We start from the raw sequence: 55,011 nt of genomic DNA on the forward strand, positions 1-55,011 counted from the left end.
GCATCCACCAGGCGATGGAGTACCTGCCGCTCTCCAACAAGGTCGTCGAGGGCGACTTCGTGACCCCGCCGATCACGGCCGAGGGCAAGCACGTGGTCGTCATCGGCGGCGGCGACACGGGCGCGGACTGCGTGGGCACCGCCCACCGCCAGGGCGCGGCCTCGGTCACGCAGCTGGAGATCATGCCGCGACCGGGCGACGAGCGGGCGGCCGGCCAGCCGTGGCCGACGTTCCCGATGCTGTACAAGGTCACCTCGGCGCACGAGGAGGGCGGCGAGCGGGTCTACTCCGTCTCCACCACCCACTTCGAGGGCGACGAGGACGGCAACGTCCAGTTCCTGCACCTGGTCGAGGTCGAGTTCGTCGAGGGCAAGCTGACGCAGAAGCCCGGCACGGAGCGGAAGATCCCGGCGCAGCTGGTGACGCTCGCGATGGGCTTCACGGGGACGGACGTCGAGAACGGCCTGGTCGGGCAGTTTGGTCTAGACCTCGATGAGCGGGGTAACATCGCCCGTGACGCGGACTTCGCCACCAACGTCGGTGGTGTGTTCGTGGCCGGTGACGCCGGCCGCGGCCAGTCGCTGATCGTCTGGGCGATCGCCGAGGGCCGCTCGGCCGCCCGCGGAGTCGACCGCTTCCTGACGGGTGCGAGTGACCTCCCGGCCCCGATCCGCCCGACGGACCGAGCCCTGACGGTCTGACCGTCCCGTCCCCAAGACGTCCCGTACAACGACGTACGGAACTGAGCGCGGCGCCCCCCGAATGTCCCCGACCGGACGACTGGGAGGGCGCCGCGGCGCGTTCTGCCACCGGTCGTTCCCGGGTGTCAGGTGCCCTCTCGCCTCGCCCGCCCCCGCTTCGACCGTCCCCGCCTTGTGAAGCGGACTGGCGGTCCGTATGCTCGAGTCATACGGACCGCCAGTCCGCTTTGCTTCTCTCCGGCGGTCCGGAGAGCTGTGCCGTCGAGCAGAACGGAAGCCCCGATCATGACGACCCCCATGACGCCCGAGGAGCTGTACCGCCACGGTCTGCGGCTGCTCCTGGACAAGAACATCGCCGGCTGGGTGGACCTGTGGCACGAGGGCGGTGTCATGGAGTTCCCCTTCGCGCCCCCTGGCCGGCCCACCCGCCTGGAGGGGCGGGAGGCCGTCGCGGAGTACATGCGCCACTACCCCGACCACATCGACCTCCACGACTTCCCCGACGTGACCGTCCACCGGACCGCCGCCGCCGAGACGATCGTGGTCGAGATGCGCGGGGTCGGACGTCTGGTGGAGACCGGCGCCCCCTTCGACATGACCTACATCGCCGTGGTGACCGTCAGGGACGGGCTCATCACCTCCTACCGCGACTACTGGAACCCCCTCGCCGTGGCCGAGCCCGGAGCCGACTTCGCCGGAGCGGCCCGATGAGCGGCGGCCCCGGCTCCTGCCGCGTCCCTCGCGCGGCCCTGGTCGTGGGGGCCACCGGGACCACCGGCAGCCGTGTCGTCGCCCGGCTGGTCGCGGACGGCCGTCGCGTCAGGGCCGCGAGCCGGGGCGCGACCCCGGTGGCGGGTGCCGAGGCGGTACGTTTCGACTGGGGTGCGCCCGGTACCTGGGGCGAGGCCCTGGCCGGTGTCGACCGGGTCTATCTGGTCCCGCCCATCGGCTCGTCCGAGCCCGCCGCGGTGATGCTGCCCTTCCTCCGCCGGGCCCGTACGGCAGGTGTCTCCCGCGCGGTGCTGCTCAGTTCGTCCGCGATCCCCGCGGGCGGCCCGGCGGTGGGGCAGGTCCACGAGGCGCTGCCCGGCCTGTTCGAGGAGTGGGCGGTGCTGCGGCCCTCCTGGTTCATGCAGAACTTCGTCGGCTCCATGCCCCATGCGCGCAGCATCCGCGAGGGCGGCGCCATTCTGACGGCCACGGGGGACGGCCGGGTCGGGTTCGTCGACGCGGAGGACATCGCCGCCGTCGCCGTACGTGCCCTGACGGACGAACAGGCCCCGAACGCCGACCTGATCCTCACCGGGCCCGAGACGCTCAGCTACGACGACGTCGCCGGGGCCATCAGCGAGGTCACCGGCCGCCCCGTGGTGCACCGACGGCTGACGTCGGACCAGCTGCGCGACCGCTGGGCCGCCGAGATCCCGCTGGAGTTCGCCACCATGCTGGCCGGGATGGACCGCGCCATCGCGGACGGGGCGGAGGACCGCACCTCGGACACCGTCCGGCGTCTCACCGGACGCCCTCCGGGCACACTGCGCGCCTTCCTCGAACGGGAGGCGACCGGGTAGGGCCCGCCGCCCCGCCTTCTCGCCGGCCGCCCGGCAGCGCGTATCGTCGACCGACTCGACGACACGACGAGAACCGCTTCACCCACGAGGAGGGTCCGTGGCCCAGCGCGCAGAACGCGCGGACGCCGTGCGCAACCGGGAGGCGGTCCTGGCCGCCGCCGACGAGCTCTTCGCCGTCAGCACCAGCCCCACGAGCGTGTCGATGGACGACATCGCCGCGGCCGCCGGGGTCGGCAAGGGCACCCTCTTCCGGCGCTTCGGCGACCGGGCCGGCCTGATCGGCGCCCTCATCGCCTCCCGCCTCGAACCGCTGCGGCGGACGGTCGCCGAGGTACGGGAGGCGGGGGCCGCCTCACCGCGCCGACAGGTGAAGGATCTCCTCGACGTCTCGCTGCGGTTCAAGATCGAGAACCGTAACCTGATGTCGGCGGCCGAGGACGCCGGGCTCAGCAGCCCCTACCGGGCGGAGCACTACGACTCCTGGCACGAGATCCTGCGCGCGGCACTGGAGCGGGTGCCCGGCGTCCACGACGCGGAGTTCACCGCCCACGCCCTGCTGGCCACGATCCGGGCCGATCTGGTGGTGCACCTGATCGACGACCGCGGAATGCCGCCGGAAGCCCTGCGGGCCGCGCTCGCCGCCCACGTGGACGCCCTCCTGGGACCCCCGGGGGACGAGGACTGACCTCCTGGCCGCTCATCCGGTGGGGGTGCGACGGTCCGTGGGGACAGACGGAGGCGCGGTACGCGTCGTGTGCCGCGCCGATGCCCGTCGGGCGTAGGAGGCCGGTACGGGGAACGGGATCGTGGTGTCCAGCGGACGGTTCGGCGTGGTCGGTCTCACCCGCACAGGCCGGCGAGCCAGCCCGCGGCGCCCGCCAGGGCCGCGTCCGCCTCGGGGAGCACGCCGCGCGCCCCCAGGAAGCCGTGGAACATGCCGGTGTGCAGCCGCACTTCGGCGCGGACCCCCGCCGAGGAGAGCCGGCGGGCGTAGGCCAGGCCCTCGTCCCGGAGCGGGTCGCAGTCCGCGAGGACCACGAGCGTCGGAGGGAGGCCGGTGAGGTCGGCCGCGAGGCCGGGGGAGGCGGCGACCGGATCGCCGGCCGGGCCGACGTACTGCTCCCAGTACCAGCGCATATGGGCCGTGGTGTGGAAGAAGCCCTCGGCGTACGCCTCCGCCGAGAGGGAGTCGAGCCGGTGGTCGAGGGCCGGGTAGAAGAGGAGCTGGCCCGCGACCGGTGGGCCGCCACTGTCCCTGGCGCGCAGGGCCGCGCCCGCCGCGAGGTTGGCGCCGCTGGAGTCGCCCGCCAGGATCAGGGGGCCTCCGTAACGGGCGGCGGCCCACTCCAGGACCGCGTACACATCGTCCTCGGCGGCCGGGAAGCGGTGCTCGGGCGCGCGCCGGTAGTCCACGGAGACCACCGAGGCCCCCGCCCGTACGGCCAGTTCACGGCAGAGTCCGTCGTGGGTGTCGAGGTCGCACAGAACCCACCCGCCGCCGTGCGCGAAGACGACGACGGGACGGGGGTCGAGCGCGGAGCCCGGCCCGGCGCCGTACAGACGTACGCGGACGCCGTTCGCCGCCGTCTCGTGCCGTGGCGGGACCTGCCGCACGCCCGCCCGGGCCGCCGCCCGTAGCGCCAGGGGCGAGCCCGGGGGCGGGAAGTTCGCCGACATCGCCTCGCAGAGCGCCCGGGCCGCCGGTGTCAGGGGATCGGTCATCCGGCCGTCAGCTCCCGCGCGCGGAAGTGCGGGATGACCCGCTCGCCCCACTGCCGGATGGTCTCCATGCAGACCTCCTGCGGGACCGTGCCCATCTGGATCAGGCACATCACCTCGTCGACGCCGATCTCGCGCAGCCGCTCGACGTAGGCGATCGCGGTGCCGGCGTCCCCGTAGGCGTGGTCGGTGTTGTACGGGCCGGTGTCGACCGGGCGGGCCGGGACGTTCGCCTCGTGGAGCCGGGCGACCAGCTCCTCGCGTCGCCGTTCGAGCGCGGCCGTGTGGTCGTCGTCCTCGGCATGGCCGGTGGGTGCCGGGGCGTCGCCGTACCAGTGGGCGATCGACTCGGCGAAGAAGCGCTGGCCGCGCGTGCCGAGGCGCAGCGCGCGCTCCGCGTCGTCCAGGACGATCGTGGGGCAGAGCGCCGAGAAGTGGTCGTTGACCTCGGTGGAGACGAGCCGCGAGCCGTCGCGTACGGCGATGGCGTCGTCGTACACCTTCCGCATCGCACGGACGTCGTCCGCGCCCGCGAACCCCAGCACCAGTGCTCCGATGCCGAGTTCGGCGGCCCGCTTGAGGGTGTCGTGCTTGGAGCAGGCCATGAAGAGGGGCGGGTGCGGGTCCTGCACGGGGCGGGGAAGGACCGCGCCCGGGCCGATGTCGATCGAGCCGTGCCACTCGAACCGCTCCTCGCGCCAGGCCCGGGAGAAGATCCGCAGAGCCTCCTCCATCTGCGGATACGTGTCCTCCTGGCGCACTCCGTACATGCGCATCTCCTGGCGGGTCGCCCCCCGGCCGGCGCCGATGTCCACCCGGCCGCCGCTGAGGACGTCGAGCATGGCGGCGCGCTCGGCCACCCGTACCGGGTGCTGGTAGCCGAACGGCATGGTGACGACGCCGTGGCCGATCCGGATGCGCTCGGTGCGGGCGGCGACCCAGGACAGGAAGATCTCGGACGCGCTCATGTGGGCGTACTGGGTGAGGGAGTGGTGCTCGACGGCCCAGATGCGGTCGAAGCCCATCCTCTCCGCGTGGACGGCCTGTGCGACGCAGTCGTGGATGACCTGGCGTTCGCGTGCGGGGGTCGGGTCGACGAGCTGGGCTTCGAAGATCATGGAGAACTTCACGGTGAACTCCTCTATGCCGAATAGAAATACTTCTAGCAGGCATAGGTGGGGTGCGGAAGGGAGTCGTAGACTTCGGTCCGTGGCGGACAAGACGACGGCGGGGCGGGGTGCGGAGCCGGATAACCCCCGTTTCCCGGCGACCAGTTGGGCGGTGCTCGGACTGCTCTCCTTCGGCCGGGAGCTGTCCGGCTACGACCTCAAGAAGTGGGCCGACCAGTCGCTGCGCTTCTTCTACTGGAGCCCGTCGTTCAGCCAGATCTACAGCGAGCTGAAGCGCCTGGAGCAGGCCGGATTCGCCACCTCGCGGACGGTCGCCCAGGAGACGGGGAGCCGTGACAAGCGGGTCTACCGGATCACGGACGAGGGGATGACCGCCGTCCGCGCCTGGGCCCGCACCGCGGCCGTCGACCCGCCGGTGCTCAAGCACGGTCCCATGCTCAGGCTCTGGCTCGGACACCTCCTCGAACCCGAGCAGATGGGTGAAGTCCTGCGCCACCACCGGGAGTTCGCCGAGGAGATGCGCCGGCGCGCGGAGGCCGACGTGGAGGGCGCGAAGGCCGAGGAGGCCTGGGAGTACCCGATGCTGACCCTCACCTGGGCCGAGCGGTACTACGCCGCCGAGCGCGATCTGGCGGACGCCATGCTCGCGGACATCGAGGACCTGCGGAAGAGGAGGCTGTGATGACGACAGAGATCGAGCAGTGGTGGGCCGAGGGCGAGCGGATCACGCTCACCGTCTCCGGAGTCCCGCGCGAGGTGTTCGTCCGCCGGGCCGGCAGCGGACCCGTGATGACGCTCCTCCACGGGTTTCCCAGCTCGTCGCACGACTGGGCGCGGGCGGCCCCCGCTCTCGCCGCCCGCCACACCCTCCTCATGCCGGACTTCCTCGGCTTCGGCGCCAGCGAGAAGCCGGCCGACCACACGTACTCGATCCACGAACAGGCCGACCTGGTGGCCGCGCTGTGGCAGCACGAAGCGGTGCGCTCGACGCATCTCGTGGCCCACGACTACGGCACCACCGTGGCCCAGGAACTCGTCGCCCGCCGCGCCGAGGGAGCGTCGAAGAGCGAGATCACGAGTCTGACGCTGCTGAACGGCGGCATCTACCCCGAGCTCCACCGGCCGGAACCGGCCCAGTCCGCGCTGCTCGACCCCGAACTCGGCCCCCAGCTCAGCGCCGCGCTGAGCGCCGAACTCCTCGCCGCCGCCCTCGCCCCGACGTTCGCCGAGGGGTACGACGCGAGCGCCGACGTGGCCGCGATGTGGGAGGGCCTCGGCCGGGACGACGGCCACCGGAACGCCCATCTCCTGATCCGGTACATCGACGACCGGACCGCCCACCGTGACCGCTGGGTCGAGGCCATGGAGACCGGTGACCTTGCCAAGGCGTTCGTCTGGGGCCTGCTCGACCCCATTTCGGGGGCCCACATCGCCGAGCGGATCGCCGAGCGCATGCCGGACGCCACCCTCCACGCCCTGGCCGACGTCGGCCACTGGCCCCCGCTGGAGGCCCCGGACCGCGTCGCCTCCCTGATCCTCGCCGCGGTGGGTGACCGGTGACGACGGCCCCCGGAACACGTGCGGCGCGGCGGGGCTGGTCACGTACGCTCGGGAACGTATCGGGAGGAGTCCGCGCGGCAGCGGCCGCGCGGGTCCTGGGGGAGGGGAGCCGTCGATGGCACTGAGTCTGCGCAAGGTCGAGGAGACCGCACCGGCCCTGGTGAGTCTCTACAAGTCGGCGGGGGTCTCCCTGCGCAAGCACGGCCTGGACGGGCAGCGCGTCGCCGTCTATCTCGTGCTCGACTACTCCGGCTCGATGAAGCCGTACTACAAGGACGGCAGCGTCCAGGCGCTGGCCGACCGGGTGCTGGGTCTCTCGGCCAACCTGGACGACGACGGGCGGGTGCCCGTGGTCTTCTTCTCCACCGACATCGACGCCGAGACCGACATCGAACTCGCCGACCACCAGGGGCGGATCGACCGGATCGTCGCCGGGCTCGGCCACATGGGCAAGACCAGCTACCACCTGGCGATGGACGCGGTCATCGACCACTACCTCGACAGCGGCGCCACCGCGCCGGCGCTCGTCGTCTTCCAGACCGACGGCGGACCGATCAACAAACTGGCCGCCGAGCGGTACGTCTGCAAGGCGGCGAAACTGCCGCTCTTCTGGCAGTTCATCGGCTTCGGCGACCCCGGCAGCCGGCAGTTCGAATTCCTGCGCAAGCTCGACGAGTTGGCGGTGCCGGACAGGCGGCCCGTCGACAACGCCGGGTTCTTCCACGCCGGAACGGACCCGCGCAGGGTCCCGGACGCCGAGCTGTACGACCGGATCGTCTCCGAGTTCCCGGCCTGGCTCTCCGCCGCCCGGGCCGCCGCCATCGTCCGCCCGTGAGACGCCGGAGGCCCGGGAACCGCGGGAAACCCGCTGGCTCGTGCGGTGTCGACCACGTGATAGTGGCGGCATGGCATCTCTTGTGCGACACGTGACGTTCGACTGCTCCGACGCGTACGGCCTGGCGGCCTTCTGGGCCGAGGCCCTGGACGGAAAGGTGTCCGACGAGGACGCACCCGGTGACCCCGAGGCGCTGGTCCACTCCGCGGGTGCGGACCTGCTCTTCATCCAGGTGCCCGAGGGGAAGACGGTCAAGAACCGGGTCCACCTGGACCTGCGGCCGGAGGACCGCGGCCGGGACGCGGAGGTCGAGCGGCTGCTGGCCATCGGCGCCACGATGGTCGGCGACCACCGGAACGCGGACGGCACGGGCTGGGCCACGCTGGCCGACCCCGAGGGCAACGAGTTCTGCGTGGAGCGGTCGGCCGCCGAGCGCGGGGAGTAGTCGGGGCCGGAGATCCGGGCCGGAGTCGACGGGGCCGGGGATCCCGGCCGGCGTCCCGGTCCCGGCAGAGGAGTAATCCAGACAGAAGGTGTCGGGTACCCGGTGTTTCCTGGAGTCATGGGAGACACCGGAACCACGACTACCTGGGCGGCCTTCGAAGCCGCCGAGCCCGCCTTCGCCGCGACCGTGCGCGAACGCTTCGGGCAGTACACCCACCACTCGCTCGCCACCGTACGGAAGGACGGCTCGCCGCGGCTCAGCGGCATCGAGGCCGACTTCCGGGGGGACGAGCTGTGGCTCGGCATGATGCCGAACTCCCGCAAGGCGCTCGACCTTCGCCGTGACGGTCGCTTCGCGCTGCTCGCCAACCCGGGCTCGGGGACGGACATGGGCGGCGGCGACGTCCGGATCTCGGGCCGTGCCGTCGAGATCACCGATCCGGGGGCGCTGGAGCGGTACGCGGAGGCCGTGGGCATGCCACTGCCGTTCCATGTCTTCCGGGTGGAGGTGACGGAGGTGGTCCGCACCGTCGTCGAGGGCGACGACCTGGTCGTCCGCACCTGGTCACCGGGGCGGAGGCTGCGGACGATCCGGCGCGGTACGGACGACAGTCCGCCGCGCGAACAGTCATGAGCCGCCGTACGTGTCGAGGACACGGGCCCGGCACCAGGACGGGGCGCCCCAGGCGTCCCTGAGCGGCCGGGCCTTGCGGAGCCAGAGGGAGAGGTCGAGCTCCTCGGTGTAGCCGACGGCGCCATGGATCTGCAGGGCCGTCCGGGCGGCGGCGTAGGCGGCCTCGCCGGCCGTGACCTTGGCGGCCGCGAGATCGGTGCTCGCGAAGGTGAGCGCCGCTCCGAAGACCAGGGGGCGGGCGAACTCCAGCGCGATCAGGGTGTCGGCCAGCCGGTGCTTGACCGCCTGGAAGGAGCCGATCTCCGTACCGAACTGGCGCCGCTGCTTCGCGTACGCCACGGTCCGGTCGAGCAGCGTCAGGCCGACGCCGAGCGCCTGGGAGGCGGTCGCCAGCAGGGCCCAGTCCCGGGCGTGCGCGACGGCTGCCGTCACGGCGGGCCCCGCGGCCAGCACCTCCCCGCCGGGCGCGGGCCTGGCGAACCGGCGCGCGGGATCGGCGGAGACGCGTACACCCTCGTGGCCGCGGGCGATCCGGAGCTCGTCCGCCTCGACGGCGAGGACCAGGTCGGCGCGGTCCGCGTCCAGGGCGGCGCCGCGGGGCGGTGCGGGCGGCGCGCCCGTCGCCAGCGTCGCGATCGTCCCGCCCGCCGCGATCCCCGGGAGCAGACGCTTGGCAGGACCGTCCTCGCCCCGCCGCGCCAGCTCCGCGAGCAGCGCGGCGACCGCCACCGTCTCGACCGCCGGGCCCGGTACCCCGTGCCTCCCCAACTCCACGAACGCCGTCGCCAGTTCGACCGGCAGCGGGCCCACGCCCTCGTACGGCTCCGGCACCGCGAGCGCGAAGACGCCCGCCTCGGCGAGGCGTGACCACAGGGCGCGGCCCGGCGACGGATCGTCCGCCGCCCAGGCCCGGATCGCGGCCGGCGTCCCCGCCGCCGACAGCATCGCGTCCAGCGAGCGCGCGAAGGCGCGCTGCTCCTTCGTCGCCAGGAATCGCATCAGCGCCGCCCCTTCGGCAGGCCGAGCAGCCGCTCGGCGATGATGTCGCGCTGGATCTCGTTGGTGCCGGCGTAGATCGGGCCCGCGAGGGAGAAGACGTACCCCTCGCCCCACGCGCCGTCCGCCGACTCCGCCTCGTCGCCCAGCAGGTCGAGCGCCGTCTCGTGCAGCGCGATGTCGTACTCCGACCAGAAGACCTTGTTCAGGCTCGACTCCGCCCCGATGGCCGCCCCCGCCGCGAACCGTGCGGCGGCGCCAGCCGTGAAGAGCTGGTAGGCCCGAGCCCCGATCACCGCGTCCGCGACCCGGTCGCGAAGCCCCGGACCCTCCCCGCCCTCGCGCCAGAGCCGTACGAGCCGGTCGGCGGCGGCGAGGAAGCGGCCGGGGGAGCGGAGCATCAGCCCGCGCTCGTTGCCCGTCGTGGACATCGCGATCCGCCAGCCCTGGCCGGGCTCCCCGATCACGTCCTCGTCCGGCACGAAGACCTCGTCGAGGAAGAGCTCGGCGAAGGCCGGCTTCCCGTCGAGCCGCCCGATCGGCCGGACCGTCACCCCGGGCGCCCGCAGGTCGAACATCAGATACGTCAGCCCCCGGTGCGGCCGTGCGGGGTCCGTCTCCGGGTCGGTGCGGAAGATGCCGAACGCCCGGTCCGCGAAGGCCGCCCGCGAGGACCAGGTCTTCTGCCCGGACAGCAGCCAGCCGCCCCGCGTCCGTACCGCGCGCGAGGTGAGCGAGGCCAGGTCGGAGCCCGACTCCGGCTCCGACCAGGCCTGCGCCCAGACGACCTCGCCGGTCGCCATCGACGGCAGCACGCGGGCCCGCTGCTCCTCCGTGGCGTGGTCGAAGAGGGTCGGGGCGAGGAGGCTGATGCCGTTCTGCGTGACCCGGCCCGGCGCCCCCGCCGCGTAGTACTCCTCCTCGAAGACCAGCCAACGGAAGATGTCGGCGTCCCGGCCGCCGTACCGCTCGGGCCAGGAGACGACCGACCAGCGGCCGGCGGCGAGCTCCGCCTCCCAGGCGCGGTGCGCGGCGAAGCCCTCCTCCGTCTCCAGGGAGGGCAGCGGCTCGGCGGGCACACGGGCCCGCAGCCACTCCCGGGCCTCCGCGCGGAAGGCGTCCTCCTCGGCGCTGTGCGACGGGTCCATCGGGGCTCCTTCCCTAACAAGTGTTTGGTAGGTTAACGTACGGCCATGAGCAGCGCCATGAGCAGCGTCGAGGAGTTCCGCACCGAGATACGCGCCTGGCTGCGGGCCCACCTCGCGGGCGAGTTCGCCGCCCTCAAGGGACTCGGCGGCCCCGGCCGCGAGCACGAGGCCTTCCCCGAACGCCTCGCCTGGGAACGGCACCTGGCCGCCCACGGCTGGACCTGCGTCGGCTGGCCCACCGAGTACGGGGGGCGCGGGGCGAGCATCGAGGAGCAGATCGCCTTCCACGAGGAGTACGCCCTCGCCGACGCCCCCGCCCGCGTCAACCACATCGGTGAACAGCTGCTCGGCCCCACCCTCATCGACCACGGCACCGAGGAGCAGAAGGCCCGCTTCCTGCCCCCGATCCGAGCCGTCGAGGAGCTCTGGTGCCAGGGCTACAGCGAACCCGACGCCGGCTCCGACCTCGCCGCCGTCCGCACCCGCGCCCGCCGCGACGGCGACGACTGGGTGATCGACGGACAGAAGATCTGGACCTCGCTCGCCCACGAGTCGCAGTGGTGCTTCGTCGTCGCCCGCACCGAGCCGAGCTCCCGGCGCCACGCCGGACTCTCGTACCTCCTCGTCCCCCTGGACCGGCCGGGCGTGGAGATCCGGCCGATCGTCCAGCTCACCGGCACCAGCGAGTTCAACGAGGTCTACTTCGACGGCGCGCGGACCGCCGCCGCGAACGTCGTCGGCGCCCCCGGCGACGGCTGGCGCATCGCCATGGCCACCCTCGGCTACGAACGCGGCGTCTCCACCCTCGGCCAGCAGGTCGGATTCCGCCGCGAGCTGGAAGGGCTCATCGCGCTCGCCCGGAGCAACGGCGCCCTCGCCGACCCGCTGATCCGCGACCGGCTCGCCCGGGCCTGGGCCGGGCTCCAGGCCATGCGTGCGAGCGCCCGGCGCGGCACCGACCCCTCGACGGCCAAGCTCTACTGGTCGCACTGGCACCGCGACCTCGGCGAGCTGGCCATGGACGTCCGCGGCGCCGCCGCGACGGTCGTCGCCGCCGAACCCTACGAACTCGACGAGTGGCAGCGGCTGTTCCTCTTCTCCCGCGCCGACACCATCTACGCCGGATCCAGCGAGATCCAGCGCAACCTCATCGCCGAGCGGGTGCTCGGCCTCCCCAAGGAGCCGCGCCCATGATCCCGCCCGCCACCCCGCCCGCCACCCCGCCCCCGTACGTTCCCGGGCACGGACTGCTCACCGGCCGTACCGCCGTCATCACCGCCGCCGCCGGCGCCGGTATCGGCGGGGCCACCGCCCGGCGCTTCCTGGAGGAGGGCGCAAGGGTCCTGATCAGCGACGCGCACGCCCGCCGGCTCAAGGAGGCCGAGGCCGCCCTCGCCGCCGAGTTCGGCGCGGACCGGGTCGACGCGCTGCCCTGCGACGTCACCGACGAGGCCCAGGTGCAGGCCCTCTTCGACACCGCCGTACGGCTCCACGGCCGGCTCGACGCCGTCGTCAACAACGCCGGGCTCGGCGGCACCGCCGCGCTCGTCGACATGACCGACGCCCAGTGGAGCCGGGTCCTGGACGTCACCCTGAACGGCACCTTCCGCTGCACGCGCGCCGCCCTGCGCCACTTCGCGGAGGCGGATCACGGAGGTGTGATCGTCAACAACGCCTCCGTCGTCGGCTGGCGCGCCCAGGCGGGCCAGGCCCACTACGCCGCCGCCAAGGCCGGCGTCATGGCCCTCACCCGCTGCGCAGCCGTCGAGGCGGCGCCGTACGGCGTCCGCGTCAACGCCGTCGCCCCGTCCCTCGCCATGCACCCGCACCTGGTCAAGGTCACCTCCGCCGAGCTGCTCGCCGAACTCACCGCGGCCGAGGCCTTCGGGCGGTACGCCGAGCCCTGGGAGGTCGCCAACGTCATCGTCTTCCTCGCCGGCGCGTACTCCTCCTACATGACCGGCGAGACCGTCTCGGTCAGCAGTCAGCACGCCTAGGACCAGAATGGACGTGTGCCGAAGACAGTCAGCAGCGACAGCAAGAAGAAGCCCCCGGTGAGCGCCTCGCCCGAGCGCCGCAGGGAACTCCTGGACACCGCGGCCGAGGTGTTCGCCGCCCAGGGGTACAACGCCACGACCGTACGGAAGATCGCCGACGCCGCCGGCATGCTCGCCGGCAGCCTCTACTACCACTTCGATTCCAAGGAATCGATGCTCGACGAGATCCTCTCCACCTTCCTGACCGAGCTGTGGGAGGGGTACGACGCCGTCCTCGCCGCCGGACTCGGCCCCAGGGAGACCATCGAGGCCCTCGTCACCGAGTCCTTCCGGGAGATCGACCGGCACCGCGCCGCCGTCGCGATCTACCAGAAGGAGTCCAGGCACCTCGCCGACCAGCCCCGCTTCCACTACCTCTCGGACTCGCAGCAGAAGTTCGAGAAGGCGTGGCTGGGCACGCTGCAGCGTGGGGTCGAGGCCGGGACCTTCCGGGCCGACCTCGACATCCGGCTCACCTACCGGTTCGTGCGCGACACCGTCTGGGTCGCCGCGTCCTGGTACCGCCCGGGCGGACAGCACAGCCCGGACGAGATCGCCCGCCAGTACCTGTCGATGGTCCTGGACGGAATCGCCGTACGTTCCTAGCCGTCTGGAGGAGTTGTCATGGCCGAGGCCTACATCGTCGAAGCGGTCCGCACCCCGGTGGGCCGCCGCAAGGGAGGCCTGGCCTCCGCCCACCCGGCGGACCTCGGCGCGCACGTCCTGAAGGCGCTCGTCGCCCGCTCGGGCATCGACCCCTCCGCCGTCGAGGACGTCGTCTTCGGCTGCCTCGACACCGTGGGCCCGCAGGCCGGCGACATCGCCCGTACGGCATGGCTGGCGGCGGGCCTGCCCGAGGAGGTCCCCGGCGTCACGATCGACCGCCAGTGCGGCTCCTCGCAGCAGGCCGTGCACTTCGCGGCGCAGGGCGTGCTCTCCGGCACGCAGGACCTGGTCGTGGCCGGCGGCACCCAGAACATGTCGATGATCCCGATCGCCTTCGCCTCCCGGCAGGCCGCCGAGCCCCTCGGCCTGAGCGAGGGCCCCTACGCGGGCTCCCAGGGCTGGCGAGCCCGGTACGGAGACGTGCCCGTCAATCAGTTCCACGGCGCCGAGCTGATCGCGAAGAAGTGGGGCGTCACCCGCCGTGACCAGGAGGAGTTCGCCCTGCGGTCGCACGAGAGGGCGCTGCGTGCGATCGACGAGGGCCGCTTCGCGCGGGAGACCGTCGCCTACGGGGACGTGACCGTGGACGAGGGCCCGCGCCGGGACACCACCCTGGAGAAGATGGCCGCCCTGAAGCCCGTCGTCGAGGGCGGCACGATCACGGCGGCCTGCTCCTCCCAGGTCTCCGACGGCGCCGCTGCGATGCTCCTGGCGAGCGAGCGGGCCGTACGGGAACACGGCCTCACCCCGCGCGCCCGCGTCCACCACCTCTCGGTGCGCGGCGAGGACCCGATCCGGATGCTCTCCGCCCCGATCCCGGCCACCGCGTACGCCCTGAAGAAGACGGGCATGACCATCGACGACATGGACCTCGTCGAGATCAACGAGGCCTTCGCCCCGGTCGTCCTCGCCTGGCTGAAGGAGACGGGCGCCGACCCGGAGCGGGTGAACGTCAACGGCGGCGCGATCGCCCTGGGCCACCCCCTGGGCGCGACGGGTGTGAAGCTGATGACGACGCTGCTCCACGAGCTGGAACGCACGGGCGGCCGCTTCGGCCTCCAGACGATGTGCGAGGGCGGGGGCCAGGCCAACGTGACGATCATCGAGCGGCTCTGATCTTCGTACCGCCCCGGTGTGACCCTCGTCGCCGTCCCGCCCTCCGGGTGGGGCGGCGTGCTAAGGTTCCCTTGTTGCTAGTTGGTACCCATGAACTTTATGTGCGCCTGACGGGAATGTTCCTCAGGCGCGATTTTGTTTTCCGGACTCTCCGGGATGGGACCCTTACCTATTCAGGAGAAAATTATGGCCACCGGAACCGTGAAGTGGTTCAACTCGGAAAAGGGCTTCGGCTTCATCGAGCAGGACGGCGGCGGCGCCGACGTCTTCGCCCACTACTCCAACATCGCGACCTCCGGCTTCCGTGAGCTGCAGGAAGGCCAGAAGGTCACCTTCGACGTCACGCAGGGCCAGAAGGGCCCGCAGGCGGAGAACATCCTCCCGGCCTAATTGCCGGACGCGTTTCTCGCAGCCGGGGCCCGCACCGCGCAGGTGCGGGTCCCGGCTTGTGCTGTGCTCAGGCCAGGAAGGCATTTCCCATGACCCGCTCCGAAAGGCGGCCCCGCCGGGCCGCGGAATCCCGCTCCGGAAACCCGTCCGGAAATACCCGCCGTGGCTCCGCCGCCGCCCCCAAGGGCAAGGCCAAGGGCGCCGGGCGTGGCCGTGGACCGGCCTCGCCTCCGCCGCCGCGTGAGTTCACCCTGCCCGAGACGCTGACGCCCGCGCTCCCCTCCGTCGAGTCCTTCGACGCCCTCGACATGCCCGCGGCCCTGGTCAAGACGCTGAACGCGCAGGGCGTGACCGAGCCCTTCCCGATCCAGGGCGCGACCCTCCCGAACTCGCTCGCCGGCCGGGACATCCTCGGCCGCGGCCGCACCGGCTCCGGCAAGACCCTCGCCTTCGGCCTCGCCCTGCTCGCCCGCACCGCGGGCCGCCGCGCCGAGCCCAAGGCCCCGCTCGCCCTGGTCCTGGTGCCCACACGCGAGCTCGCCCAGCAGGTCACCGACGCCCTCGCCCCGTACGCCACCTCGGTCCAGCTCCGGCTCGCGACCGTCGTCGGCGGTCTGTCGATCACCAAGCAGGCCAACTCGCTGCGCCGTGGCGCCGAGGTCCTCGTCGCCACCCCCGGCCGTCTGAAGGACCTCATCGAGCGGGGCGACTGCCGGCTCGACCAGGTCGCGATCACGGTCCTGGACGAGGCCGACCAGATGGCCGACATGGGCTTCATGCCGCAGGTCACCGCGCTGCTCAAGCAGGTCGAGCCCGACGGCCAGCGGATGCTGTTCTCGGCGACCCTGGACCAGAACATCGACCGGCTCGTGAAGATGTTCCTCGACGACCCGGTGGTGCACTCCGTCGACCCGTCGGCCGGCGCCGTCACGACGATGGAGCACCACCTGCTCTACATCGCCGACGAGACCGACAAGAAGGCCGTCACGCTGAAGATCGCCGCCCGCGACGGCCGGACGATCCTCTTCCTGGACACCAAGCGTGCCGTGGACCGGCTGGTCAAGCGGCTGCTCGCCAGCGGCGTACGGGCCTCCGGCCTGCACGGCGGCCGCTCGCAGCCGCAGCGCAACCGCACCCTGGACCAGTTCAAGAACGGCCAGGTCACCGCGCTCGTGGCGACCAACGTGGCGGCACGCGGCATCCACGTCGACGACCTCGACCTGGTCGTGAACGTCGACCCGCCGATCGACCACAAGGACTACCTGCACCGCGGCGGCCGCACCGCCCGGGCCGGCGAGTCCGGCAGCGTGGTCACCCTCGTCCTGCCCGAGCAGAAGCGCGACATGGGCCGCCTGATGTCGAACGCCGGCATCAGCCCGCGTACGGCGCAGATCAAGTCCAGCGACGAGGAACTGACCCGCCTCACCGGCGCCCGTGAGCCCTCGGGCGTCCCGGTCGTCATCGAGGTCCCGCAGCCGGCCCAGCCCGCGCAGCCGCGGACGGGCGGCCAGCGCTCCCGCCGCGGTGGCGGCGGCGGCCGTTCCCGCTCGGGCGCCACCACCCGTACGGGTACGACCGGTTCGCGCACCGCCGCGGGCACGGGCGGCTCCCGTACGGGCACGGGCACGGGAGGCTCCCGTACGGGCACGGCAGGCGCCGCCGGCCGCACCCGCGGCTCCTCCGGCACCGCCGGCGGCGGCCGGGGCGGCCGCCGGGGCGGCGGAGCCGCGACGCAGGGCTAGCGGAGAGCCGGGCGGGTGCCCGGCTGGTCGACGAGTCGGTCCTGGAGCCTGGCCAGCGTGCCCAGCTCCAGGCCGAGCCCGTCGGTGAGGTAGCGGAACAGGCCGCCGTACCCCTTCCTCACCTCGTCGAGCGCGGTCCTCAGATACTCGGTCCGCACCTCCTGGAGGGGGATGATCAGATCCGGGTTCTGCATCAGACCGCCCTGCTTCAGGCCCTCCCGCACCTTCGCGTCGTACGCGGAACGGAAGGTGTTCGAAGCCAGATAGTCGCCGACGACCGTCTGCTCCGGCACGCCCAGGACCGTCAGGAGCAGGTAACTCGTCCAGCCCGTACGGTCCTTGCCCGAGGTGCAGTGGTACAGCGACGGCGTGGAGCCGGGACCGGCCAGCTCGCGGAGGGTGAGGCCGAGCTGGGCCCGGTTCGCCGCGCTCGTGACGAAGGTGCGGTACACCTCGTGCATGAACGCGGCCGCCCGGCCGCCGCCGAGCATCTGCTCCTGGCGCACCGGGTCGCGGGAGCCGATCGCCGCGAGCAGCTGCCCGAACAGACCGTTGTCGGTGACCTGCCGCGACACCGCGACGAGCCCGGACGGCAGCCGGTCCGCGCCGTCGTACTGGACCTCCAGCGGGATCCGGAAGTCGACGACCCGCCCCAGGCGCAGCCCGGCGAGGGTCGTCACGTCGGCGTCGGTCAGCTTGCTCAGCGCGTCGGCGCGGTACACCAGACCGTGCCGGACCCGGTCGCCCGTGTAGGTGAGGTAGCCGCCCAGGTCACGTACGTTGACCGCGCCCTGGAGCGGGATGTGGCGGACGGCCGCGGCGCGGGGACGGCTGCGGGGCGCCGCGACGGCCGGGGCGGCGGCCGCCGCGAAGGCGGCTGCGGTGGCGGTGCTCAGCAGTGCGCGTCTCGACAGTGGCATGACGGAACTCCCGTGGGAGATGAGGGTTCACCCTGGTGATGGCAGGGTGCGGAGCACGTGCTCGGCCTCGGACATGACCCGCAGGACGAGTTCCTCGCAGCTGGGGAGGTCCTCGATGACTCCCGCGACCTGTCCGGACGCCATGACACCGAGGTCGGTGCGGCCCTCGACCATGGACGCTCTGAGGAGCATGGGGGTGTTCGCGGCGAGCAGGACCTGGCTCCACGACAGGTCCTTGCCGTGTCTCATCGCGAGACCGTCGCGGACCATCCGCGACCAGGAGAGGCCCGAGATCCCGCGGAAGCCCGCCGCGCGGCGGACCGCCTGGACCAACGCCCTCACCCGGCCCGCCCGTTCGAGCGCGGCGACCATCTCCGTACGGAGCATCCGGTGGGGCAGTCCGTCGACGGCGGTGGTCACCGTCACGTCCCTGACCGTCGCCGCGAGGTACTTCGCCTTGACGGCGTCGGGGACGGTGGAGTCGGAGGTGAGGAGGAAGCGCGTGCCCATGGCGATGCCCGCGGCCCCGTAGGAGAGCGCGGCCACCAGACCGCGGCCGTCGTGGAATCCGCCAGCGGCGACCACCGGGATGCCGACCGCGTCGACGACCTGCGGCAGCAGGACCGTCGTGGCCACGTCGCCGGTGTGCCCGCCGCCCTCCCCGCCCTGCACGATCACGGCGTCCGCGCCCCAGGCCGCGACCTTCTCCGCGTGCCGCCGGGCCCCGATCGAGGGGATGACGACCACGCCCGCGTCCTTCAGCTCCGCGATCAGCTCGCGGGACGGGGCGAGCGCGAAGGAGGCGACCCGCACGCCCTCCTCGACGATGATCCGGACCCGCTCGCCGGCGTCGCCCGCGTCCGCGCGCAGATTGACCCCGAACGGCCGGTCCGTACGCGACTTCACCTCGCGGACCGCGGACCGCAGCTCCTCGACCGTCATCGTCGCGGAGGCGAGGATCCCGAGGGCGCCCGCTTCGGCCGTGGCCGTGACCAGGCGGGGGCCCGCGACCCAGCCCATACCGGTCTGGACGATCGGGTGGCGTACGCCGGTCAGCTCGGTGAGCGCCGTCCTCATCAGGCCCGGACCTCCCTCTCCCGCAGCCCCCTGGGGTCGATCACCTCGCGGATCAGCCGCAGCTCCTCGGCGGTCGGTTCGCGGGTGTACGGCACGTCGTCGCCGATCGCGAGGTCGAAGCCGGTGGCCCGCCGCACCTGGTCCACGGTGACGCCCGGGTGCAGGGAGGCGAGCCGCATCGAGCGGTCGGGCGTCTCGAAGTCGAAGACGCCGAGGTCGGAGACGACCCGGGGGATCCGGTGGAAGCGGCCCACCCCGGCGGCGGCCGCGCGGTCGTGTCCGACGCCGCTGACCATGTCCACGCGCTCGACGAAGACCCGCGGGGAGTGCTTCGGCACCCAGTAACTCACCGGGTTGTTGAGGGTGTTGACCGGTGCTCCGCGTACGCCGAGAAGTTGCCGGGAGGGCCGGGACCATTCGCCGATGCAGGAGATGTTCTGGTTGCCGTACCGGTCGATCTGGCTCGCGCCCATCATGACGTGCCTCTTGCCGCCGGTGACCATCGTCAGATGGCGGCGGTACGGCAGCCAGCCCTCGACCTCCCCGTCGAGGCCCACGAGCATCGCCTCGCCGTCGGTCAGCAGCAGTTCGGGGGCGAAGGAGCGTTTGGCGAGCCGGGCGCCGAAGGAGGAGACGGGGGCCATGGCGGCGGCGAGCACCTCGCCGCCGTCCCGCCAGGCCTCGGCGCAGGCGAGGACGCAGTACTCGGCGCGGGTGACGGTCGCGGTCGTGGTCACTGCTGCTCCTCGTGCCAGGTGCGTACGGCCTGCTGGTAGTCGTCCTCGCTCTTGCCGGAGAGGAAGCGCTCGGCGAACTCGGGCCAGGGGGTGGTCGCGTACAGCTTCTGGAAGGGTTCGTCGCGTCCGTGGTCGGGGGCGCAGGAGGTGAAGTGGGCGCCGTTCGGGGTCTCGACCACTCCGGTGACGCTGTGCCGGCTGACGAGCAGGGACTGCGGGGCGGTGCCGGGGTCGAACCGCTCGACGATCCGTTCGCACGAGACGTACGCGGTGTCGGCGGCTTCGCAGAAGAGGTCGTCGAAGTACGGGTCGGGGCCCAGGTACTGGCCGTTGCCGAGCCGGTCGGCGCGGTTGAGGTGGACGAAGGCGGCGTCCATGCGCAGGGCGGGGACGGCGACGAACGTCTCGCCGTCGTCGTACGGCGAGGTGATGGTGCGCAGCTCGGGGTTGACCGTCATCACGTCCGAGCCGAGCCCGGCCCGGACGGGCATGAAGGGCAGCCGGTTGGCCGCGGCGTGCAGACCCCACATGAACATCGCCTCGTCCAGCTCGGTCATGGTGAGGTCGCCGCGCTCGCGGGCGGCGCGGAAGTGGGGTTCGAGGGGGATGGAGTCCAGGGTGGTGAAGGCGGCCACCAGACGGCGGATCCGGCCCGCCGCGGCCAGCAGGCCCACGTCGGGTCCGCCGTAGGAGATCACCGTGAGATCGGTGATCTCGGACCGGAGCAACGCTCTGACCAGGGCCATCGGCTTGCGGCGCGAACCCCAGCCGCCGATGCCGATCGTCATGCCGGAGCGGAGCCGGCCCACCACCTCGTCGGGGGTCATGGTCTTGTCGGTCACGGGGAGCCCTCCTTGGCCTCGTCCTTGCCGAAGGTGTCGCGCACGCGGTCGGCGACCCCGCTGAGGTTGGCCTCGAAGGTGAAGCCCTGCTCGAAGCGGTAGCTGCGGCGCACGTCCACCGGGTCGATGCCGTTGATGGCGGCCTTGGCGAGCCGGATCAGGTAGCCGTCCTTCCGGGCGATCTCCGCCGCCAGCTCCAGCGCCGCGTCGAGGAGTTCCTCGCGCGGCACGACCTTCCAGACCGAGCCGTGGGCGTGCAGTTCGGCGGCGGTGGCGGTGCGCGAGGTGTAGTACAGCGCGCGCATCAGGTGCTGGGGGACGAGCCGGGCCAGATGGGTGGCGGCGCCGAGCGCGCCCCGGTCGAGTTCGGGCAGTCCGAAGGTGGCGTCCTCGGAGGCGACGATCGCGTCCGCGTTGCCGACGAGCCCGATGCCGCCGCCCAGACAGAAGCCGCCGACCGCGGCCACGACCGGCACCTCGCACTCGTACACGGCCGCGAACGCCTCAGCGCAGCCGTGGTTGGCGCCGATGAGACCGGCGTGGCCGGTGTCGCGCTGCATCTCCTTGATGTCGACCCCGGCGTTGAAACCGCGGCCCGCGGCCGCGAGGACGACGCAGCGGGTTCCCGGGTTCCGGCCGGCCGCGCGGACTGCGTCGGCGAGGTCGTACCAGCCCCGCACGGGAAGGGCGTTGACCGGTGGGAAGTCGACGGTGACGAGTGCGATGCCCTTGCCCGGGCTTGCGGTGGAGACACCCATGAGCGGATCAGCTACCTTTCCACCAAACATTTGTTAGGTGACTGCTTGGTGAGGAAAGGTAGCAGCCGATGGAGCTGGACGGGAGGGTCGCCGTCGTCACCGGCGGCACACGCGGGGTCGGCGCGGGCATCGCGCGGGCCCTCCTCGGGGCGGGCGCGAGCGTGGTCGTCTGCGCCCGCAGACCGCCGGACACGCCCGTCACGGAGGGGGGCCGGGAGGCCGCCTTCGTCCCCGTCGACCTGCGGGAACCCGCCGCCGTCGGCGCGCTCCTCGCCGGTGTCGGCGAGCACTACGGACGGCTGGACGTGCTGGTCAACAACGCGGGCGGCACGCCCTACCGGCTCCTGGGGGAGGGGGAGGCCGAACGGCACGCCCGGGTGGTGGAGTTGAACCTGGCCGTCCCGCTGCGGGTCTCGCTGGCCGCCCACGGACTGCTGCGGGCCTCGCGCGGCTCCGTCGTCATGATCGGCAGTGTCAGTGCCACGCGGCCCTCGCCGGGCACGGCCGCGTACGGCGCCGCGAAGGCCGGCCTGGAGAGTCTGGCGCGCTCGATGGCCGTGGAGTGGGCCCCGTACGTACGGGTGAACACCCTGGTCCTCGGGATGGTCCGGACCGAACTCTCCCATCTGCACTACGGGGACGAGGACGGGATCGCGGCCGTCGCCCGGACCGTGCCGCTCGGCCGGCTCGCCGAACCCTCGGACGTGGGGGAGGCGGCGGTCTTCCTCGCCTCCGACCGGGCCTCGTACGTCTCGGGGGCCTCACTGCTGGTGCACGGGGGCGGCGAGCGCCCCGCCTTCCTGGATGCCGCAACTGCCAACAAGGAGAGCTGACATGGGACTGTGCGAGGGCCGGGTCGTGATCGTGACCGGAGCGGGAAGGGGTCTGGGGCGGGCGCATGCGCGCGCCTTCGCCGCCGAGGGGGCGAGGGTCGTCGTCAACGACCTGGGGGTGGGGCTCGACGGTTCCGCCGGGTCGGGCTCGCCCGCCGGGCAGGTGGTGGAGGAGATCCGTGCGGCGGGCGGCGAGGCCGTGGCGCACGGCGGCGACATCGCCACGGAGGAGGGGGCGGCCTCGCTGGTCGCCGCCGCCCTGGACGCCTTCGGGCGCCTCGACACCCTGGTCAACAACGCGGGCTTCCTGCGGGACCGGATGCTGGTGAACCTGGGCGAGGACGACTGGGACGCGGTGATGCGCGTCCATGTGAAGGGCCATTTCCTGCCGCTGCGGCACGCGGCGGCGTACTGGCGCGCGGAGGCCAAGGCGGGCCGCGAGCCGGTCGCCCGGGTCGTCAACACCACCTCGGGCGCGGGCCTGCTGGGCAGTGTCGGGCAGGGCAACTACGCGGCGGCCAAGGCCGGGATCATCGGTCTGACCCTGGTCGCGGCGGCGGAGACGGCCCGCTACGGCGTGCAGGTCAACGCCATCGCCCCGGCGGCCAGGACCCGGATGACGGAGGGGGCCTTCGCGGAGCTGGCGGGCGTACCGGAGGACGTCTCCCCGCTGGTCGTCTGGCTGGGCTCGGCCTCCTCGGCGGGGGTGACCGGCCGGGTCTTCGAGGCGGAGGGCGGCCGGATCACCGTCATGGAGGGCTGGCGTCCGGGCCCGACGGCCGACAAGGGCGCGCGGTGGAGTCCCGCGGAGGCGGGCGAGGCGGCGCTGAAGCTGCTGGCGGAGGCGGAGGTGCCGCAGCCCGTGTACGGCTCCGGGGGGTGAGCCATAACCCGTACGTGCGGTGGGCGTGACGCCCGGGTGGGGGCCGCACACGCGACCCCCACATCGCGCACATGAAGTCAACATCCAGCGAAATGAAGGGAGTTGGGCTGTCGTAGCCGCTTCTACGCGCGTCATCATCGGTGCATGCGAATCCCCCCACGATTCACCCTCATCGGCGGCGCCGCCGCCCTCGTCTCGACCCTCCTCCTGGGCGCCCCCGCCGGCGCGGCCGTCGCCCCGGCGGCTCCCGTGTCCGCCGCGTCCTCCTTCTCGACCGCCGCCGTCGGAGAGATCTGTCTCTCCGACCTCCCCTCCCAGGCCCACGACACCCTCCGCCTGATCGAAGGGGGCGGCCCCTTCCCGTACCCCCAGGACGGCACCGTCTTCCAGAACCGGGAAGGCGTCCTCCCGGGTCAGGCCGCCGGCTACTACCACGAGTACACGGTGGAGACCCCGGGCTCCCCCACCCGAGGAGCGCGCCGGATCGTGACCGGTGAGTCCCAGCAGGAGGACTACTACACGGCCGACCACTACGCCACGTTCGACCTCGTCGACCACGGCTGCTGAGCCGGTCCGACCCCCATCGGCTCCCGTTCCGCGGCCGGACCTTCCCCCATGCCGGCCGGCCGCGGACCGGGTGTTGGGCTGTCCGTAACCCGTCGGCCACCCACGGCTGCGAGGCTCCGAGGCGAACTGAAGTTGTCTGTACAACTTGGAGAACCTCATGGCGTCACTCGCCGCCGCGCCGCCGCTCTGGCTGCGCGACAACTGTCCCTGCGCGGAGTGCCGGGATCCCCGCAACGGCCAGAAGCTGTTCCAGATCACCGAACTCCCCGCCGGGCTCGCCGTCGGCACCGTGCGCGACACCCGCACCCCCGGCGGCGCCCCCGCCCGCGAGGTCGTCTGGGCCCCCGACGGCCACCGCTCGCTCTACACCGAGTCCTGGCTGGGCGCCCACCTCCCCGGCGCGGCGGCCGCCCCCGGCGACGGGCGCACCGAGGACGACAAGGAGCTGTGGGCCGCCGAGCGGTTCGCGGACGGCGTCCCCGAGGCCGACTGGGCCTCCTACACGTCCGACCCCGCCGTCCGCGCCGACCTGCTCGACGCCGTCCTCCGCCTCGGCTTCGCCCTCGTCCGCGACGTGCCCGTCCGCGACCGCCAGGTGCTCGACGTGGCCCGCACCTTCGGCCACGTACGCGTGACCAACTACGGCGAGATCTTCGAGGTCCGTGTCGAGGCCGACCCCAACAACCTCGCCTTCACCGGAGCGCGGATCACCCCGCACACCGACAACCCCTACCGCGATCCGGTCCCCACGCTCCAACTGCTGCACTGCCTCACCAACGCGGCGCAGGGCGGCGACTCCGGCCTCGTGGACGGGTTCCACGCGGCGGCCCTGCTGCGCGCCGAGGACCCGGAGGCGTACGAGATCCTCACCCGCGTCCCCGTCCCGTTCGCCTTCGCCGACGAGCGGACCGAACTCCGCGCCCACCGGCCCCTGATCGGCACCGACCCGACCGGACGGATCCGCGAGATCCGCTTCAACAACCGCTCCATCGGCACCCTGCGGCTGCCCGCCGACCTGCTCGCCGGCTTCTACACCGCCTACCGGCGCTTCGGCGAGCTGCTGCTCCGTCCCGAACTCCAGCTCGACTTCCGGCTCACCCCCGGCGACTGCCTGATCTTCGACAACACGCGCCTGCTGCACGCCCGGACCGCCTTCGCCGAGTCCGGCGACCGCCACCTCCAGGGCGCCTACGCCGACATCGACGGCCTCGCCTCCACCCTCGCCGTCCTGCGCCGGGAGGCCGTGTGACCACCGTGCACCCCCTCGACACCCTGGCCGCCCTCTTCGAGGGCGAGGGCAGCGCCGAGTACTTCGGCGAGGCCGTCACCCAGGCCGAGCACATGCTCCAGGCCGGGGCGCTCGCCGAGGCGGCCGACGCCCCGCCCCACCTGGTCGCCGCGGCGCTCCTGCACGACGTCGGCCACTTCCGGGGCGCGGTCACCGGACGCGACCTGATGGAGAACGGCACCGACAACCGGCACAGCCACACCGGGGCCGACTGGCTCGACCAGTGGTTCGGGCCCGAAGTCACCGAACCCGTACGGCTGCACGTCGCGGCCAAGCGGTACCTGTGCGCCGTCGAGCCCGGCTACCTCGCGCTGCTCTCGGAGGCCTCCGTCCACACCCTGGCCGTCCAGGGCGGGCCGATGACCGAGGAACAGGTCCGCGCCTTCGAGGCCCACCCGGGGGCCGCGGACGCCGTCGCCGTGCGCCGCTGGGACGAGCAGGCGAAGGATCCGGACCTGCCGACGCCCGGCTTCGAGCACTTCCGGCCCCTGCTGGCCCGACTGCTCCTCACGGGCTGAGTGCTCAGGAGCCGAGGCGGCGTCCGAGCGCGCTCGTCGCCGTCGAGCTCTGCATCGTGAACGCCACCGTCCCCGGCAGATAGCGGTCCTGCGACCACTCCACCGGGTTGCCCGCCGGGTCGGTCGAGTGCCGCCGCTCCCGCAGCAGCGACTCCCCGGCCCGGCAGCCCAGCAGCTCCGCGTCGTCCGCGTCGGCCGGCACCAGGTCGATGGTGTGCCGCGCGTCGGCGAACAGCACGCCGTGCAGCTCCAGTTGCTCCGAATGCGAGACCGTGTCCAGCGGCATCCCGGCCACCAACTCCCCGATCCGCTCCGGATACGTCGTCCGCTCCACCATCACCGGACTGCCCGCAAGCGTCCGCAGCCGTCGCACCCGGTAGACCGGCGCGCCCTCCCCGACACGGAGCTTCTCGGCCTCCTCCGCGTCCGCCGGGACCCGTTCGACGGCCACGATCCGGCCACCCGGCTCCTCGCCGAGCGAGCGCGCCCAGCGCGTGAAGGAGCGCAGCTCGCCGAAGCTGTGCAGCCGCGGACCGCCGAGGACCACCCGGCGCGAGCCGCGCCGCGAGGTGATCAGACCGTCGGTGCGCAGCGCGGCCAGCGCCTGCCGGACCGTACCCCTCGACACGCCGTAACGGCGGGCCAGTTCGTCCTCCGCCGGCAGCTTCGCCCCGGAGCCGTACTCGCCCGCCGTGATGGCGGTCCGCAGATCGGCGGCGACCTTCAGATACAGCGGCGTCCGCGCCCGTTCCTCACTCACACGCCCACCCTGTCATGCGCCCCGCTCACCCGACCAGAGAGCTCAGCAGCTCGGGGTCGACCTCGGTCAACGACTCCGCCAGCGTGACGCCTTCGGTCCCGGCGAAGGCCCCGAGCGGCTCCGTCGACGGCACCGCGAGGACGCGGCACCCGGCGGCGACGGCCGAGGCGACCCCCGTCGGGCTGTCCTCGACCGCCACGCACCGCCCCGGCTCGGCGCCGAGCGCCACGGCCGCCGCCAGATAGGGATCGGGCTCCGGCTTCGTCCGTACGGTGTCCTCCGCGCCGAACAGCGCGTCGAACCGGTGCCCGTCCAGAGTGCTCGCCACCTGGGCGACGACCGCGCGCGGCGAGGCCGAGACGAGCGCCGTCGGCACCCGGCTCTCGCGGAGCGCGGCGAGCAGCCGCAGCGCGCCCGGGCGGGGCGCGGCGGCCACCGAGAGCCGGCCGGCGAAGTCCGCGCCCAGCTCGGCGGCGAGTTCGGGCTCCGGCGCGTCCAGGTAGGTGTGGAGCAGGGCCGCCGTGTCCTCGACGGACCGTCCGGTCACCGCCGTCCGGCGCTCGCCGTCCAGGGCGCGGCCCCGGCGCGCGGCGGCGGCCGCGACGACGTCCAGCCAGACGCCCTCGGTGTCGACGAGGGTGCCGTCCATGTCGAAGAGCACCGCCTGCAGCCGCGTCACGCCGCACCGCCCGTCGGCGCGGTGGAGGCGAGCAGCACGGGCCGCTGCCGAGGACGGACGGAGACGTCCGTGCCCGGGGTCAGCCCGGCCGCCGCGTGCGTGGGGACATCCGCCTTGACGTCGGTGCCGTCGGCGAGAGTGATCCGCAGCCGGGTCGTCGGGCCGTGGAACGAGGTGCCGGTGACACGAGCGGGACCGCCCGCCGTCACCTCCAGCGCCTCGGGCCGCAGCAGCACCCGCACGTCACCCCTACCCTCCGGCCCCTCGACCGGCAGCCGGGCGCCGAGCACCTCGACGTGGCCGTCGCCGGACGCCCGGCCGGGGACGCGGTTCATGGTGCCGATGAACTCCGCGACGAAGTCCGTCGCGGGACGCTCGTACAACTCCGTCGGCGTGGCGCACTGTTCGAGCCGGCCGCCGTTCATCACGGCGACCCGGTCGGCCATCGACAGCGCCTCCTCCTGGTCGTGCGTGACGAACACGGTGGTGATGCCGAGCTCCAGCTGGAGCCGGCGGATCTCCTCCCGCAGCGTCACCCGCACCCGGGCGTCGAGCGCCGACAACGGCTCGTCGAGCAGCAGCAGCCGCGGGCGCAGCGCCAGCGCGCGGGCCAGCGCCACCCGCTGCTGCTGGCCGCCGGAGAGCTGGTGCGGGAAGCGGTCGCCGTGGCCGGCGAGGCCCACCAGGTCGAGCAGCTCGGCGGCGCGGGCGCGCCGCTCGGCGGCCCGCACCTTGCGCATCCGCAGCCCGAAGGCCACGTTGTCGGCGGCCGTGAGGTGCGGGAAGAGGCTGTACGACTGGAACACCATCGACGTGTCACGGCGGTTGGCGAGCACCGGCACGATGTCCTCGCCGTCGAGCAGCACCTGTCCCTCGTCGGGCCGCTCGAATCCGGCGAGCACGCGCAGCGCGGTCGTCTTGCCGCAGCCGGACGGGCCGAGCAGCGCGAGGAGCTCGCCGGGGGCGACGTCGAGGTCGAGGCCGTCGAGCGCGACGGCGGAGCCGAAGGACCGGCGCAGGCCGCGCAGCCGGAGAGCCGCTCCGGTCCGGGTGGGGGTGTCGGTCACGGTCATCGGGAGGTCTTTCCTCGGGAAGCGTCGGTGGCTTCGGGCGTACGGGAGGGGCGGGGTGAACGGCGGCGCCGGTTGCCCACGGTGGTCAGCGCGAGGAGCAGCACCCAGGTCAGCAGCAGGCTCAGCAGCGACACGGCCACCGAGAGCCGGGCGTCGGAGCCGGAGGCCTGCACGATCCACACCGCGAAGGGCTGGTAGCCGAGGAGCGAGGCGACCGTGAACTCGCCGAGCACCAGCGCCAGTGTCAGGAACGAAGCGCTCAGGAGCGCACCGCGCAGGTTGGGCAGCACGGCCGAGACCAGCGCCCGCGGCCAGGACGCGCCGCAGTCCCGCGCGGCCTCCACCAGCGTGCGGACGTCGACGGAGCGCAGGCCCGCGTCGAGCGCGCGGTAGACGAACGGCAGCGCCATCACCGCGTACGCGAGGACCAGGACGAAGGGGAAGTCCGGGTTCTGCACCGCCACGAACGTCTGGTACAGCGGCGTCGTGGACAGCTTCTCCGGGCCCCAGCGCAGGACGGTCCCGAGCCCGGCGGTCAGCGCCACCGGCGGCACCACCAGCGGCAGCGTGCAGACGACCTCCAGGACCGGCCGCAGCCGGGGCGCCGAGAGCCGGGCGGCGACCGCCGCGGGGACGGTGACCAGCAGGACGAGCGCGACGGTCGCCGCCGCGAGCGCCAGCGAGAGCAGCAGGCTGCCCGTGAAGCCGGGAGCGGTGAAGATCCGGGTGTACGAGGAGAGGGTGGGCCCCTGCCCGGGGATGTCCACGGTGAAGACGGCGGACGCGAGGAGCGGCACCAGGAAGTAGACCCCCGCGACCAGGAGGACGAAGGGGCGTCCTAGGCGAGCCATCGGGTGCTCCTTCGCTGGAGGGGGAGGTGGACGGCCATCACGAGCGCCGCGACGACGACCATGTCGAGGCTCAGCGCGAGCGCCACGTTCTCCTGGCCGACCAGGACGTTGCCGGAGAGCGCGTCCGCGATCTGCAGGGTGACCAGCGGTACGGAGCTGCCGACCATCGCGGCCGCCGTCGCGTACGCGGCGAACGCGCTGCCGAAGAGCAGGACGAACCCGCCGAGCAGGGACGGCAGGAGCACCGGGATGCCGACATGACGCCAGTACTGCCAGGCCGTCGCCCCGTTGTCGTGGGCCGCCTCGCGCCACTGGACGCGCAGTCCGTCGAGGGCGGGCGCCACGGTCAGCACCATCAGTGGCACCAGGAAGTACAGATAGGTCAGGGCGAGGCCCCAGAATCCGTACAGCGACCAGCCGTGGTCGGCGAGCCCGAGGCGGGTGGTGAGCACGCCCGCGTTGCCGAGGGTGGCGACGAACGCGAAGGCGAGCGGGACACCGCCGAAGTTGGCGAGCACACCGGACGCGGTGAGGACGGCCTCGCGGAGCGCCCGGCCGCGCGAGGAGACCACGGCATGGGCGAGGAACAGCCCGAAGAGCGTGCCGGCGGCGGCGGTGAGCGCGGAGAGTTCGACGCTGCCGATCAGGGCGGTGCGGTACGCGCCGTCCACGGACCGGGTCACGTTGTCGAGGCCGTACCCGCCGTCGGCGACGGTGAAGGCGCCGTCGGCCATGGCGAGCGCGGGCAGCCCGAAGGCGAGTGCGACGACCAGGAAGAGCGGCAGCGCGGCCAGCCACGCCGCCGGCCGCCCGCGCCGCCGTGCCCGGCGCACGGGGGCGGCCGGCGCGGGCGGGGCCACGGACGGAGGGGCGGTCGTGGGGGAGTCGTCGGCCATGGGGGAGCCGGCGGTCCCCGACCCCGCCGGGGCCACCCGCGCGGGGTGCGCGTGGGTGGCCCCGGACGGGGCGGTGGAGGGATGCGGAGTCATCGAGGCGTCACCCGGAGACGGCCGCGGCCCAGCCCTGCGAGAGGGTCTCCTTGGCCTTGGCGGTCTGCTGCTCGGTGGGGAACTCGGGGGTGCCCGCCACCTTCGGCAGCGCCGCGGCGGCCGTCCTGTCGATCGTGCCGTCGGCCTCCATGGCCGTCATCAGGACGGGCCGGGCGTAGCCCTTGAGCCACAGGTTCTGGCCCTCGGCGCTGTACAGGTACTCCTGCCACAGGCGGGCGGCCGCCGGGTGCGGGGCGTCCTTGTTGATCGCCTGCGAGTAGAACTGGGCGTAGACGCCGTCCGTGGGTACGGCGACCTTCCAGTCGACGCCCTTGGAGGCGAACTGCTCGGCGTAGCCGGCGTTCAGGTAGTCCCAGTCGATGGAGATGGGCGTCTCGCCCTTCTCCACGGTGGCGGGGGTCGACTCGACGGGGTTGTAGTTCCCGTTCTTCTTCAGCTTGCCGAAGAAGTCGATGCCCGGCTGGATGTCGTCGAACGAGCCGCCGTTCGCCAGCGCGGCCGCGTAGACGCCGCCGAAGGCCGAACCGGACTTCGTCGGGTTGCCGTTGAGGGCGACCTTGCCCTTGTACTCGGGCTTGAGCAGGTCGGCGAAGGTCTGCGGGCAGACCTTGACCCGCTTGGCGTCGCAGCCGATGGAGACGTAGCCGCCGTAGTCGTTGAACCAGCGGCCCTGGGCGTCGCGCTGCGTCCCGGGGATCTTGTCGAAGGCGGCGACCTTGTACGGGGCGGTGAGGCCCTGCTCGCCCGCGGCCTGGGCGAAGGACGCGCCGAGGTCGAGCACGTCGGGGGCGCGGTCCTGGCCCTTGCGGGACTTCACCGCGTTGATCTCGTCCTGGCTGGAGCCGTCGGGGTTCTCCACGTTCACCTTGATGCCGTACTTCGCGGTGAAGCCGTCGATGATCGCGCCGTAGTTAGCCCAGTCGCGCGGGATGGCGATCGCGTTGAGCGTGCCCTCCTTCTTCGCTGCGGCGACCAGGGCGTCCATGCCGCCGGCCTCGGTGGCGGTGGTGGCGGTGGCGAGGTTCTTCCCGTCGGCGCCGGCGGCGTCCTTCGTCGGGGCGGCGCCGCAGGCGGTGAGGGACAGGGCGGTCAGGCCGAGGGCGCCGAGCAGGACGGCGGCGCGGGCAGGGGAGGTCACGCGTACTCCATGAGGGAAGGGGAGCGGGGCCAAGATGTATGAACAACTGTTGTCCATACAACTCCTGCATTACGGGGGGTCGCGGTGACTCCTCGGTGAACGCGAGGAGAAGCCCGCCCTGCGATTCCCCGGCGGAACGGGGCGCTCGACCAGGCGCCAGGGGAGCCTGGGGGCAGGGGAGTCAGGGAGCAGGGGAGTCAGGGAGCCTGGGGTCAGGGGGCAGGGGTCAGGGGAGCCAGGGGGCAGGGGCCCCTGGGGTCAGGGGGCAGGGGTCAGGGGAGCCAGGGGGCAGGGGTCCCTGGGGTCAGGGGTCAGGTCAGGGGCCCCTGGGTTCAGGAGGCCCCTGGGTCAGGTGGCCTTGGGGCAGGGGTCCGAGGCGCCCCGGGGGCGCGGAGTGCCGCCCCCCGCTGTCAACGGCAGCGCGGCGTCGTCCACTCCAGGCGGGTCCTGGCCCGGGGGTCCGCGACGTACTCGACGGCGGCCAGCGCGGTGTCGCGGGCCGTCCCCTCCGGGTCGCCGTCGGCGAGGAGGCGCGCCAGGACCTCCACGGCCCGCGGATCCTGACGCATCGCCAGCCCCCGGGCGGCCTCGGCCACCGTGTCCTCGTCGTCGTCGGCGAGCCGCGCGACGAGCGCCTCCCGCAGAACCGGGGTGTCCTCGGGAACCTCCGCGAGCGCGAGCGTCGCCCAGTCCCGTACGCCGTGGTCGTGATCCCGGCTCAGCGCGATCAGCGTCGCCACCGCCTCGGGACGCCCGGCGGGCACCGGGCCCGTGAGCGCGCAGCCGAGCGCCCGCCGCACCTCTACGTCGGGATGCGAGGCGAGCGCGAGCAGCTCCGGCAGCGCCTGCGTGTCCCCGCACCGCCCGAGTGCGACGACGGCGGAGAGCGCAGGCTCCCGGGCGGCCCCCGGCGCGGTGCCGGGCGCCTCGCCGGGGCCCGAATCGGCCACCGTCGCCGGCCACGCCGCCGCCTTCGCGGCCTCCGTCTCCGCCCTGGCTCTCGCCACCTCCGCAGCCGTCCCGGCCTCCGCAGCGGTGCGCGTCCCCGCAGCGGTGCCCGTCCCCGCAGCCGTCCCCGTCCCCGCAGCCGTGCGCGTCCCCGCAGCCGTGCCCGTCCCCGCCTCCGTCCTCGTCCCCGCAGCCGTCCCGGCCTCCGCGGCCATCGCCGTCTGCGCGGCCGCCTCCGCCGCGAGCCTGCGCAGCACCGGGACGGCCTGCGGCGTGAAGCGGTCGAGGTCGCCCAGGACGCGGGCGCCCAGCGCCGCTCGCAGCGGACCCCCGCTCGCGCACCAGCCGGCCGCCACCCTGAAGGTCTCCTCGTCGTCGCGGTCGGCCAGCGCGCGGACCGCCTCCTGCCAGTCGTCCAGCTCGGGGTCCGCGCAGTTCAGGGCCCGGGTGGCGAGCTCCTCCGGGGAGACGCGCACACCGAGCGCCCGCTCCAGGAGCGTGGCGATCGCGGCGTGGCCGGTCTGCTGCTCGTTGCCCCGGCTCGGCGCGCCGTCCGCCCGCAGCACGTCGACGACGACGGTCACCCCGCCGTCCTCGCGCACGCGCCGCACCACGGTCTCCTCGGCCCCCTCGGGCCGGCCCGGGTCGAGCAGCCCGCGCCGCAGCTCCCCGGCGATGTCCACGCCGACCCAGCGGCGCGCCTCCCGCAGGGCGTCCTCGGCCGGGCCCGCCCCGTACTCCAGGAGCGCCCGCACGCTCGCGGCCGAACCGCGCCGTGCCGCGGCCACCAGCGGCGGGAGTCCGTCGGGCCCCGGCCGGCTCGGCGCGGCGCCGTGTTCGAGCAGGACCCGTACCGTCTCCGCGTGCCCGAGCCGCACCGCCCAGTCCAGGGCCGTGAATCCGTACGCCTCGGCCTGATCCGCCCGCGCGCCGCCCGCCAGCAGGGCCCGTACCACGTCCGCGTGGCCGCCGCAGGCCGCACCGCACAGCGGCAGGTCCCCCGCCTCCTCGCCGCTGCCCCGGCCGGGATCCGCCCCGGCCGCGAGCAGCAGCCGTACGATCCCCGGTTCGTTCGCGACGGCCGCCCGGTAGAGCGCCGTCTCCCCTTCGTCGTCCGTCTCGGGGGAGACCCCGCTCCGCAGGACGCGCACCACGGCGTCGTCCCCTTCGTGCATTGCCTCGAACAGCGTGCTCATCCACCGACCTTCACCCGCGGGGCGCGGACGGCGCAAATGAGAAACAGCCCCCCCGCGACCACCCGCCGGGACTACGTGTCGCACTCCAGGACCGCCTCGCACACCCCGCACCGGGCGCGCACCCGTCGGCCCGCCGGTACCCTCAGCCGCTGCCGGCACACCGGGCACGGGAAGGAGACGCGGGCCGAGGCCCCGCTCCCCTCGAAGGCGTACGAGGCGTCCTCCGCCGCCCGTCCGTAGCGGCGGTCCTTCGTGTACCGGTGCCGGGCCGCCCATCCCGCCGCGGCCAGCGGGGGCCGCCGGGCGTCGCGCGCCGCCTCCTCCCGCCCGCGGATCCACGCCTCGTACGCGCGGGGGCTGGTGAACCACGGCGAGGGGTCCTCCCCGAACACCTCGGCCCGCTTCGCCAGCACGTACCCGAACTCCTCCGGCGTCAGATATCCGAGCTTCTGGCTGGACATCCCGTCCTCCCGGAAGGCGTCGAGCAGCAGCCAGCCTGCCCCCAGATAGGCGGTCACCACATCGGTGAGGATCTCGTTGTCCCTGTTGCCGGGAAAGCCCAGGTCGAGGCGGTGGAGCAGCACGTGCGTGATCTCATGGGCCAGCGCCGCCCCGATGTCCCTGCGGTGGCCCCGGAAGCGGTCGTTCAGCTCCACGAAGTACTCGGGACCCGCAGCCAGTTCCACGCTCGCCGCGTGCTCCATCTCCCGGAAGCTCACGATCATCCGCGCCTCGGGCAGCCTCAGATGGTGCACGAGTGCCCCGGCCACGCGCTGGGCGCCGAGGTGGAGGTCCTCCTCGTCGGTGAATGCCACGGCCTGCGCGGACATGCTCGCCCCGTACCGCCGCACCCCGTCCGCCGACAGTCGCCGGTACAGCGCGGTGATCGAGGCCCGGACCGTGGCGAGGTGCGGGAACCCATGGACGACTTCGCTTCCGTTCGGCACGCCGCACCCCCTTGCCTCCACTGTACGAGGCCTCGCGGGAGCGCGGTGCTGGCCGAAATCGCGCCCTTGTGGCCCTCCCGGGGCGCTGCCCATAATCCCGACCAAGCCTTGACGGGCACATGCCATCAAGGCCAACCCCCCATGAAAGGCAGACACTTGAAGAAGAACAGGTTCGTCCGCGCCCTTCAGAGAATCGCCGCCGCCGGCGCCGTCGTCCTCGCGGCCGTCAGCCTCCAGCCCTCCAGCGCCTTCGCCGCGCCCGCCCCGGTCGTCGGCGGAACCCGCGCCGCCCAGGGCGAGTTCCCCTGGATGGTCCGGCTCTCCATGGGCTGTGGCGGCTCGATGCTGACGTCGCAGATCGTCCTCACCGCCGCCCACTGTGTGAACGGCTCCGGCAACAACACCAGCATCACCGCCACCGCCGGAGTCGTGGACCTCCAGTCCAGCAGCGCCATCAAGGTCCGGTCGACCAAGGTCCTCCAGGCCCCTGGCTACAACGGCCAGGGCAAGGACTGGGCCCTGATCAAGCTGGCCTCGCCGATCACCTCGGTGCCCACGCTCAAGATCGCCGAGACCACCGCGTACAACAGCGGCACGTTCACCGTCGCCGGCTGGGGTTCCACCCGTGAGGGCGGCGCGCAGCAGCGGTACCTGCGCAAGGCCACGGTCCCGTTCGTCTCGGACACCGACTGCAAGGCCGCCTACGGCAGCTCCCTCGTCGCCGGCGAGGAGATCTGCGCCGGCTACAACCAGGGCGGCGTCGACACCTGTCAGGGTGACTCCGGCGGCCCGATGTTCCGCCGCGACAACGCCGGCGCCTGGATCCAGGTCGGCATCGTGAGCTGGGGCGAGGGCTGCGCACGTCCGGGCCTCCCCGGCGTGTACACCGAGGTCTCGACCTTCGCCGCCCAGATCAAGTCCGCCGCGGCGACCCTCTAGCACGACCGGCACGACCGGCACGACCGGCACGACCGGCAAGACCCCGAGCGTGTACGGGGGCGGGGCCGCCGCCCCCGTACACGCTCGCCCCTCAACCGAGCCGCACGCCCGCCGCCCCGCCCTCCAGTTCGAGCACCCACACCTCGTTGACACCCTCCCGCAGCACGGGGCCCGGGACGAAGAGCGACTCCTGCGGGCCCGCGCTCCAGTACCGGCCGAGACAGAAGCCGTTCACCCAGACGAAGCCCCGCGTCCCGCCCGGCAGCGACAGCGCCGCGTCGCCCGGCCCGGACACCTCGACCTCCGCCCGGTGGAGCCCCGGCAGCCTCCCGGCGGTCACCGGACGGAACGGCACCTTCGCCACCGCCGCCGCCTCGAAGGCGTCGAGCCTCAGCCCCCGGGCCCGCACCCCGTGCACGTACTGCCGCTCGTGCCGGACCCCGCCCGTGATCCCCTTCGGCTCCGCCTGCCGCGGCCCGTAGTTGACCCGCCCCAGCGACTCCACCCACAGCTCCACCACCGCCGGCCCCGACACCGGCTCGGGCAGCACCGCGTCCTCCGACGTCAGCACGCCCGCCCGGACCCCGTCCACGTACACCACCGCACGGTCGCGCAGGCCGGAAACCGAGAACGGGTACGGCTGCCGGGGGCCGGGGACCTCCAGGCGGTAGCGCACCAGACCCCGGTCCACCCCCAGCTCCTCGAAGGTCGGCGGCACCGGCGTCTGCGACTCCTCGTCCCCGAGGACCTCCAGGACCTCCGTCAGGGGCGCCCACTCCGTCAGGGCGGCCTCCACCGGCCCGGCGATCCGCCGCGGCGGCGCCGGCACCTCGGGCAGCGGCCCCTCCGCGTACGCGGCGAGCACCTCACGGAACCGCCAGTACTTCTCCGTCGGCAGCCCCGCCTCGTCCACCGGCGCGTCGTAGTCGTACGAGGTCACCGTCGGCAGCAGCGCACCCTCGTGGAGCTCACCGGCCCGGTTCGCCCCCGCCCAGCCCGCGAAGTTCGTCCCCCCGTGCGCCATGTAGACGTTCACCGACGCCCCGCACTCCAGGATCTCCCGCAGCGCCGCCGCCGCGTCCGCCGCGTCCCGTAGGGAGTGCTCCGTGCCCCAGTGGTCGAACCAGCCGCACCAGAACTCCATGCACATCAGCGGCCCCGACGGCTGGTGCCGCCGCAGCACCGCGAACGCCTCCCGCGCGCCCGAGCCGAAGTTCGCCGTCGCGAGCACCCCCGGCACCGAACCGCCCGTCAGCATGTGGTCCTCCGGCCCGTCCGAGGTGAAGAGCGGGACCTCCACCCCGCAGTCGAGCAGCAGATCCGCGACATGGCGCAGATACCCCTGGTCCGAGCCGTAACTCCCGTACTCGTTCTCCACCTGGACCATGATCACCGGACCGCCGCGGCCGATCTGCCGCTCCACCACCTGCGGCAGCAGCCGGCGGAACCAGCGCTCCACATGCCCGAGGTACTCCGCGTCCTCCGTCCGCACCCGGCGCCCCAGGCGTCCCGTCAGCCAGTGCGGCAGCCCGCCGTTCTCCCACTCGGCGCAGATGTACGGCCCCGGCCGCACGATCGCCCACATCCCGGCCCGCGCCACCGCGTCCAGGAACCGGCCGAGCGCGCCCACGTCCCCGTACCGGCCGGGCTCCGGCTCGTACAGGTTCCACGGGACGTACGTCTCGACACAGTTGAGCCCCATCGCCCGGAGCATCTCCAGGCGATGTCCCCACTGCTCCTCGTGCACCCGGAAGTAGTGCAGCGCCCCCGACAGCAGCCGCACCGGCCGGCCGTCCAGCAGAAAGTCCTCGTCACCCACAGCGAACGTGCTCATGACGTCACCCTCGCCCTCTGGCGGCGGACGGGTCCATGGACAAAGATCGTCGCTGTTTGGACGGAAGAAAGGCAGGTACGGCGGATGTACCACACCTGGATGCGCTACTTCACACCCAGCCCGGTCCACCACCGACTCGGTCTCGTCTGCCTCGGCGTCGGGCTCCAGCACGGCGCCCTGCCCACCGTCGGCCCCCGCACCCTCGACCACCACGTGGCCGTCGTCGTCAGCGCCGGCAGCGGCTGGTACCGGGGCCCCGACGGGCGTCGCACCGCCATCACCGCGCCCGCCCTGATCTGGCTCACCCCCGGCGTACCCCACCACTACTCCGCCGACCCCGACACCGGCTGGGACGAGGCCTTCGTCGACTTCGCGGGACCCGCCACCGCCACGTACACCGAACTCGGCTACATCGAGCCCGACCGGCCCGTCGTCCCCCTCGCCGACGCCACCGCACCGCGCGCCGCCGTCGGCCGCATCGCCCGCGCCGCCCGCCGCGGCAACCCCCTCCTTGAGGTGGAGACCGGGGCCGCCGTCCACGAACTCCTGGTCGCCCTGCGCCGCGCCCGCGCCGACACCAACGCCGACGGCGACCCCGTCCTCACCGCCCTCGCCCGCGACGCCTTCCAGCCGCTCTCCGTCGCCGAGCACGCCGCCCGCCACGGCATGACCCAGGCCGAACTGCGGACCGCCGTCCGCCGCACCGCGGGCTGCAGCCCCAAGGACTACCTCCTCACCATCCGGCTCGGCCGTGCCAAGGAACTCCTCGCCGCCACCGAACTGCCCGTCGCCGCCGTCGCCCGCCGCGTCGGCTACGACGACCCCGCCTACTTCTCCCGGCTCTTCACCCGCCGGGTCGGCACCGCCCCCGTCCGCTTCCGCGAACAGCAGGGCCGGACCGTGCCCGGCGGCTGGAGCAACGTGATCCCGGATCCCGAACACCCGCCGACCCTTCGCTCCCGCTCCGTCTAAGCTCGCTGCTCATGAGCGAGATCGACGAGTCCGTCACTGCGGAACTGACCCGGCTGCGCGAGAGCATCGACAACATCGACGCGGCGGTCGTCCACATGCTCGCCGAACGCTTCAAATGCACCCAGCAGGTCGGCGTCCTCAAGGCGAAGCACGAGCTGCCGCCCGCCGACCCGGCCCGCGAGTCCCGCCAGATCGCCCGGCTGCGGGAGCTGGCCGAGAGCGCGAAACTGGACCCGGCGTTCGCGGAGAAGCTGCTGAACTTCATCATCGCGGAGGTCATCCGGCACCACGAGACGATCGCGGACGGAGCGCAACGATGAACCGGGTCACCGTCTTCACCCTCGGCGGGACGATCTCCGCGCGGGGCGGCGACGCCAGCCGGATGACGGGAGCCGAGGTCCTCGCCGGCCTCGGCGTCACCGACGCCGGCCTCTCCGTCGACCTGCGCGACTTCCGCCGGCTCCCCAGCTCCTCCCTCGCCTTCGAGGACCTCGCCGCCCTCGCCACCGAGGTCCGCGGGACCGTCGCCGCCGGCTCCGGCGTCGTCGTGGTCCAGGGCACCGACACCCTGGAGGAGACCGCCTTCCTCCTCGACCTGCTCTGCGAGACCGACCGGCCCGTCGTCGTCACCGGCGCCATGCGCCGCCCCGACCTGCCCGGCGCCGACGGCCCCGCCAACCTGGCCGCCGCGATCGCCGTCGCCGCCGACCCCGGCTGCGCGGGCCTCGGCGTCCTCGTCGTCCTCGCCGACGAGATCCACGCCGCCCGGCTCGTCCGCAAGACCCACACCACCTCCGTCGCCACCTTCGCCTCCCCGGGCGCCGGGCCGCTCGGCACCGTCGTCGAGGGCGAACCGCGCCTCCTGCTGCGCCCCACCGGCACCAGCGCCATCCACCCGCTCCGCTTCGACCCGGCGGTACGCGTCGCCCTGGTCACCCTCTCCCTCGGCGACCGCGGCGAGCTCCTCGAAGCGGTCGACTCCCGCTTCGACGGCCTCGTCGTCGCCGCCTTCGGCGCCGGCCACGTCCCGACGTGGCTCGTCGACCCCCTGGAACGGCTCGCGACCCGCATCCCCGTCGTCCTCGCCTCCCGCACCGGCGCCGGAGCGACCCTCAGCCGTACCTACCGCGGCCCCGGATCCGAGCACGACCTCCTCAAGCGCGGACTCGTCCCCGCGGGCCCGCTCGACCCCGCCAAGGCCCGCCTCCTCCTCCACGCGCTCCTCTCCACCGGTGCCAAGAGCCCGAGCGGATACGACCGCCCCGGCATCACCGCCGCCTACGCCCACGTCACCGGCGCCGGCCTCGCCTGACGGCGCCGCGCCGGGCTGACGGCGCAACCCCCGTGCCCCGCCGCCGCACCATCGGGCAGCATGGGCCCATGTCCGTACTGACGCGCGACGAAGCGCAGACCCGTGCCCGGCTCCTCGACGTCCAGCACTACACGGTCGACCTCGACCTCACCACCGGCGACGAGACCTTCGAATCCACCACGCTCATCCGGTTCACCGCCCGGACCGCGGGGGAGACGTTCGTCGAGCTGAAGCCCGTCACACTCCACTCCCTCCTGCTCGACGGCGAGCCCCTGGACCCCGCCTCCCTCGACGAGAACCGGGTCCCGCTGCGCCTCACGGAGGGCGAGCACGAGCTGCGCGCCGTCACGACCATGCGGTACTCCCGTACCGGTGAGGGCATGCACCGCTTCAAGGACCCCACCGACGGCGAGTCGTACGTCTACACCCAGCTCTTCATGGAAGACGTCCAGCGCGTCTTCGCCGCCTTCGACCAGCCCGACCTGAAGGCCGTCTTCGAGGTGAGCGTCAAGGCCCCCGAAGGCTGGACCGTCCTCGCCAACGGCATCACCGAGCAGCAGCCCGACGGCAGCTGGAAGGCCGCCGCCACCCCGCTGCTCTCCACGTACTTCGTCTGCGTCGCCGCCGGCCCCTGGCACTCCGTCCGCACCGAGCACGCCGGACTGCCCTTCGCCATCCACTGCCGCCGCTCCCTCGCGCCCCACCTCGACGCCGACGCCGACGAGATCCTCGACATCACCAAGGCCTGCTTCGACCGCTTCCACGAGAAGTTCGAGGAGCCGTACCCGTTCGACTCCTACGACCAGGCCTTCGTCCCCGAGTTCAACGCCGGCGCCATGGAGAACCCCGGCCTCGTCACCTTCCGCGACGAGTTCGTCTACCGCTCCGCCGTCACCGTCACCGAGCGCCAGACCCGCGCCATGGTCATCGCCCACGAGATGGCCCACATGTGGTTCGGCGACCTCGTCACCCTGCGCTGGTGGGACGACATCTGGCTGAACGAGTCCTTCGCCGAGTACATGGGCTACCAGACCGTCAACGAGGCGTGCTCCGACCGCTTCCCCGACACCTGGATCGACTTCGGCATCGAGCGCAAGGCCTGGGGCTACGACGCCGACCAGCGCCCCTCCACCCACCCCGTCGCCCCCGACCCGGACGCCGTGCCCGACACCGACTCCGCGCTCCTCAACTTCGACGGCATCTCCTACGCCAAGGGCGCCTCCGCGCTGCGCCAGCTCGTCGCCTGGATGGGCGAGAAGGACTTCCTCGCCGGCATCAACACCCACTTCAAGCGCCACCGGTTCGGCAACGCCACCCTCGCCGACTTCATCGACAGCCTCGCCTCCGCGACCGAACGCGACGTCCACGCCTGGGCCGAGCGGTGGCTGCGGACCACCGGGGTCGACACCCTCACGCCCGAGCTCGCCGGCGACGAGACCCGCACCACGCTCACCGTCCGGCACGACGGCAGCCGGCCGCACCGCATCGCCGTCGGCGTCTACGACCGCGACCTCGTCGACGGCCGACGCCTCGTCGCGCGCGAACGCCTGGAGACCGACGTCCCGCAGACCGCGCCCCTCGACCTCCCCGGACCGCGCCCCGCCCTCGTCGTCCTCAACGACGGCGACCTCACGTACGCCAAGGTCCGCCTGGACGAGACCTCGCTGGAGACCGCTCTGCGCGGCATCTCCGGCATCCCCGACGCCCTCACCCGCGCGCTCGTCTGGAACACCCTGCGCGACATGGTCCGCGACGGCGAACTGGACCCCCGCGACTACCTGGCCACGGCCGAGGCCCACCTCCCCGAGGAGTCCGACCTCGCCGTCGTGCAGGGCGTCCTCGCCTTCGCCCGCACCCAGATCGCCGACCACTACCTCGCCCCCGAGGACCGCCCCGCCGCGCTCGCGCAGCTCACCTCCCTGGCCCGCACCCTCATCCGCCACACCGAGGACGGCGAAGCCCCCGGCCTGCGCCTCACCGCCGTCCGTACGTTCATCAGCAGCGCCACACAGCCCGACGCCCTCGCCGGGTGGCTCGCCGACGGGACCGTCCCCGGCGGCCCGGAGCTCGACCCGGAGCTGCGCTGGCGCATCCTCGCCCGGCTCTCGGTCCTGGGCGCGGTCGACGGCGCCGTGATCGACCACGAGCTGGCGCGGGACGCGACCGCCACCGGCGAGGAGGGCGCGGCCCGCTGCCGGGCCGCCCTGCCGACGCCCGAGGCGAAGGAGGCCGCCTGGTCCGCCCTCTTCGACTCGGACGACCTGTCCAACTACCTGTTCACTGCGACGGCCCAGGGCTTCTGGCAGCCCGAACAGGCCGATCTGGTACGGGAGTACGTGACGCGCTTCTACCCCGCGGCCATCGCGCTCGGCGCCCGCAGGGGCGCCGCGATGGCCGCGGCGGCCGGCCGCTACGCGTTCCCCGCGTTCGCGATCGACCAGGAGTCGCTCGCGCTGGGCGAGTCCCACCTCGCGGACCCGGCCCTGACTCCTGCCCTCCACCGTAAGCTCGTCGACCAACTCGCCGACCTGCGAAGGGCCTTGACGGTCCGCACCGCCTGACGGACCGTGTGCCGGGGGCTCACCGCCCAGCGGCCCGCGGGCGAGCGGCCACCGGGGGACGGCGTCCTGTCAAGGACCCGTCCCCCGTTCGGGTTACTCCCGCGACATCGTCGGACAAACCCCCAGAACCCCCGGCAGGCTCGTGCCCATGCGTGCCGACCCCGCCCCACCCCTCGCCGCGACGGACACCGACGCCCTGCGCCCCCTCCTGGACACGGTCCTCGACGCACTCCGCGCGGGCGCGACCGCGCGCGGCGGTCCGATCCCCTCCGGCGGCCCGGACGAGGTCACCGCCCGCGTCCGGGAGGCACTGGGAGACCCGCTCCCCGCGCACGGCACCGACCCCACCGAGACCCTCCGCACGCTCACCCACGCGCTCGCCGAGGGGGCCGCGGACCCCGCTCATCCCCTCTGCGCCGCCCACCTCCACACGCCGCCCCTCGGGCTCGCCGCCGCCGCCGACCTCGCCGCGTCCGTGCTCAACCCGTCCATGGACTCCTGGGACCAGGCCCCCGCCGCCTCCGCCCTGGAAGCCCTGGTCACCGAAGCCCTGGCCGCGGCGGTCTACCCCGGGGGGCCCGACGGCACGGGACCCGAGAGCACGGGTCAGGACGGCACCGGACCAGGGCGCACCCGACCCGAGAGCACCGGACCCGGCAGCGCCCCCGCAGCGTCCCGCCCGCCCCGTCCCGACGCCCTCGTCACCACGGGCGGCACCGAGTCCAACCAGCTCGCGCTCCTCCTCGCCCGCGAGCGCCACGGCCCGGGCCACAGCGTCCAGACCGTCGTCGGCGCGAACGCCCACCACTCCTTCCGCCGCGCCGCCTGGCTCCTCGGCCTCCCCGAACCGGTGACCGTGCCCACCCCCAACGGCACCCTCGACCCCGTCGCCCTCGACGAGGCGCTCACCGACCTCCACGGCCCCCTCCTCGTCGCCGCGACCGCAGGGACCACCGACACCGGCCGCATCGACCCCCTCCCGCAGATCGCCGACCTCTGTGACGCCCACGGCGCCGAGCTGCACGTCGACGCCGCCTACGGCGGCCCCCTTCTCTTCAGCGAGACCCGCCACCCGCTCCTGGCCGGCCTCGACCGCGCCCGCACGGTCACCCTCGACCTGCACAAGCTGGGCTGGCAGCCGGCCGCCGCCGGACTCCTCGCCGTACGGGACGGGCGGGACCTCACGGTCCTCTCCCACACCGCCGACTACCTCAACGCGGCCGACGACACGGAGGCCGGCCTCCCCGACCTCCTCGGACGCTCCCTGCGCACGACCCGCCGCCCCGACATCCTCAAGATCGCCGTCACCCTGCGCGCCCTCGGCAGGGACGGCATGGGCGCGCTCGTCGACCGGGTCTGCGACCTCGCCCAGCAGCTCGCCGACCTCGTCGAGAAGAGCCCGGACCTGGAGCTGTACGAGCGCCCGGCCCTGACCACCGTGCTGTTCCGGCCCGCCGGCGCCGACGACGCCACCGTCGCCGCGATCCGCCGCGCCCTCCTCGACGAGGGACGGGCGGTCCTCGGCCGGGCCCGCGCGGACGGCCGGCTCTGGCTCAAGGCCACCCTGCTCAACCCCCACGCCACCCCCGGCGACCTCCAAGACATCCTGGACCTCGTGGAAGGCAGCACCGACCGATGACCGGCACCCCCCAGCGCGACCTCGACCACCCCCATGACCTGGTGGGCATCGGCATCGGCCCCTTCAACCTCTCCCTCGCCGCGCTCGCCCAGGGCGTCCCCGGCGGTCTCGCCACCGCGTTCTTCGACCAGAACCCCGCCTTCCACTGGCACCCCGGCCTCCTCATCGAGGGCGCCACCCTCCAGGTCCCCTTCCTCGCCGACCTCGTGACCCTCGCCGACCCCGCCAGCCCCTGGTCGTTCCTCAACTACCTCCGCTCCCGCGACCGGCTCTTCCCCTTCTACTTCGCCGAGAAGTTCCACATCCAGCGCGCCGAGTACGACGCCTACTGCCGCTGGGTCAGCGCCCAGCTCCCCGGCCTGCACTTCGGCCACCAGGTCGACGCCGTCCGCTGGAACCCCGAACGCGCCCTGTTCGAGGTGGACTTCACCCAGCTCGACAAGGACGGCGAGGCCGAGGCGCTGGGCCGCGTGTACAGCCGCAACGTCGCCCTGGGCGTCGGCACCGAACCGTACGTACCCGAACCCCTCAAGCCGCTGGCCGACGCCCCGAACGTGCCGGTCCTCCACTCGGGCGACTATCTGGAACACCGCGAGCGGCTCCTCGCCGCCGAGCACGTCACGGTCATCGGATCCGGCCAGTCCGGCGCCGAGATCTTCCTCGACCTGCTGCGCGCCAGGCCCGCCGGAGCCGAGAAGATCCACTGGCTGGCCCGGACCGAGGCCTTCGCGCCCATGGAGTACTCCAAGCTCGGCCTGGAGCACTTCACCCCCGACTACACCCGCTACTTCCACGCGCTGCCCGAACAGACGCGCAACGAACTCGTCCCGCGCCAGTGGCAGTTGCACAAGGGCATCGACGCCGACACCATCGCCGCCATCCACGACGAGCTCTACCGGCGCACCCTCCACGGCGGCTGGCCCGACGCCGTCCTCACCCCGGGGGTGCGCGTCCGCACCGCCGGCCGCGTCGCCACCACCAAGGTCGAACTCCATCTGGAGCACCTGCAGCAGTCGACCCGCTCCCGGCTCACCACCGACGCCGTCGTCCTCGCCACCGGCTACCGCGAACGCCCCGTCGACCGGATGCTCGCCGGACTCGACCCGTATCTGCGCCACGACTCCGCCGGCCGGGCCAGGATCGACGACGACTTCCGGCTCGTCCTCGACGCGTCCGTCACCGGCTCCGTGTACGTACAGAACGCCGAGAAGCACACCCACGGCGTCGGCGCCCCCGACCTCGGACTCGCCGCCTGGCGCAGCGCCACCATCCTCAACTCGCTCACCGGCAAGGAGCCGTACCCGCTGCCGCGCCGCACCGCCTTCACCAGCTTCGGCCTGGAACGGCGAGAGGCGCCACGCATCCCGGCGCAGGGCCAGGCGATGACGCCTCTCACACAGAGCTGAACCGCCCTAGAAGACGGGGACACCGTCCCGGGTCAGCTTCCAGTCCACCGACGCGAACTGGCCCGGGTCGATCGATCCCTTCGCCTTCACCCACTGGATGATGGTGTTGCGGATCTCGTTCGAATCCGCCCACAGCTGCTGCGCCTTGGCGACGTGCGGGAAGGCGCCGCCCCCGCTGGCCCGGTAGTTGTTCACGGCGAGGACGAACTGCGCTGCCGGGTCGATCGGCTTCCCGCCGAAGGACAGGTTCACGATCCGCGAGCCGGCCGGCCTGGCGATGTCGATCTCGTACGTCACGCCGTACACGGCGTCGTAGTTGTAGTCCGGCGTGCCGTCCGCGTTCGTCAGCTTCGCCGTGTCCACGGGCGCGCCCGCCGGAGTCTGCACGTAGTACCGCGCCGAGAACTCCAGGTAGTCCTTGACCTGGGCGCCCGTGAGAAGACGCGCCTCCAGGGTGTTCTCGAAGACGTAGAGCCCGGCCGCGTCACGGATGGTGACCTGACCGGCCGGGATCGCCGCCGTACGGGAGAAGCAGGACGCCTGCGACAGGACCGGCAGGGCCGCGTACGCGCCGCCCGCCAGCGCCTCCTTCACCGTCTCCGCCTGGACGTGGTTGATCAGATCGATGATCGGCTCGTCCTTCCACGGCGCGTCGGCCGTGGCCATCGTCGCGCTGGAGGTGCCGATGATCTGGTTGACGTACGCGACGACCTTCTTGTGCTCGTCGGCGAGCAGGCCGACGATCTCCGGGTCCTCCTCCACGGTGTTGGAGTTCAGCACCTGGGCGCCGACCTTCTCGACGGTCCAGCGGCCCTTCTCCCACACCAGGTCGAAGTCGAACAGGGTCAGGCGCTGACCCCACTTGAGCGGCTCGGACAGCACGACGTCCTTGCCGGTCTCCTTGTTCTTCACCCGGTACTCGGGGATCTCCGTGTGGGCGTGGCCGACGAGGATCGCGTCGATACCGGCGACCTGCTCGGCGACGAGCCCGGCCGCGTTCTCGACGTGGGGGAGCTGGTCGCCGTACGAGGACGTGCCGCTGGAACCGCTGTGCGCCGACACGACCACGACGTCCGCGCCCATCGAGCGCAGCTTCGGCACCCACTTCGCCGCCTGCTCCTCCAGGCCCGGGAAGACCATCCTGCCGCCGACGTTGGCCTTGTCCCAGATCGCGATCCCCGGGTTGGTCAGACCGAGGACCGCGACCTTCACGTCCCGGCCGTGCGGGGTGCGCAGCCGGTGCATGCTGTACGGCGGGAAGGCCGGCCGCAGCGTCTTCGCGTCGAGCGCGTTGGCGCCGAGCAGCGGGAAGTCGCACTGCTCCTCGAACTTCCGCAGCACCGGTATGCCGTAGTTGAACTCGTGGTTGCCGAGCGCGGCGGCGTCGTACCCGATCGCGTTCATCGCCTGCGCCATCGGGTGCACGGGACCGCGGCGGGCGGTGATCGGGTCGACCTTGGCGTAGTAGTACGACAGCTGGGTGCCCTGGATCGTGTCGCCGGCGTCGATGAGGAGCGTGTTGCACCGCCCCTTCGCCTCGCGCACCTGGTCGACGAGGGTGGAGATCTTCGCGAGACCCACGTCGTTGTGCGCCTTGTCGTCGAACTCCTTGTCGGTGAAGTAGTCCCAGTTGAAGACGTTGCCGTGCAGGTCGGTGGTGCCCATCACGGTGAAGGAGTACCGCTCGGCCGGCTTGGGACGCGGTCCGCGGGCCTGGGCCGGGGCGGCGGCGACCCCCGTGGTGAGGGCGGCTCCGGCTCCGACGGCGACGGAGCTCTCCAGGAACGTCCGGCGGTTCAGCGGCATGTGTTCTCCTTGGTCCAGTGGTGCACAACGCGCGTAGATTCTGGCCCACCCGTCCCTCCGGCGACAGAGTTTTCGGGTCACGGAGTGGGAAAGTGTTCGGGATCGCAGCCACCGCCCGTACGAGGGAGCCCGACGTGACGACCCCACACCCGACCCCGGAGGCACCGCAGGTGGCGGTCCGCGGGGAGGCCCGACTCGACGTCGATCCGGAAGTCGCCCGAATCGGGGTGACGGTCAGCGCCCGCGGCACGGACCGGGCGGCGACCCTCTCCGACCTCACCCGGCGCAACACGCTCGCCCTCGACCTCGTGAAGTCCTACGGCGACGCCGTCGAGAAACTGGAGACCGGTGCCTTCTCCATCACCCCCGAGCCGGGCCGGCACGGTCGCGGCGAGCGGATCCGCGCCTACCAGGGCCGCGTCCACCTCACCGTGGAGCTGACCGACTTCACTGCCCTCGGCGAGCTCACCACCCGCCTCGCCGATCTCGAACTGACCCGGGTCGACGGCCCCTGGTGGGCGCTGCGCCCCGACTCCCCGTCCTACGCGGAGGCCCGTCGTACGGCGGTGCGAGAGGCGGTCGCGCGCGCCCGCGCGTACGCGGAGGCCCTCGGCACCTCCCTCGCCGCCCTCCTGGAACTCTCGGACACGGGCCTGGTCGCGCCCCAGGCGGCAGTGGGCGGCATGCGCATGGCCTTCGCGGCCGACGCCTCCGACGCGCCTCCTCCGCTGGACCTGGAACCCCAGCTCCAGACGGTCACCGCCGAGGTGACCGCCCGCTTCACGATGGCCCCTCCCGCCCTCTAGGACCACTCCCGAAACGCTCATCGGAGCACCCGCCCGCACAGATTCAAGACTTGTCAATAACCTTTCACGCGAAGGTTGTTGAACAGACATGCCCGGCCCCTCAACTACCCGCCGGTAAGCCCTAGGGTCGAACCATGCGCCGAGCGAAAATCGTTTGCACCCTGGGGCCCGCCACCGACTCGTATGACCAGATCAAGGCACTGGTCGAGGCCGGAATGGACGTCGCCCGCTTCAACCTCAGCCACGGCGGCTACGCCGAACACGAGGAGCGCTACCAGCACGTACGGAAAGCCTCCGACGAGACCGGCCGCAGCATCGGAGTCCTCGCCGACCTTCAAGGTCCGAAGATTCGCCTCGGCCGGTTCCGTGAAGGACCCGTACTCCTTGAACGCGGCGACGACTTCACCATCACCGTCGAGCCGACGGAGGGCGACCGCCACATCTGCGGCACCACCTACGACGGCCTCGCCGCCGACGTCACCGCCGGTGAGCGCATCCTCGTCGACGACGGCCGCGTCACCCTCGAAGTCACCTCCGTCGACGGACCCCGCGTCCACACCCGCGTCGTCGAGGGCGGAATGGTCTCCGACAACAAGGGCCTCAACCTGCCCGGAGTCGCCGTCTCCGTCCCCGCCCTCTCCGAGAAGGACATCGACGACCTCCGCTGGGCGCTGCGCACCGGAGCGGACGTCATCGCCCTCTCCTTCGTCCGCAGCGGCCGCGACATCGAGGACGTCCACCGCATCATGGACGAGGAGGGACGCCGACTCCCCGTCATCGCCAAGATCGAGAAGCCCCAGGCCGTCGAGAACATCGACGACATCGTCGCCGCCTTCGACGGCATCATGGTCGCCCGCGGCGACCTGGGCGTCGAGATGCCCCTCGAACAGGTCCCGATCGTCCAGAAGCGCGCCATCAAGCTCGCCAAGCGCAACGCCAAGCCGGTCATCGTCGCCACCCAGATGCTCGACTCGATGATCGACAACTCCCGGCCGACCCGAGCCGAGGCCAGCGACGTGGCCAACGCCGTCATCGACGGCACCGACGCCGTGATGCTCTCCGGCGAGACCAGCGTCGGCAAGTACCCCGTCGAGACCGTCCGCACCATGGGCCGGATCGTCGAGGCCGCGGAGGAGGACGTCCTCGCCAAGGGCCTGCCGCCGCTGACCGAGCGGAACAAGCCCCGCACCCAGGGCGGAGCGGTCGCCCGCGCCGCCGCCGAGATGGGCGACTTCCTCGGCGCCAAGTTCCTCGTCGCCTTCACCCAGTCCGGTGACACCGTCAAGCGCCTCTCCCGCTACCGCTCGCCCATCCCGCTGCTCGCCTTCACACCCGACCCCGCCACCCGCTCCCAGCTCAACCTCACCTGGGGCGTCGAGACCTTCCTCGGCCCCCACGTCGACTCCACCGACGCGATGGTCGCCCAGGTCGACGAGGAGCTCCTGCGCATCGGCCGCTGCCGGAAGGGCGACGTCGTCGTCATCACCGCCGGCTCCCCGCCCGGAGTCCCCGGCTCCACCAACCTCGTCCGTGTCCACCACATCGGCGAGGACGACAGCCCGAAGGAGTGACCACGGCGGCCCCGTCGCACGCCGACGCCCCTGTCCGAGCGCCAAGGTGACGCCATGTCACACCACCTCAGCGGACCCCGTCTGCGTTCCCCGATGGGCGATGCCCGCCTGGACCTGACCGACCTCTTCGCCTTCACCGTTCCCGGCGGGCGAACCGTTCTCATCATGAACGTCAACCCGGTCGCGCCCACCGGGGGCACCGCGTTCCACCCCGACGCGGTCTACCGCGTCAACGTCGACACCGACGGCGACAACCAGGCCGACATCGCCTTCAGCTTCACCTTCTCCGATCCCGCGGACGACGGCGAGCAGACCCTCGCCCTCCACCGCGCCACCGGCGTCGAGGCCCGCGCCCACGAGGCGGCCGGCACGCCGCTCTTCACCGACGTCCCCGTCTCCTTCGGCCGCGAGCTGTCCGTGACCGAGGCGGACGGCTACAAGGTCTCCGCCGGACTGCGCAGCGACCCCTTCTTCGCCGACCTCGACGGCATCGTCGCCGACTTCACGTGGACCGGGACCGACTGGGGCGCCGACAAGAACGTCTTCGGCATCGCCCTCGAGATGCCCGACGAGGCGCTCGGCGACAACCCCCGGATCGGGATCTGGGCCCGCGTCAGCCTCCACGTCGACGGCGAACTGAAGTCCGTCGACCGCGGGGCCCACCCCTCCCTCACCGCGTACCTGAACGCGGAGGAGGCCAAGGACGCCTACAACGAGGGGGAGCCGGCCGACGACTGGGCGACGTACCTCGAACCCTGGAAGGCGGCCCTCGCCCACACCGGCGGCTACACCCCCGAGGCGGCGGAGGAGGCGCTCCGCACGGTCCTCCCCGACGTCCTGCGCTACGACCGGAGCAAGCCCGCCGCCTACCCCAACGGGCGCACGCTCACGGACGACGTCACCTCGGCGCGGCTCGCGATGATCTCGGGCGGCAAGGTCACCTCGGACCACATCGGCCCCCACAAGGACCTCCTGCCGCACTTCCCGTACCTGGGGACGCCCCACTGAGGCGGCCGGTGTCCGTCGTGCGTGATCACCGGGTCGGGCGAAGATCGCCGACGAAAAGTTCGAACCTTTAAATCGAAGGTAGAGTGCCCCGGGTGGGATTCGAACCCACGCTGGATGGTGTTTGAGACCACTGCCTCTACCGCTGGGCTACCGGGGCATCCTTCGGAACGAAGATCGGCGGTCACCCGCCGTGCCCCCACCTTACAGGAGGTGGGTAGGCTCTTGGGGAGCTGTATCCGCCTTGGAAGAGGCCTTGAACGAGGAGCCCCCGTGACCGCCCCCGAGTCGCCCCAGCCCGCCGACGACGCCGACGTGTCGCACGTCCCGCCGCTGACGACCCGCGTCGTCATCGCCGAGGACGAGGCCCTCATCCGCCTCGACCTCAAAGAGATGCTCGAGGAAGAGGGGTACTCGGTCGTCGGTGAGGCCGGCGACGGCGCCCGGGCCGTCGAGCTCGCCCGGGAGCACCGGCCCGACCTCGTCATCCTGGACGTGAAGATGCCCGTCCTCGACGGCATCTCCGCCGCCGAGAAGATCGCCGGGGAGTCCATCGCCCCCGTCCTGATGCTCACCGCCTTCTCCCAGCGCGACCTCGTGGAGCGGGCGCGGGACGCCGGCGCCATGGCGTACCTGGTGAAGCCGTTCAGCAAGAGCGACGTCGTCCCGGCGATCGAGATGGCCGTGTCCCGTTTCGCGGAGCTGCGGGCGCTGGAGAAGGAGGTCGCCGACCTCTCCCAGCGGCTGGAGACGCGCAAGCTGGTGGACCGGGCGAAGAGCATCCTGCAGACGCAGTACGGCCTCACCGAGCCCGCCGCGTTCCGCTGGATCCAGAAGACGTCGATGGACCGGCGCATGTCGATGCAGCAGGTCGCCGAGGCGGTCATCGAGGACGCCGAGGAGAAGAAGGCGGCCAAGGGCCAGCAGTGACGCCGTAGCCGTACCGGTACGAGAAGGAGGCCCGCCCCACAACGCTGTGGGGCGGGCCTCCTCGTTCTCGGTGCCGGTGACTCAGTCCTCGCCGAGGTACGCCTTGCGCACGGACTCGTCGTGGAGCAGGTCCCGGCCGGTGCCGGACAGGACGACCTTGCCGATCTCCATGACGTGACCGTGGTCGGCCAGGGCGAGCGCGGCCTGGGCGTTCTGCTCGACGAGCAGGATGGTGGTGCCCTGGGCCTTGAGCTCGGCGATGGTCGCCATGATCTTCTGCATCATGATCGGGGAGAGACCCATGGAGGGCTCGTCGAGCATGAGCAGCTTGGGCTGGGACATGAGGGCACGGCCCATGGCGAGCATCTGCTGCTCGCCGCCGGAGAGGGTGCCCGCGGCCTGCTTGCGCCGCTCCCCGAGGATCGGGAAGAGGTCGTAGGCGCGCTGGACGTCCTTGGCGATGCCCGCGGTGTCCTTGCGGAGGAAGGCGCCGAGGAGGAGGTTCTCCTCGATCGTCATCCGGGGGAAGATGTGGCGTCCCTCGGGGGAGTGGGCCAGGCCGAGGGAGACGATCTTGTGCGCGGGCGTCTTCCGGAGCGACTTGCCCTCGAACTTGATCTGGCCGCCGACGGGCTTGAGCAGTCCGGAGAGGGTGCGCAGGGTGGTCGTCTTGCCGGCGCCGTTGGTGCCGATCAGGGTGACGACCTCGCCGGCCTCGACGGAGAACGAGATGCCCTTGACGGCCTCGATCTTGCCGTAGGCGACGCGCAGGTCCTCGACTTCGAGCAGTGCGGTCATGCGTCGTTCTCCTTGCCCGGACCGGTGGCCTTCGGGGTGTCCTCGGCCGCGGTCTCTGTGCTGTCCGTGGCGTCGCCGGCGGCCTCGTCGGCCTCGGAGGCCTCGTCGGCGTCGGCAGGCTCGGCGTCGGCGTCGGAGGGCTCGGGGTCGGCGTCCGTGTCGGTCGCCTCCTCCGAGGTGGCTTCCTCGGCGGCGGCCTCCTCCGCGGCGGCCTCCGCCGCCTCGACCTCGGCCACCTCTTCCTCGCCGGGCGCGCCCTCGAAGGGCTCCCCCAGGTAGGCGGCGATGACCCGCTCGTCGCTCTGGACGGTCTGGCTGTCGCCCTCCAGCAGCTTCTCGCCCTGGACGAGCACGGCGACCCGGTCGCAGAGGTTGAAGATGAAGCGCATGTCGTGCTCGATGACGAGCACGGCGACGCCCATGTCCCGGATGGCGAAGATGAGTTCCTCGGCGGCCCGGGTCTCCTGCGGGTTCATGCCGGCCGTCGGCTCGTCCAGGAGGATGAGGCCGGGGTCGCTCGCGAGCGCGCGGGCGATCTCGAGCTTGCGCTGCTCACCGTAGGGGAGGTTCTTCGCGAGGTGGTCGGCCTTGTGCTTCAGGCCGATGAACTCCAGGAGTTCGAGGGCTCGCGTCTCGGCCTCGTTCTCGGCCTTCTTGAAGCCGGGAAGGCGCAGCAGGGCGGACCAGAGGCCCTGCTTCATCCGGGTGTGGCGGCCGACCAGGACGTTCTCCAGGACGGTCATGTTGCTGAACAGCCGGATGTTCTGGAAGGTACGGGCGATGCCTGCGTCGGTGACCTTGAAGGACTTCGGCGGCAGGACGTTGCCCTTGTAGCGGACTTCGCCTTCGGTGGGGATGTAGAGGCCGGTGAGGCAGTTGAAGAACGTGGTCTTGCCGGCGCCGTTGGGGCCGATGAGACCGACGATCTCCCCGCTGTTGACGGTGAGGTTGACGTCGCGGACGGCGGTGAGGCCGCCGAAGCGCATCGTGACTCCGCGGGCGTCGAGCACGGGCTCGCGGTCCGGGACCGCCGGAGCGGTGTCCTTCGTCGTGGTGATGGTCGTCATGGTTCAGGCACCTGCCTTGGCGAGCGTGGCGGGCGCTTCGGCGTTCTCGTGGAACTCGAGCTGGTTGCGCCGGTTGGCGATGATGCCCTCGGGGCGGAACCGCATGAGCAGGATCAGCGCGAGACCGAAGGCGAGCAGCTGGTAGTCGCCCATGAACTGAAGCTTGTTCGGGATGAGGAAGAGCAGCGCCGCGCCGACCAGGGGACCGCTCATGGTGCCCATGCCGCCGAGGACGACGGCCGCGAGCAGGAAGGCGGAGTTGGGCGGGATGGGGCCGGCGAAGAGGTACTGCTCCGGGGTCACGGTGTAGGTGACGTGGGCCTGGACGGTGCCGGCGACACCGGCGAGAGAGGCGCCGAGGGCGAAGGCGATGAGCTTGACGCGGAAGCCGTTGATGCCCATGGCGAGTGCGGCGGTCTCGTCCTCGCGGATGGCGACCCAGGCGCGGCCGATACGGGAGTTGCCGCTCCGTCGGAAGACGAGGACGACGACCGCCATGATCAGCAGCATCAGGAAGAAGTAGTTGGCGAAGCGTCCGATGGTGAATCCGGCGATGGAGTGCTCCATGCCGAAGTCGAACCCGAAGATGTTGAGGTTCGGGATGGACGCGATGCCGTTGGAGCCGTTGGTGATGTCCGGACCGGAGGTGCCGTCCGTGTTCATCATCGTGATGCGGAAGATCTCACCGAAGCCGAGCGTCACGATGGCGAGGTAGTCGCCGCGCAGCCGCAGGGTCGGGGCGCCGATGAGGACACCGAAGATCAGCGAGGCTCCGGCGCCGACGAGCACGGCGGCCCAGAAGGGGAGGTGGATGCCGAGCGGGGAGGTCGGCGCGCCGGACACCAGGGCGGCCGCGTAGGCGCCGACGCCCAGGAAGGCGACGTAACCGAGGTCGAGCAGACCGGCGAGGCCGACGACGATGTTCAGGCCGAGGGCCACCGTCGCGAAGATCAGGATGTACACGCCGATGGTGGCGTACTGGTCGTCGGTCTGGGTGAAGGGGAACAGGGCCGCGGCGATGAACGCACCGGCGATGGTGAGGTTCTGGTGCTTCGACGTCAGCTGGGTGGCCTGCTGGATGAGGCCGGACTTGGTGAGCGCGGCGAAGCCGAAGCCGGCCGTGATCAGGAAGCCGATGAACGCCTCGTCGTACTCGGTGCCGATGCCGTAGGTGAAGACGCCCAGGCCGGCGGCGAGGATGCCGGTGATGATGAGGATCTCGACCGCGGACGGCAGCGGGGGCACCGGGCGGACCTGGCCCGCGGCGAAGGAGGCCTTGAAGGTCTGCCAGCCGTTGCCGAGCCGGTGACGGAACTGGGACCAGCCGTCGTCCTCGGGGTCCACGGCGTGGAGCTCGGGACGCTCGAAGGGCAGGGCCAGCGCGCCGATCAGGGCGAGCAGGGTGGCGACGCCGACGACGGCGCCACCGGGCTCCAGGTTGATCGGGCCGCCGAGCTGGACGCTGATCGAGACGATCGTGTACCAGGCGGTGGCGAAGGCGGCGAGCGCGGAGAACTTGATCGCCCCGTCGGCGCCGGCCGGGGTGAGCCAGCCGGTGCCCTTGACCCCGTACGAGGAGAGGCCGAACAGGACGGTGAGCAGGCCGGCCACGAGGACCTGCCACTGCAGTCCGCCCGGGTAGCCGTAGACGGTGAGGTCGCCGGGGAAGGCGGCCGTCCAGGTCCAGGAGAGGAAGCAGCTGACCACGGTGAGCGCGCCGCCGCCGAGGGCCAGGGCCCGTGCGGTGGTGGCGGGCAGGGGGAGGAGTCCGGTCGCCGTGGCGGTCGCGGGCTCGGGTGCGGCGGGGGCCGTCGTGTTCTCGGAAGTGGTGGTCATGGTGGTCACGCCCTGTCCGCGACGCGCTCGCCCAACAGACCCTGGGGCCTGAGGAGGAGGACGACGATGAGGAGTACGAACGCCCAGACATCGGCCCAGGACTGGCCGCCGAGCTGCTGCATGCCGGGGATGTGGTTGATGTAGGCGGTGGCCATGGTCTCGGCGATGCCGAGGACGAGTCCGCCGATCATCGCGCCGTAGATGTTGCCGATGCCGCCGAGGACCGCGGCGGTGAACGCCTTGAGTCCGAGGAGGAAGCCCATCTTGTAGTCGATCTGGCCGTACTTGAGGCCGTACGCGACGGCTCCGACGGCGGCGAACGACGCACCGAGCGCGAACGCGATCACGATGATGCGGTCGGTGTTGACGCCCATGAGGCGCGCGGTGTCCGGGTCCTGGGCCGTCGCCTGCATGCCGCGTCCGATGCGGGTGCGCATGACGAAGAAGGCGAGGAAGGCCATGCAGATCGGGGCGGCGACGACGAGGAAGACGTCACCGGTTCCGATGGTGATCGGGCCGAGCTCGATCGGGCCGCCGGGGATCTGCGGGAACGTGCGGGCCGACTTGGCCTCCGGGTACCAGGCCCAGACGGCCTGCTGGAGGGCGAGCGAGAGACCGATGGCCGTGATGAGCGGGGCGAGCTTGGGCCCGCCGCGCAGCGGCCGGTAGGCGAAGCGTTCGGCGCCGACGGCTATGGTCGTGGCCACCAGGATGGCACCGATGATCATGAGGGGGAGCGCGATCCAGAGGCTGGTTCCTCCGGGGAGCATGAGCCAGACCGTCAGGGCCCCGAAGCCGCCGGTCATGAAGATCTCG

The 55,011-nt window shown here is 72.6% G+C and carries 54 protein-coding genes and 1 tRNA gene (2 of these 55 running past the window's edge); 31 read left to right on the plus strand and 24 right to left on the minus strand.

Annotation, left to right across the window (positions count from 1 at the left end; genetic code table 11):
- The 4 genes from ACF1G2_RS10555 to ACF1G2_RS10570 all read left to right on the plus strand — a co-directional run.
- Window positions 1-701 carry the final stretch of a glutamate synthase subunit beta gene (locus tag ACF1G2_RS10555; protein ID WP_391797900.1) on the plus strand. It extends 760 nt beyond the left edge of the window, so only the last 701 of its 1,461 coding nucleotides appear in the window; its start codon lies off the left edge, out of view; the stop codon is at window positions 699-701.
- A gap of 285 nt (window positions 702-986) precedes the next feature.
- A complete protein-coding gene (locus tag ACF1G2_RS10560; protein WP_391797901.1) occupies window positions 987-1,412 on the plus strand; it encodes a nuclear transport factor 2 family protein in 426 nt (141 codons plus the stop codon).
- Complete coding sequence (locus tag ACF1G2_RS10565; RefSeq protein WP_391797902.1) at window positions 1,409-2,272, plus strand: NmrA family NAD(P)-binding protein; 864 nt, start codon at window positions 1,409-1,411, stop codon at window positions 2,270-2,272. The genes ACF1G2_RS10560 and ACF1G2_RS10565 overlap by 4 nt, the downstream gene beginning before the upstream one ends.
- Before the next feature lie 97 nt (window positions 2,273-2,369).
- Complete coding sequence (locus ACF1G2_RS10570; RefSeq protein WP_391797903.1) at window positions 2,370-2,957, plus strand: TetR/AcrR family transcriptional regulator; 588 nt, start codon at window positions 2,370-2,372, stop codon at window positions 2,955-2,957.
- Window positions 2,958-3,112: 155 nt separating this feature from the next.
- Here ACF1G2_RS10570 and ACF1G2_RS10575 read toward each other — a convergent pair whose 3' ends face one another.
- Window positions 3,113-3,994, minus strand: coding sequence for an alpha/beta hydrolase (locus tag ACF1G2_RS10575; protein ID WP_391797904.1), 882 nt, complete (start codon window positions 3,992-3,994; stop codon window positions 3,113-3,115).
- Window positions 3,991-5,121 carry an LLM class flavin-dependent oxidoreductase gene (locus ACF1G2_RS10580; protein ID WP_391797905.1) on the minus strand — a complete coding sequence of 377 codons (1,131 nt, stop codon included), beginning with the start codon at window positions 5,119-5,121 and terminating at the stop codon, window positions 3,991-3,993. The genes ACF1G2_RS10575 and ACF1G2_RS10580 overlap by 4 nt, the downstream gene beginning before the upstream one ends.
- A 79-nt stretch (window positions 5,122-5,200) precedes the next feature.
- Between ACF1G2_RS10580 and ACF1G2_RS10585 the strand changes: the two genes are divergently transcribed.
- The 5 genes from ACF1G2_RS10585 (at window position 5,201) to ACF1G2_RS10605 (ending at window position 8,594) form a co-directional block, all read left to right on the plus strand.
- Complete coding sequence (locus tag ACF1G2_RS10585) at window positions 5,201-5,803, plus strand: PadR family transcriptional regulator (protein WP_391797906.1); 603 nt, start codon at window positions 5,201-5,203, stop codon at window positions 5,801-5,803.
- On the plus strand, window positions 5,803-6,681 hold the full coding sequence (locus ACF1G2_RS10590; RefSeq protein ID WP_391797907.1) for an alpha/beta fold hydrolase: 879 nt from the start codon (window positions 5,803-5,805) through the stop codon (window positions 6,679-6,681). Before ACF1G2_RS10585 ends, ACF1G2_RS10590 begins: the two co-directional genes overlap by 1 nt.
- Window positions 6,682-6,796: 115 nt before the next feature.
- Window positions 6,797-7,516 (plus strand): VWA domain-containing protein, encoded by a 720-nt coding sequence (locus ACF1G2_RS10595; protein ID WP_391797908.1) that lies wholly within the window; start codon window positions 6,797-6,799, stop codon window positions 7,514-7,516.
- Window positions 7,517-7,586: 70 nt separating this feature from the next.
- Window positions 7,587-7,961, plus strand: a complete 375-nt coding sequence (locus ACF1G2_RS10600; RefSeq protein WP_391797909.1) for a VOC family protein — start codon at window positions 7,587-7,589, stop codon at window positions 7,959-7,961.
- Window positions 7,962-8,078: 117 nt separating this feature from the next.
- Complete coding sequence (locus ACF1G2_RS10605; protein WP_391797910.1) at window positions 8,079-8,594, plus strand: pyridoxamine 5'-phosphate oxidase family protein; 516 nt, start codon at window positions 8,079-8,081, stop codon at window positions 8,592-8,594.
- On the opposite strand, the gene ACF1G2_RS10610 is transcribed toward ACF1G2_RS10605, so the two are convergent.
- Window positions 8,589-9,593, minus strand: a complete 1,005-nt coding sequence (locus tag ACF1G2_RS10610) for an acyl-CoA dehydrogenase family protein (RefSeq protein WP_391797911.1) — start codon at window positions 9,591-9,593, stop codon at window positions 8,589-8,591. The two genes, ACF1G2_RS10605 and ACF1G2_RS10610, sit on opposite strands and share 6 nt — an antisense overlap.
- Window positions 9,593-10,738 carry an acyl-CoA dehydrogenase family protein gene (locus ACF1G2_RS10615; protein WP_391797912.1) on the minus strand — a complete coding sequence of 382 codons (1,146 nt, stop codon included), beginning with the start codon at window positions 10,736-10,738 and terminating at the stop codon, window positions 9,593-9,595. Before ACF1G2_RS10615 ends, ACF1G2_RS10610 begins: the two co-directional genes overlap by 1 nt.
- Before the next feature lie 57 nt (window positions 10,739-10,795).
- Between ACF1G2_RS10615 and ACF1G2_RS10620 the strand changes: the two genes are divergently transcribed.
- The 6 genes from ACF1G2_RS10620 to ACF1G2_RS10645 all read left to right on the plus strand — a co-directional run bounded on the left by ACF1G2_RS10620 (window position 10,796) and on the right by ACF1G2_RS10645 (window position 16,688).
- On the plus strand, window positions 10,796-11,932 hold the full coding sequence (locus tag ACF1G2_RS10620; RefSeq protein WP_391798133.1) for an acyl-CoA dehydrogenase family protein: 1,137 nt from the start codon (window positions 10,796-10,798) through the stop codon (window positions 11,930-11,932).
- Window positions 11,929-12,735 carry an SDR family oxidoreductase gene (locus tag ACF1G2_RS10625; protein WP_391797913.1) on the plus strand — a complete coding sequence of 269 codons (807 nt, stop codon included), beginning with the start codon at window positions 11,929-11,931 and terminating at the stop codon, window positions 12,733-12,735. Before ACF1G2_RS10620 ends, ACF1G2_RS10625 begins: the two co-directional genes overlap by 4 nt.
- 15 nt (window positions 12,736-12,750) lie before the next feature.
- Complete coding sequence (locus ACF1G2_RS10630; protein WP_391797914.1) at window positions 12,751-13,380, plus strand: TetR/AcrR family transcriptional regulator; 630 nt, start codon at window positions 12,751-12,753, stop codon at window positions 13,378-13,380.
- Window positions 13,381-13,398: 18 nt separating this feature from the next.
- Window positions 13,399-14,556: an acetyl-CoA C-acetyltransferase gene (locus ACF1G2_RS10635; protein WP_391797915.1), complete on the plus strand. Its 1,158-nt coding sequence runs from the start codon at window positions 13,399-13,401 to the stop codon at window positions 14,554-14,556.
- Between the two features lie 186 nt (window positions 14,557-14,742).
- Window positions 14,743-14,946, plus strand: a complete 204-nt coding sequence (locus ACF1G2_RS10640) for a cold-shock protein (protein ID WP_005318814.1) — start codon at window positions 14,743-14,745, stop codon at window positions 14,944-14,946.
- An 89-nt stretch (window positions 14,947-15,035) separates the two neighbouring features.
- Window positions 15,036-16,688, plus strand: coding sequence for a DEAD/DEAH box helicase (locus ACF1G2_RS10645; protein WP_391797916.1), 1,653 nt, complete (start codon window positions 15,036-15,038; stop codon window positions 16,686-16,688).
- Here the strand turns inward: ACF1G2_RS10645 and ACF1G2_RS10650 are convergent.
- From ACF1G2_RS10650 to ACF1G2_RS10670, 5 genes are read right to left on the minus strand one after another with little or no spacing between them, the layout of a single operon-like run.
- Window positions 16,685-17,608 carry a tyrosine-protein phosphatase gene (locus ACF1G2_RS10650; protein WP_391797917.1) on the minus strand — a complete coding sequence of 308 codons (924 nt, stop codon included), beginning with the start codon at window positions 17,606-17,608 and terminating at the stop codon, window positions 16,685-16,687. The two genes, ACF1G2_RS10645 and ACF1G2_RS10650, sit on opposite strands and share 4 nt — an antisense overlap.
- A 27-nt stretch (window positions 17,609-17,635) precedes the next feature.
- On the minus strand, window positions 17,636-18,685 hold the full coding sequence (locus ACF1G2_RS10655; RefSeq protein ID WP_391797918.1) for an NAD(P)H-dependent flavin oxidoreductase: 1,050 nt from the start codon (window positions 18,683-18,685) through the stop codon (window positions 17,636-17,638).
- Window positions 18,685-19,422, minus strand: coding sequence for a CoA-transferase subunit beta (locus ACF1G2_RS10660; protein ID WP_391797919.1), 738 nt, complete (start codon window positions 19,420-19,422; stop codon window positions 18,685-18,687). Before ACF1G2_RS10660 ends, ACF1G2_RS10655 begins: the two co-directional genes overlap by 1 nt.
- On the minus strand, window positions 19,419-20,264 hold the full coding sequence (locus ACF1G2_RS10665) for a CoA transferase subunit A (protein WP_391797920.1): 846 nt from the start codon (window positions 20,262-20,264) through the stop codon (window positions 19,419-19,421). Before ACF1G2_RS10665 ends, ACF1G2_RS10660 begins: the two co-directional genes overlap by 4 nt.
- Window positions 20,261-21,022: an enoyl-CoA hydratase family protein gene (locus ACF1G2_RS10670; protein ID WP_391797921.1), complete on the minus strand. Its 762-nt coding sequence runs from the start codon at window positions 21,020-21,022 to the stop codon at window positions 20,261-20,263. Before ACF1G2_RS10670 ends, ACF1G2_RS10665 begins: the two co-directional genes overlap by 4 nt.
- A 68-nt stretch (window positions 21,023-21,090) precedes the next feature.
- On the opposite strand from ACF1G2_RS10670, the gene ACF1G2_RS10675 reads away from it, so the two are divergent.
- The 5 genes from ACF1G2_RS10675 to ACF1G2_RS10695 all read left to right on the plus strand — a co-directional run bounded on the left by ACF1G2_RS10675 (window position 21,091) and on the right by ACF1G2_RS10695 (window position 25,111).
- Window positions 21,091-21,855, plus strand: coding sequence for an SDR family oxidoreductase (locus ACF1G2_RS10675; protein WP_391797922.1), 765 nt, complete (start codon window positions 21,091-21,093; stop codon window positions 21,853-21,855).
- A gap of 1 nt (window position 21,856) precedes the next feature.
- A complete protein-coding gene (locus ACF1G2_RS10680) occupies window positions 21,857-22,738 on the plus strand; it encodes an SDR family oxidoreductase (RefSeq protein WP_391797923.1) in 882 nt (293 codons plus the stop codon).
- A 144-nt stretch (window positions 22,739-22,882) separates the two neighbouring features.
- Window positions 22,883-23,305 carry a ribonuclease gene (locus ACF1G2_RS10685; RefSeq protein ID WP_391797924.1) on the plus strand — a complete coding sequence of 141 codons (423 nt, stop codon included), beginning with the start codon at window positions 22,883-22,885 and terminating at the stop codon, window positions 23,303-23,305.
- Between the two features lie 157 nt (window positions 23,306-23,462).
- Complete coding sequence (locus ACF1G2_RS10690; protein ID WP_391797925.1) at window positions 23,463-24,554, plus strand: TauD/TfdA family dioxygenase; 1,092 nt, start codon at window positions 23,463-23,465, stop codon at window positions 24,552-24,554.
- Window positions 24,551-25,111, plus strand: coding sequence for a phosphonate degradation HD-domain oxygenase (locus tag ACF1G2_RS10695; RefSeq protein WP_391797926.1), 561 nt, complete (start codon window positions 24,551-24,553; stop codon window positions 25,109-25,111). Before ACF1G2_RS10690 ends, ACF1G2_RS10695 begins: the two co-directional genes overlap by 4 nt.
- 4 nt (window positions 25,112-25,115) lie before the next feature.
- On the opposite strand, the gene ACF1G2_RS10700 is transcribed toward ACF1G2_RS10695, so the two are convergent.
- The 8 genes from ACF1G2_RS10700 to ACF1G2_RS10735 all read right to left on the minus strand — a co-directional run bounded on the left by ACF1G2_RS10700 (window position 25,116) and on the right by ACF1G2_RS10735 (window position 33,713).
- Window positions 25,116-25,871: a GntR family transcriptional regulator gene (locus ACF1G2_RS10700; protein ID WP_391797927.1), complete on the minus strand. Its 756-nt coding sequence runs from the start codon at window positions 25,869-25,871 to the stop codon at window positions 25,116-25,118.
- Between the two features lie 25 nt (window positions 25,872-25,896).
- Window positions 25,897-26,550 (minus strand): HAD family hydrolase, encoded by a 654-nt coding sequence (locus ACF1G2_RS10705; RefSeq protein WP_391797928.1) that lies wholly within the window; start codon window positions 26,548-26,550, stop codon window positions 25,897-25,899.
- Window positions 26,547-27,623 carry an ABC transporter ATP-binding protein gene (locus ACF1G2_RS10710; protein ID WP_391797929.1) on the minus strand — a complete coding sequence of 359 codons (1,077 nt, stop codon included), beginning with the start codon at window positions 27,621-27,623 and terminating at the stop codon, window positions 26,547-26,549. The genes ACF1G2_RS10705 and ACF1G2_RS10710 overlap by 4 nt, the downstream gene beginning before the upstream one ends.
- Window positions 27,620-28,474 carry an ABC transporter permease gene (locus ACF1G2_RS10715; RefSeq protein WP_391797930.1) on the minus strand — a complete coding sequence of 285 codons (855 nt, stop codon included), beginning with the start codon at window positions 28,472-28,474 and terminating at the stop codon, window positions 27,620-27,622. The genes ACF1G2_RS10710 and ACF1G2_RS10715 overlap by 4 nt, the downstream gene beginning before the upstream one ends.
- Entirely contained in the window at window positions 28,462-29,370 is a 909-nt protein-coding gene (locus ACF1G2_RS10720; RefSeq protein WP_391798134.1) for an ABC transporter permease, read from the minus strand. Before ACF1G2_RS10720 ends, ACF1G2_RS10715 begins: the two co-directional genes overlap by 13 nt.
- 100 nt (window positions 29,371-29,470) lie before the next feature.
- The gene (locus ACF1G2_RS10725; RefSeq protein WP_391797931.1) at window positions 29,471-30,622 is read right to left on the minus strand and encodes an ABC transporter substrate-binding protein; all 1,152 of its coding nucleotides are present in this window, start codon (window positions 30,620-30,622) and stop codon (window positions 29,471-29,473) included.
- 410 nt (window positions 30,623-31,032) lie between these two features.
- Entirely contained in the window at window positions 31,033-32,766 is a 1,734-nt protein-coding gene (locus ACF1G2_RS10730) for an ankyrin repeat domain-containing protein (protein ID WP_391797932.1), read from the minus strand.
- A gap of 71 nt (window positions 32,767-32,837) precedes the next feature.
- Window positions 32,838-33,713 (minus strand): hypothetical protein, encoded by an 876-nt coding sequence (locus tag ACF1G2_RS10735; protein ID WP_391797933.1) that lies wholly within the window; start codon window positions 33,711-33,713, stop codon window positions 32,838-32,840.
- A gap of 141 nt (window positions 33,714-33,854) precedes the next feature.
- Between ACF1G2_RS10735 and ACF1G2_RS10740 the strand changes: the two genes are divergently transcribed.
- On the plus strand, window positions 33,855-34,652 hold the full coding sequence (locus ACF1G2_RS10740; RefSeq protein WP_391797934.1) for a S1 family peptidase: 798 nt from the start codon (window positions 33,855-33,857) through the stop codon (window positions 34,650-34,652).
- 91 nt (window positions 34,653-34,743) lie between these two features.
- On the opposite strand, the gene ACF1G2_RS10745 is transcribed toward ACF1G2_RS10740, so the two are convergent.
- Window positions 34,744-36,486 carry a beta-galactosidase family protein gene (locus ACF1G2_RS10745; RefSeq protein ID WP_391797935.1) on the minus strand — a complete coding sequence of 581 codons (1,743 nt, stop codon included), beginning with the start codon at window positions 36,484-36,486 and terminating at the stop codon, window positions 34,744-34,746.
- 84 nt (window positions 36,487-36,570) lie between these two features.
- On the opposite strand from ACF1G2_RS10745, the gene ACF1G2_RS10750 reads away from it, so the two are divergent.
- The 6 genes from ACF1G2_RS10750 (at window position 36,571) to ACF1G2_RS10775 (ending at window position 44,376) form a co-directional block, all read left to right on the plus strand.
- Window positions 36,571-37,458 (plus strand): helix-turn-helix domain-containing protein, encoded by an 888-nt coding sequence (locus ACF1G2_RS10750; protein ID WP_391797936.1) that lies wholly within the window; start codon window positions 36,571-36,573, stop codon window positions 37,456-37,458.
- 11 nt (window positions 37,459-37,469) lie between these two features.
- Window positions 37,470-37,778, plus strand: a complete 309-nt coding sequence (locus ACF1G2_RS10755; RefSeq protein WP_391797937.1) for a chorismate mutase — start codon at window positions 37,470-37,472, stop codon at window positions 37,776-37,778.
- On the plus strand, window positions 37,775-38,770 hold the full coding sequence (locus ACF1G2_RS10760; RefSeq protein ID WP_391797938.1) for an asparaginase: 996 nt from the start codon (window positions 37,775-37,777) through the stop codon (window positions 38,768-38,770). The genes ACF1G2_RS10755 and ACF1G2_RS10760 overlap by 4 nt, the downstream gene beginning before the upstream one ends.
- Window positions 38,771-38,838: 68 nt before the next feature.
- Window positions 38,839-41,331: an aminopeptidase N gene (pepN, locus tag ACF1G2_RS10765; protein ID WP_391797939.1), complete on the plus strand. Its 2,493-nt coding sequence runs from the start codon at window positions 38,839-38,841 to the stop codon at window positions 41,329-41,331.
- A 148-nt stretch (window positions 41,332-41,479) separates the two neighbouring features.
- Window positions 41,480-42,970, plus strand: a complete 1,491-nt coding sequence (locus ACF1G2_RS10770) for a pyridoxal phosphate-dependent decarboxylase family protein (RefSeq protein WP_391797940.1) — start codon at window positions 41,480-41,482, stop codon at window positions 42,968-42,970.
- Window positions 42,967-44,376, plus strand: a complete 1,410-nt coding sequence (locus tag ACF1G2_RS10775) for a lysine N(6)-hydroxylase/L-ornithine N(5)-oxygenase family protein (protein WP_391797941.1) — start codon at window positions 42,967-42,969, stop codon at window positions 44,374-44,376. The genes ACF1G2_RS10770 and ACF1G2_RS10775 overlap by 4 nt, the downstream gene beginning before the upstream one ends.
- 6 nt (window positions 44,377-44,382) lie before the next feature.
- Here ACF1G2_RS10775 and ACF1G2_RS10780 read toward each other — a convergent pair whose 3' ends face one another.
- Window positions 44,383-46,182 carry a bifunctional metallophosphatase/5'-nucleotidase gene (locus tag ACF1G2_RS10780; protein ID WP_391797942.1) on the minus strand — a complete coding sequence of 600 codons (1,800 nt, stop codon included), beginning with the start codon at window positions 46,180-46,182 and terminating at the stop codon, window positions 44,383-44,385.
- 134 nt (window positions 46,183-46,316) lie between these two features.
- On the opposite strand from ACF1G2_RS10780, the gene ACF1G2_RS10785 reads away from it, so the two are divergent.
- The 3 genes from ACF1G2_RS10785 to ACF1G2_RS10795 all read left to right on the plus strand — a co-directional run bounded on the left by ACF1G2_RS10785 (window position 46,317) and on the right by ACF1G2_RS10795 (window position 49,567).
- Window positions 46,317-46,988, plus strand: a complete 672-nt coding sequence (locus ACF1G2_RS10785; RefSeq protein ID WP_391797943.1) for an SIMPL domain-containing protein — start codon at window positions 46,317-46,319, stop codon at window positions 46,986-46,988.
- Between the two features lie 134 nt (window positions 46,989-47,122).
- Window positions 47,123-48,559, plus strand: coding sequence for a pyruvate kinase (gene pyk, locus ACF1G2_RS10790; protein WP_391797944.1), 1,437 nt, complete (start codon window positions 47,123-47,125; stop codon window positions 48,557-48,559).
- Window positions 48,560-48,613: 54 nt separating this feature from the next.
- Window positions 48,614-49,567: a DUF4331 family protein gene (locus ACF1G2_RS10795; protein WP_391797945.1), complete on the plus strand. Its 954-nt coding sequence runs from the start codon at window positions 48,614-48,616 to the stop codon at window positions 49,565-49,567.
- Window positions 49,568-49,651: 84 nt separating this feature from the next.
- On the opposite strand, the gene ACF1G2_RS10800 is transcribed toward ACF1G2_RS10795, so the two are convergent.
- A tRNA-Leu gene (locus ACF1G2_RS10800) sits at window positions 49,652-49,724 on the minus strand.
- A gap of 113 nt (window positions 49,725-49,837) precedes the next feature.
- Between ACF1G2_RS10800 and ACF1G2_RS10805 the strand changes: the two genes are divergently transcribed.
- Entirely contained in the window at window positions 49,838-50,494 is a 657-nt protein-coding gene (locus ACF1G2_RS10805; protein ID WP_361432797.1) for a response regulator, read from the plus strand.
- Window positions 50,495-50,575: 81 nt separating this feature from the next.
- Here ACF1G2_RS10805 and ACF1G2_RS10810 read toward each other — a convergent pair whose 3' ends face one another.
- The 4 genes in view from ACF1G2_RS10810 to ACF1G2_RS10825 are tightly spaced (at most 3 nt apart) and all read right to left on the minus strand, a layout consistent with a single transcriptional unit that may run on beyond the window.
- Entirely contained in the window at window positions 50,576-51,292 is a 717-nt protein-coding gene (locus tag ACF1G2_RS10810) for an ABC transporter ATP-binding protein (RefSeq protein WP_352186344.1), read from the minus strand.
- The gene (locus ACF1G2_RS10815; protein ID WP_391797946.1) at window positions 51,289-52,359 is read right to left on the minus strand and encodes an ABC transporter ATP-binding protein; all 1,071 of its coding nucleotides are present in this window, start codon (window positions 52,357-52,359) and stop codon (window positions 51,289-51,291) included. Before ACF1G2_RS10815 ends, ACF1G2_RS10810 begins: the two co-directional genes overlap by 4 nt.
- 3 nt (window positions 52,360-52,362) lie before the next feature.
- Window positions 52,363-54,204 carry a branched-chain amino acid ABC transporter permease gene (locus tag ACF1G2_RS10820; protein WP_391797947.1) on the minus strand — a complete coding sequence of 614 codons (1,842 nt, stop codon included), beginning with the start codon at window positions 54,202-54,204 and terminating at the stop codon, window positions 52,363-52,365.
- A protein-coding gene (locus ACF1G2_RS10825) for a branched-chain amino acid ABC transporter permease (RefSeq protein WP_352186341.1) crosses the window boundary here: on the minus strand, window positions 54,201-55,011 show its 3' portion. It continues 119 nt past the right edge of the window; only the last 811 of its 930 coding nucleotides appear in the window; the start codon falls outside the window, past its right edge — the gene reads right to left on this strand; it ends in the stop codon at window positions 54,201-54,203. The genes ACF1G2_RS10820 and ACF1G2_RS10825 overlap by 4 nt, the downstream gene beginning before the upstream one ends.

Source organism: Streptomyces sp. NPDC013457 (genome assembly GCF_043089925.1).
Taxonomy (GTDB): domain Bacteria; phylum Actinomycetota; class Actinomycetes; order Streptomycetales; family Streptomycetaceae; genus Streptomyces.

What these genes read in the sequence shown, in the direction of transcription:
- ACF1G2_RS10560 (WP_391797901.1), top strand. Translation starts at nt 987, where the DNA reads ATGACGACCCCCATGACGCCCGAGGAGCTGTACCGCCACGGTCTGCGG.
- ACF1G2_RS10565 (WP_391797902.1), top strand. Translation starts at nt 1,409, where the DNA reads ATGAGCGGCGGCCCCGGCTCCTGCCGCGTCCCTCGCGCGGCCCTGGTC.
- ACF1G2_RS10575 (WP_391797904.1), bottom strand. Translation starts at nt 3,994, where the DNA reads ATGACCGATCCCCTGACACCGGCGGCCCGGGCGCTCTGCGAGGCGATG.
- ACF1G2_RS10590 (WP_391797907.1), top strand. Translation starts at nt 5,803, where the DNA reads ATGACGACAGAGATCGAGCAGTGGTGGGCCGAGGGCGAGCGGATCACG.
- ACF1G2_RS10595 (WP_391797908.1), top strand. Translation starts at nt 6,797, where the DNA reads ATGGCACTGAGTCTGCGCAAGGTCGAGGAGACCGCACCGGCCCTGGTG.
- ACF1G2_RS10600 (WP_391797909.1), top strand. Translation starts at nt 7,587, where the DNA reads ATGGCATCTCTTGTGCGACACGTGACGTTCGACTGCTCCGACGCGTAC.
- ACF1G2_RS10605 (WP_391797910.1), top strand. Translation starts at nt 8,079, where the DNA reads ATGGGAGACACCGGAACCACGACTACCTGGGCGGCCTTCGAAGCCGCC.
- ACF1G2_RS10610 (WP_391797911.1), bottom strand. Translation starts at nt 9,593, where the DNA reads ATGCGATTCCTGGCGACGAAGGAGCAGCGCGCCTTCGCGCGCTCGCTG.
- ACF1G2_RS10615 (WP_391797912.1), bottom strand. Translation starts at nt 10,738, where the DNA reads ATGGACCCGTCGCACAGCGCCGAGGAGGACGCCTTCCGCGCGGAGGCC.
- ACF1G2_RS10620 (WP_391798133.1), top strand. Translation starts at nt 10,796, where the DNA reads ATGAGCAGCGTCGAGGAGTTCCGCACCGAGATACGCGCCTGGCTGCGG.
- ACF1G2_RS10625 (WP_391797913.1), top strand. Translation starts at nt 11,929, where the DNA reads ATGATCCCGCCCGCCACCCCGCCCGCCACCCCGCCCCCGTACGTTCCC.
- ACF1G2_RS10635 (WP_391797915.1), top strand. Translation starts at nt 13,399, where the DNA reads ATGGCCGAGGCCTACATCGTCGAAGCGGTCCGCACCCCGGTGGGCCGC.
- ACF1G2_RS10640 (WP_005318814.1), top strand. Translation starts at nt 14,743, where the DNA reads ATGGCCACCGGAACCGTGAAGTGGTTCAACTCGGAAAAGGGCTTCGGC.
- ACF1G2_RS10645 (WP_391797916.1), top strand. Translation starts at nt 15,036, where the DNA reads ATGACCCGCTCCGAAAGGCGGCCCCGCCGGGCCGCGGAATCCCGCTCC.
- ACF1G2_RS10650 (WP_391797917.1), bottom strand. Translation starts at nt 17,608, where the DNA reads ATGCCACTGTCGAGACGCGCACTGCTGAGCACCGCCACCGCAGCCGCC.
- ACF1G2_RS10655 (WP_391797918.1), bottom strand. Translation starts at nt 18,685, where the DNA reads ATGAGGACGGCGCTCACCGAGCTGACCGGCGTACGCCACCCGATCGTC.
- ACF1G2_RS10670 (WP_391797921.1), bottom strand. Translation starts at nt 21,022, where the DNA reads ATGGGTGTCTCCACCGCAAGCCCGGGCAAGGGCATCGCACTCGTCACC.
- ACF1G2_RS10675 (WP_391797922.1), top strand. Translation starts at nt 21,091, where the DNA reads ATGGAGCTGGACGGGAGGGTCGCCGTCGTCACCGGCGGCACACGCGGG.
- ACF1G2_RS10680 (WP_391797923.1), top strand. Translation starts at nt 21,857, where the DNA reads ATGGGACTGTGCGAGGGCCGGGTCGTGATCGTGACCGGAGCGGGAAGG.
- ACF1G2_RS10685 (WP_391797924.1), top strand. Translation starts at nt 22,883, where the DNA reads ATGCGAATCCCCCCACGATTCACCCTCATCGGCGGCGCCGCCGCCCTC.
- ACF1G2_RS10690 (WP_391797925.1), top strand. Translation starts at nt 23,463, where the DNA reads ATGGCGTCACTCGCCGCCGCGCCGCCGCTCTGGCTGCGCGACAACTGT.
- ACF1G2_RS10710 (WP_391797929.1), bottom strand. Translation starts at nt 27,623, where the DNA reads ATGACCGTGACCGACACCCCCACCCGGACCGGAGCGGCTCTCCGGCTG.
- ACF1G2_RS10715 (WP_391797930.1), bottom strand. Translation starts at nt 28,474, where the DNA reads ATGGCTCGCCTAGGACGCCCCTTCGTCCTCCTGGTCGCGGGGGTCTAC.
- ACF1G2_RS10720 (WP_391798134.1), bottom strand. Translation starts at nt 29,370, where the DNA reads ATGGCCGACGACTCCCCCACGACCGCCCCTCCGTCCGTGGCCCCGCCC.
- ACF1G2_RS10730 (WP_391797932.1), bottom strand. Translation starts at nt 32,766, where the DNA reads ATGAGCACGCTGTTCGAGGCAATGCACGAAGGGGACGACGCCGTGGTG.
- ACF1G2_RS10740 (WP_391797934.1), top strand. Translation starts at nt 33,855, where the DNA reads ATGAAAGGCAGACACTTGAAGAAGAACAGGTTCGTCCGCGCCCTTCAG.
- ACF1G2_RS10745 (WP_391797935.1), bottom strand. Translation starts at nt 36,486, where the DNA reads ATGAGCACGTTCGCTGTGGGTGACGAGGACTTTCTGCTGGACGGCCGG.
- ACF1G2_RS10750 (WP_391797936.1), top strand. Translation starts at nt 36,571, where the DNA reads ATGTACCACACCTGGATGCGCTACTTCACACCCAGCCCGGTCCACCAC.
- ACF1G2_RS10755 (WP_391797937.1), top strand. Translation starts at nt 37,470, where the DNA reads ATGAGCGAGATCGACGAGTCCGTCACTGCGGAACTGACCCGGCTGCGC.
- ACF1G2_RS10760 (WP_391797938.1), top strand. Translation starts at nt 37,775, where the DNA reads ATGAACCGGGTCACCGTCTTCACCCTCGGCGGGACGATCTCCGCGCGG.
- pepN (WP_391797939.1), top strand. Translation starts at nt 38,839, where the DNA reads ATGTCCGTACTGACGCGCGACGAAGCGCAGACCCGTGCCCGGCTCCTC.
- ACF1G2_RS10770 (WP_391797940.1), top strand. Translation starts at nt 41,480, where the DNA reads ATGCGTGCCGACCCCGCCCCACCCCTCGCCGCGACGGACACCGACGCC.
- ACF1G2_RS10775 (WP_391797941.1), top strand. Translation starts at nt 42,967, where the DNA reads ATGACCGGCACCCCCCAGCGCGACCTCGACCACCCCCATGACCTGGTG.
- ACF1G2_RS10780 (WP_391797942.1), bottom strand. Translation starts at nt 46,182, where the DNA reads ATGCCGCTGAACCGCCGGACGTTCCTGGAGAGCTCCGTCGCCGTCGGA.
- pyk (WP_391797944.1), top strand. Translation starts at nt 47,123, where the DNA reads ATGCGCCGAGCGAAAATCGTTTGCACCCTGGGGCCCGCCACCGACTCG.
- ACF1G2_RS10795 (WP_391797945.1), top strand. Translation starts at nt 48,614, where the DNA reads ATGTCACACCACCTCAGCGGACCCCGTCTGCGTTCCCCGATGGGCGAT.
- ACF1G2_RS10810 (WP_352186344.1), bottom strand. Translation starts at nt 51,292, where the DNA reads ATGACCGCACTGCTCGAAGTCGAGGACCTGCGCGTCGCCTACGGCAAG.
- ACF1G2_RS10815 (WP_391797946.1), bottom strand. Translation starts at nt 52,359, where the DNA reads ATGACGACCATCACCACGACGAAGGACACCGCTCCGGCGGTCCCGGAC.